57 protein-coding genes, 2 tRNA genes and 1 riboswitch (2 of these 60 running past the window's edge) are annotated in these 57,379 nt (G+C 42.9%); of the genes, 28 read left to right on the top strand and 31 right to left on the bottom strand.

The features are described 5' to 3' along the window. From ASULF_RS11585 to ASULF_RS08255, 3 genes are all read left to right on the top strand, one after another. Positions 1 to 340: the final stretch of a flippase-like domain-containing protein gene (locus ASULF_RS11585; RefSeq protein ID WP_015591267.1), read on the top strand. Its footprint begins 1,262 nt before the window's first position; only the last 340 of its 1,602 coding nucleotides appear in the window; the start codon falls outside the window, past its left edge; it ends in the stop codon at positions 338 to 340. Continuing rightward, entirely contained in the window at positions 340 to 2,277 is a 1,938-nt protein-coding gene (locus ASULF_RS08260) for a DUF2298 domain-containing protein (RefSeq protein WP_015591266.1), read from the top strand. The genes ASULF_RS11585 and ASULF_RS08260 overlap by 1 nt, the downstream gene beginning before the upstream one ends. Before the next feature lie 69 nt (positions 2,278 to 2,346). Further along, a complete protein-coding gene (locus tag ASULF_RS08255) occupies positions 2,347 to 2,541 on the top strand; it encodes a DUF2116 family Zn-ribbon domain-containing protein (protein WP_015591265.1) in 195 nt (64 codons plus the stop codon). Between the two features lie 8 nt (positions 2,542 to 2,549). Here the strand turns inward: ASULF_RS08255 and ASULF_RS08250 are convergent, their stop codons facing one another. From ASULF_RS08250 to lonB, 3 genes are read right to left on the bottom strand one after another with little or no spacing between them, the layout of a single operon-like run. Further along, positions 2,550 to 3,824 (bottom strand): TldD/PmbA family protein, encoded by a 1,275-nt coding sequence (locus ASULF_RS08250; protein WP_015591264.1) that lies wholly within the window; start codon positions 3,822 to 3,824, stop codon positions 2,550 to 2,552. A gap of 38 nt (positions 3,825 to 3,862) precedes the next feature. Then, positions 3,863 to 5,140, bottom strand: coding sequence for a TldD/PmbA family protein (locus tag ASULF_RS08245; RefSeq protein WP_015591263.1), 1,278 nt, complete (start codon positions 5,138 to 5,140; stop codon positions 3,863 to 3,865). A 50-nt stretch (positions 5,141 to 5,190) separates the two neighbouring features. Beyond that, positions 5,191 to 7,065 carry an ATP-dependent protease LonB gene (lonB, locus tag ASULF_RS08240; RefSeq protein WP_015591262.1) on the bottom strand — a complete coding sequence of 625 codons (1,875 nt, stop codon included), beginning with the start codon at positions 7,063 to 7,065 and terminating at the stop codon, positions 5,191 to 5,193. A 112-nt stretch (positions 7,066 to 7,177) separates the two neighbouring features. On the opposite strand from lonB, the gene ASULF_RS08235 reads away from it, so the two are divergent. Continuing rightward, on the top strand, positions 7,178 to 7,414 hold the full coding sequence (locus ASULF_RS08235) for an amphi-Trp domain-containing protein (protein WP_015591261.1): 237 nt from the start codon (positions 7,178 to 7,180) through the stop codon (positions 7,412 to 7,414). Here ASULF_RS08235 and ilvN read toward each other — a convergent pair. The 3 genes from ilvN to ASULF_RS08220 all read right to left on the bottom strand — a co-directional run bounded on the left by ilvN (position 7,403) and on the right by ASULF_RS08220 (position 11,888). Continuing rightward, positions 7,403 to 7,918, bottom strand: a complete 516-nt coding sequence (gene ilvN / locus ASULF_RS08230; RefSeq protein WP_015591260.1) for an acetolactate synthase small subunit — start codon at positions 7,916 to 7,918, stop codon at positions 7,403 to 7,405. The genes ASULF_RS08235 and ilvN overlap by 12 nt on opposite strands. 11 nt (positions 7,919 to 7,929) lie before the next feature. Continuing rightward, positions 7,930 to 9,597 (bottom strand): acetolactate synthase large subunit, encoded by a 1,668-nt coding sequence (locus tag ASULF_RS08225; RefSeq protein ID WP_015591259.1) that lies wholly within the window; start codon positions 9,595 to 9,597, stop codon positions 7,930 to 7,932. 314 nt (positions 9,598 to 9,911) lie between these two features. Next, complete coding sequence (locus ASULF_RS08220) at positions 9,912 to 11,888, bottom strand: heterodisulfide reductase-related iron-sulfur binding cluster (RefSeq protein ID WP_236609727.1); 1,977 nt, start codon at positions 11,886 to 11,888, stop codon at positions 9,912 to 9,914. Positions 11,889 to 12,126: 238 nt separating this feature from the next. On the opposite strand from ASULF_RS08220, the gene ASULF_RS08215 reads away from it, so the two are divergent. Further along, positions 12,127 to 12,816 carry an aspartate/glutamate racemase family protein gene (locus ASULF_RS08215; protein WP_015591257.1) on the top strand — a complete coding sequence of 230 codons (690 nt, stop codon included), beginning with the start codon at positions 12,127 to 12,129 and terminating at the stop codon, positions 12,814 to 12,816. Here the strand turns inward: ASULF_RS08215 and ASULF_RS08210 are convergent, their stop codons facing one another. The 10 genes from ASULF_RS08210 to ASULF_RS08170 all read right to left on the bottom strand — a co-directional run bounded on the left by ASULF_RS08210 (position 12,817) and on the right by ASULF_RS08170 (position 20,596). Continuing rightward, positions 12,817 to 13,242, bottom strand: coding sequence for an Lrp/AsnC ligand binding domain-containing protein (locus ASULF_RS08210; RefSeq protein WP_048098369.1), 426 nt, complete (start codon positions 13,240 to 13,242; stop codon positions 12,817 to 12,819). 160 nt (positions 13,243 to 13,402) lie between these two features. Continuing rightward, a complete protein-coding gene (locus tag ASULF_RS08205; protein WP_015591255.1) occupies positions 13,403 to 14,503 on the bottom strand; it encodes a site-2 protease family protein in 1,101 nt (366 codons plus the stop codon). Continuing rightward, on the bottom strand, positions 14,469 to 14,978 hold the full coding sequence (locus tag ASULF_RS08200; RefSeq protein WP_015591254.1) for a tRNA (cytidine(56)-2'-O)-methyltransferase: 510 nt from the start codon (positions 14,976 to 14,978) through the stop codon (positions 14,469 to 14,471). Before ASULF_RS08200 ends, ASULF_RS08205 begins: the two co-directional genes overlap by 35 nt. Next, the gene (nikR, locus tag ASULF_RS08195) at positions 14,978 to 15,400 is read right to left on the bottom strand and encodes a nickel-responsive transcriptional regulator NikR (RefSeq protein WP_015591253.1); all 423 of its coding nucleotides are present in this window, start codon (positions 15,398 to 15,400) and stop codon (positions 14,978 to 14,980) included. Before nikR ends, ASULF_RS08200 begins: the two co-directional genes overlap by 1 nt. Positions 15,401 to 15,495: 95 nt before the next feature. Next, on the bottom strand, positions 15,496 to 16,500 hold the full coding sequence (locus ASULF_RS08190) for a class I SAM-dependent methyltransferase (RefSeq protein ID WP_015591252.1): 1,005 nt from the start codon (positions 16,498 to 16,500) through the stop codon (positions 15,496 to 15,498). Between the two features lie 6 nt (positions 16,501 to 16,506). Beyond that, complete coding sequence (locus ASULF_RS08185; protein ID WP_015591251.1) at positions 16,507 to 17,493, bottom strand: 60S ribosomal export protein NMD3; 987 nt, start codon at positions 17,491 to 17,493, stop codon at positions 16,507 to 16,509. Between the two features lie 71 nt (positions 17,494 to 17,564). After that, entirely contained in the window at positions 17,565 to 18,776 is a 1,212-nt protein-coding gene (locus ASULF_RS08180) for a PAS domain S-box protein (protein ID WP_015591250.1), read from the bottom strand. A gap of 221 nt (positions 18,777 to 18,997) precedes the next feature. Next, the gene (locus tag ASULF_RS08175) at positions 18,998 to 19,468 is read right to left on the bottom strand and encodes an NOB1 family endonuclease (RefSeq protein ID WP_015591249.1); all 471 of its coding nucleotides are present in this window, start codon (positions 19,466 to 19,468) and stop codon (positions 18,998 to 19,000) included. Between the two features lie 494 nt (positions 19,469 to 19,962). Next, on the bottom strand, positions 19,963 to 20,118 hold the full coding sequence (locus tag ASULF_RS12030) for a hypothetical protein (RefSeq protein WP_015591248.1): 156 nt from the start codon (positions 20,116 to 20,118) through the stop codon (positions 19,963 to 19,965). A gap of 404 nt (positions 20,119 to 20,522) precedes the next feature. Beyond that, positions 20,523 to 20,596 (bottom strand) — tRNA-Lys (locus ASULF_RS08170). A 172-nt stretch (positions 20,597 to 20,768) separates the two neighbouring features. Here ASULF_RS08170 and ASULF_RS12340 point away from each other — a divergent pair. From ASULF_RS12340 to ASULF_RS08155, 3 genes are all read left to right on the top strand, one after another. Next, positions 20,769 to 20,894, top strand: coding sequence for a hypothetical protein (locus tag ASULF_RS12340; protein WP_269077380.1), 126 nt, complete (start codon positions 20,769 to 20,771; stop codon positions 20,892 to 20,894). Further along, complete coding sequence (locus tag ASULF_RS08160; RefSeq protein WP_015591247.1) at positions 20,887 to 21,174, top strand: hypothetical protein; 288 nt, start codon at positions 20,887 to 20,889, stop codon at positions 21,172 to 21,174. The genes ASULF_RS12340 and ASULF_RS08160 overlap by 8 nt, the downstream gene beginning before the upstream one ends. A 244-nt stretch (positions 21,175 to 21,418) precedes the next feature. Continuing rightward, complete coding sequence (locus tag ASULF_RS08155) at positions 21,419 to 23,020, top strand: fatty acid--CoA ligase (protein WP_015591246.1); 1,602 nt, start codon at positions 21,419 to 21,421, stop codon at positions 23,018 to 23,020. A gap of 14 nt (positions 23,021 to 23,034) precedes the next feature. On the opposite strand, the gene ASULF_RS08150 is transcribed toward ASULF_RS08155, so the two are convergent. The 4 genes from ASULF_RS08150 to ASULF_RS11405 all read right to left on the bottom strand — a co-directional run bounded on the left by ASULF_RS08150 (position 23,035) and on the right by ASULF_RS11405 (position 28,736). Next, positions 23,035 to 23,643, bottom strand: a complete 609-nt coding sequence (locus tag ASULF_RS08150) for a FumA C-terminus/TtdB family hydratase beta subunit (RefSeq protein WP_015591245.1) — start codon at positions 23,641 to 23,643, stop codon at positions 23,035 to 23,037. 5 nt (positions 23,644 to 23,648) lie between these two features. After that, positions 23,649 to 24,467: a fumarate hydratase gene (locus ASULF_RS08145; RefSeq protein WP_015591244.1), complete on the bottom strand. Its 819-nt coding sequence runs from the start codon at positions 24,465 to 24,467 to the stop codon at positions 23,649 to 23,651. Positions 24,468 to 24,546: 79 nt separating this feature from the next. After that, positions 24,547 to 26,631 (bottom strand): PAS domain S-box protein, encoded by a 2,085-nt coding sequence (locus tag ASULF_RS08140; protein WP_015591243.1) that lies wholly within the window; start codon positions 26,629 to 26,631, stop codon positions 24,547 to 24,549. Next, complete coding sequence (locus ASULF_RS11405) at positions 26,625 to 28,736, bottom strand: PAS domain S-box protein (RefSeq protein WP_015591242.1); 2,112 nt, start codon at positions 28,734 to 28,736, stop codon at positions 26,625 to 26,627. The genes ASULF_RS08140 and ASULF_RS11405 overlap by 7 nt, the downstream gene beginning before the upstream one ends. Positions 28,737 to 28,909: 173 nt before the next feature. On the opposite strand from ASULF_RS11405, the gene tatA reads away from it, so the two are divergent. After that, the gene (tatA, locus tag ASULF_RS12365; RefSeq protein WP_015591241.1) at positions 28,910 to 29,230 is read left to right on the top strand and encodes a twin-arginine translocase TatA/TatE family subunit; all 321 of its coding nucleotides are present in this window, start codon (positions 28,910 to 28,912) and stop codon (positions 29,228 to 29,230) included. A gap of 623 nt (positions 29,231 to 29,853) precedes the next feature. On the opposite strand, the gene ASULF_RS08125 is transcribed toward tatA, so the two are convergent. From ASULF_RS08125 to ASULF_RS08115, 3 genes are all read right to left on the bottom strand, one after another. After that, entirely contained in the window at positions 29,854 to 30,573 is a 720-nt protein-coding gene (locus ASULF_RS08125; RefSeq protein WP_015591240.1) for a queuosine precursor transporter, read from the bottom strand. A 9-nt stretch (positions 30,574 to 30,582) separates the two neighbouring features. Further along, the gene (locus ASULF_RS08120) at positions 30,583 to 30,768 is read right to left on the bottom strand and encodes a ribbon-helix-helix domain-containing protein (protein WP_015591239.1); all 186 of its coding nucleotides are present in this window, start codon (positions 30,766 to 30,768) and stop codon (positions 30,583 to 30,585) included. Between the two features lie 82 nt (positions 30,769 to 30,850). Next, positions 30,851 to 31,912, bottom strand: coding sequence for a TIGR04084 family radical SAM/SPASM domain-containing protein (locus ASULF_RS08115; protein WP_015591238.1), 1,062 nt, complete (start codon positions 31,910 to 31,912; stop codon positions 30,851 to 30,853). Positions 31,913 to 32,260: 348 nt separating this feature from the next. Between ASULF_RS08115 and ilvE the strand changes: the two genes are divergently transcribed. Genes ilvE through ASULF_RS08095 form a run of 4 tightly spaced genes read left to right on the top strand, consistent with a single transcriptional unit; the run spans position 32,261 to position 35,431 of the window. After that, the gene (ilvE, locus tag ASULF_RS08110) at positions 32,261 to 33,130 is read left to right on the top strand and encodes a branched-chain-amino-acid transaminase (RefSeq protein ID WP_015591237.1); all 870 of its coding nucleotides are present in this window, start codon (positions 32,261 to 32,263) and stop codon (positions 33,128 to 33,130) included. An 18-nt stretch (positions 33,131 to 33,148) separates the two neighbouring features. Further along, entirely contained in the window at positions 33,149 to 33,661 is a 513-nt protein-coding gene (locus ASULF_RS08105; RefSeq protein WP_015591236.1) for an ACT domain-containing protein, read from the top strand. A 22-nt stretch (positions 33,662 to 33,683) separates the two neighbouring features. After that, positions 33,684 to 34,664 carry a homoserine dehydrogenase gene (locus ASULF_RS08100; RefSeq protein WP_015591235.1) on the top strand — a complete coding sequence of 327 codons (981 nt, stop codon included), beginning with the start codon at positions 33,684 to 33,686 and terminating at the stop codon, positions 34,662 to 34,664. 14 nt (positions 34,665 to 34,678) lie between these two features. Continuing rightward, positions 34,679 to 35,431 (top strand): A24 family peptidase C-terminal domain-containing protein, encoded by a 753-nt coding sequence (locus ASULF_RS08095; RefSeq protein WP_236609676.1) that lies wholly within the window; start codon positions 34,679 to 34,681, stop codon positions 35,429 to 35,431. An 85-nt stretch (positions 35,432 to 35,516) separates the two neighbouring features. Here ASULF_RS08095 and mobB read toward each other — a convergent pair whose 3' ends face one another. The 3 genes from mobB to psmB are packed head-to-tail and all read right to left on the bottom strand — an operon-like array spanning position 35,517 to position 38,583. Continuing rightward, positions 35,517 to 35,996, bottom strand: coding sequence for a molybdopterin-guanine dinucleotide biosynthesis protein B (gene mobB, locus ASULF_RS08090; RefSeq protein ID WP_015591233.1), 480 nt, complete (start codon positions 35,994 to 35,996; stop codon positions 35,517 to 35,519). A gap of 24 nt (positions 35,997 to 36,020) precedes the next feature. Then, entirely contained in the window at positions 36,021 to 37,925 is a 1,905-nt protein-coding gene (locus ASULF_RS08085; RefSeq protein ID WP_015591232.1) for a beta-CASP ribonuclease aCPSF1, read from the bottom strand. A gap of 19 nt (positions 37,926 to 37,944) precedes the next feature. Further along, positions 37,945 to 38,583, bottom strand: a complete 639-nt coding sequence (gene psmB / locus ASULF_RS08080; protein ID WP_048098191.1) for an archaeal proteasome endopeptidase complex subunit beta — start codon at positions 38,581 to 38,583, stop codon at positions 37,945 to 37,947. A gap of 189 nt (positions 38,584 to 38,772) precedes the next feature. Here psmB and ala point away from each other — a divergent pair, with 189 nt between their 5' ends. Together ala and ASULF_RS08070 are read left to right on the top strand one after the other, a co-directional pair. Continuing rightward, positions 38,773 to 39,732, top strand: coding sequence for an alanine dehydrogenase (ala, locus tag ASULF_RS08075; protein ID WP_015591230.1), 960 nt, complete (start codon positions 38,773 to 38,775; stop codon positions 39,730 to 39,732). A gap of 5 nt (positions 39,733 to 39,737) precedes the next feature. Further along, positions 39,738 to 40,415: a diphthine--ammonia ligase gene (locus ASULF_RS08070; RefSeq protein ID WP_236609675.1), complete on the top strand. Its 678-nt coding sequence runs from the start codon at positions 39,738 to 39,740 to the stop codon at positions 40,413 to 40,415. A gap of 19 nt (positions 40,416 to 40,434) precedes the next feature. Here the strand turns inward: ASULF_RS08070 and ASULF_RS08065 are convergent, their stop codons facing one another. Further along, positions 40,435 to 42,000: a GTPBP1 family GTP-binding protein gene (locus tag ASULF_RS08065; protein ID WP_015591228.1), complete on the bottom strand. Its 1,566-nt coding sequence runs from the start codon at positions 41,998 to 42,000 to the stop codon at positions 40,435 to 40,437. Positions 42,001 to 42,233: 233 nt separating this feature from the next. Further along, positions 42,234 to 42,295: riboswitch (Fluoride riboswitch) on the top strand. A 12-nt stretch (positions 42,296 to 42,307) separates the two neighbouring features. Here ASULF_RS08065 and ASULF_RS08060 point away from each other — a divergent pair. From ASULF_RS08060 to ASULF_RS08050, 3 genes are read left to right on the top strand one after another with little or no spacing between them, the layout of a single operon-like run. Then, the gene (locus ASULF_RS08060) at positions 42,308 to 43,147 is read left to right on the top strand and encodes a prenyltransferase/squalene oxidase repeat-containing protein (protein ID WP_015591227.1); all 840 of its coding nucleotides are present in this window, start codon (positions 42,308 to 42,310) and stop codon (positions 43,145 to 43,147) included. A gap of 2 nt (positions 43,148 to 43,149) precedes the next feature. Next, positions 43,150 to 43,527, top strand: a complete 378-nt coding sequence (gene crcB / locus ASULF_RS08055) for a fluoride efflux transporter CrcB (protein WP_015591226.1) — start codon at positions 43,150 to 43,152, stop codon at positions 43,525 to 43,527. Between the two features lie 2 nt (positions 43,528 to 43,529). Next, complete coding sequence (locus ASULF_RS08050; protein WP_015591225.1) at positions 43,530 to 43,889, top strand: DUF190 domain-containing protein; 360 nt, start codon at positions 43,530 to 43,532, stop codon at positions 43,887 to 43,889. Here the strand turns inward: ASULF_RS08050 and ASULF_RS11400 are convergent. Then, on the bottom strand, positions 43,886 to 44,614 hold the full coding sequence (locus ASULF_RS11400) for an eIF2B alpha/beta/delta subunit family protein (RefSeq protein ID WP_015591224.1): 729 nt from the start codon (positions 44,612 to 44,614) through the stop codon (positions 43,886 to 43,888). The two genes, ASULF_RS08050 and ASULF_RS11400, sit on opposite strands and share 4 nt — an antisense overlap. A gap of 45 nt (positions 44,615 to 44,659) precedes the next feature. Between ASULF_RS11400 and ASULF_RS08040 the strand changes: the two genes are divergently transcribed. From ASULF_RS08040 to ASULF_RS08015, 6 genes are all read left to right on the top strand, one after another. Next, on the top strand, positions 44,660 to 45,754 hold the full coding sequence (locus ASULF_RS08040; protein ID WP_015591223.1) for a DUF763 domain-containing protein: 1,095 nt from the start codon (positions 44,660 to 44,662) through the stop codon (positions 45,752 to 45,754). Positions 45,755 to 45,836: 82 nt separating this feature from the next. After that, positions 45,837 to 48,080 carry a vitamin B12-dependent ribonucleotide reductase gene (locus ASULF_RS08035; protein ID WP_015591222.1) on the top strand — a complete coding sequence of 748 codons (2,244 nt, stop codon included), beginning with the start codon at positions 45,837 to 45,839 and terminating at the stop codon, positions 48,078 to 48,080. 57 nt (positions 48,081 to 48,137) lie between these two features. Further along, positions 48,138 to 48,668 (top strand): signal peptidase I, encoded by a 531-nt coding sequence (locus ASULF_RS08030; RefSeq protein WP_015591221.1) that lies wholly within the window; start codon positions 48,138 to 48,140, stop codon positions 48,666 to 48,668. Between the two features lie 9 nt (positions 48,669 to 48,677). Beyond that, positions 48,678 to 48,941 carry a LysO family transporter gene (locus ASULF_RS08025; protein ID WP_015591220.1) on the top strand — a complete coding sequence of 88 codons (264 nt, stop codon included), beginning with the start codon at positions 48,678 to 48,680 and terminating at the stop codon, positions 48,939 to 48,941. Positions 48,942 to 48,956: 15 nt separating this feature from the next. Further along, positions 48,957 to 49,571 carry a lysine exporter LysO family protein gene (locus ASULF_RS08020; RefSeq protein ID WP_015591219.1) on the top strand — a complete coding sequence of 205 codons (615 nt, stop codon included), beginning with the start codon at positions 48,957 to 48,959 and terminating at the stop codon, positions 49,569 to 49,571. A 69-nt stretch (positions 49,572 to 49,640) separates the two neighbouring features. Next, positions 49,641 to 50,762 (top strand): MFS transporter, encoded by a 1,122-nt coding sequence (locus tag ASULF_RS08015; RefSeq protein WP_236609673.1) that lies wholly within the window; start codon positions 49,641 to 49,643, stop codon positions 50,760 to 50,762. A gap of 195 nt (positions 50,763 to 50,957) precedes the next feature. Here ASULF_RS08015 and ASULF_RS08010 read toward each other — a convergent pair whose 3' ends face one another. The 3 genes from ASULF_RS08010 to ASULF_RS08000 all read right to left on the bottom strand — a co-directional run bounded on the left by ASULF_RS08010 (position 50,958) and on the right by ASULF_RS08000 (position 52,811). Then, a complete protein-coding gene (locus ASULF_RS08010) occupies positions 50,958 to 51,323 on the bottom strand; it encodes a transcriptional regulator (RefSeq protein WP_015591217.1) in 366 nt (121 codons plus the stop codon). A 266-nt stretch (positions 51,324 to 51,589) separates the two neighbouring features. Then, on the bottom strand, positions 51,590 to 52,513 hold the full coding sequence (locus ASULF_RS08005) for a LysR family transcriptional regulator (RefSeq protein ID WP_015591216.1): 924 nt from the start codon (positions 52,511 to 52,513) through the stop codon (positions 51,590 to 51,592). 227 nt (positions 52,514 to 52,740) lie between these two features. After that, a tRNA-Gly gene (locus ASULF_RS08000) sits at positions 52,741 to 52,811 on the bottom strand. A gap of 128 nt (positions 52,812 to 52,939) precedes the next feature. On the opposite strand from ASULF_RS08000, the gene ASULF_RS07995 reads away from it, so the two are divergent. The 4 genes from ASULF_RS07995 to ASULF_RS07980 all read left to right on the top strand — a co-directional run. Next, a complete protein-coding gene (locus ASULF_RS07995; protein ID WP_015591215.1) occupies positions 52,940 to 53,989 on the top strand; it encodes an S-methyl-5-thioribose-1-phosphate isomerase in 1,050 nt (349 codons plus the stop codon). A gap of 15 nt (positions 53,990 to 54,004) precedes the next feature. Further along, positions 54,005 to 55,282: a phosphomethylpyrimidine synthase gene (gene thiC / locus ASULF_RS07990; protein WP_015591214.1), complete on the top strand. Its 1,278-nt coding sequence runs from the start codon at positions 54,005 to 54,007 to the stop codon at positions 55,280 to 55,282. 75 nt (positions 55,283 to 55,357) lie between these two features. After that, positions 55,358 to 56,650: an FAD-binding oxidoreductase gene (locus ASULF_RS07985; RefSeq protein WP_015591213.1), complete on the top strand. Its 1,293-nt coding sequence runs from the start codon at positions 55,358 to 55,360 to the stop codon at positions 56,648 to 56,650. A 9-nt stretch (positions 56,651 to 56,659) separates the two neighbouring features. Continuing rightward, positions 56,660 to 57,379 carry the 5' portion of a (Fe-S)-binding protein gene (locus tag ASULF_RS07980; protein ID WP_015591212.1) on the top strand. It continues 417 nt past the right edge of the window, so 720 of the gene's 1,137 nt are visible here — the first part of the coding sequence; it begins with the start codon at positions 56,660 to 56,662; the stop codon falls past the right edge of the window.

Genomic DNA, 57,379 nt, shown 5'->3' with positions numbered 1-57,379 from the left:
AACAAAAAAGGCTCCGGTAATTTTGCTGGTATCCTTATTTTTGTGGATGATCGACATCATTGTTTGCTATATTATACTCAGATCATTCTCGAGCGGAGACCTCTTCCTGCTCACAGTTCTTGCAGTATCCATCGGCAACATCACCAAGGTTCTGCCGATAACACCAGGAGGGATAGGAACATATGAGGCCGTTATGACCGGAATCTTGAGTCACTCCGTAAGCTCCAGCATAGCATTTGCTGTCTCGCTCATAGATCATGCAATAAAGAACATAATAACCGTGGTGCTCGGAATTATAGCTCTAAGCTCCCTGAACATAAAGCTCAGAGAGCTGAGATAATGGAAGCGGGAATAGTATTTTTCCTGACGGCTTCGATTCTGATCTCACAGAACCTCAAAATGGACTATCCGGTGGCGAAGTTAATGTCCTTTCTCCTTCTATGCCTGATTATTTTCTTTTTCTCGTTTTTCTTTCCTTTCAGGTATGTTTTTTACTTCTTATTTGCGATTTTTTTGATTTCGGGAATATACAGAGCATACAGAGACGGTTTCAATTTCGAGTTCAGGTATGAAGCAGTCTTTCTCGCAGTTTTTCTGTACTTCCTGTTTCTGCGATTTTTGATTCCACAGGCGTACGGTGCTGAGAAAATCATGGATTACGCCTTTTTGAACTCCGTACTGAGGGCAGATATGTTCCATCCGCCAGATCCGTTTTTCGCTGGAGGAGTTATCAACTTCTACTACTACTTCGGATATGTCTTTGGAGCAGCAGTAACGCTCTCATCGCTTCTCAGCCTTAGCAAGGGGTTCAATGTCGCGATAGCCGTGGTTCCAGCATATTTTGCCATGCTCTCCTACTACCTGATAAGGAGGATCTGTGACTGTAATGGTGGCAGATCGAGGATATATTCTGTGATTGCCCTCATATTCGCCGTGTTTTCCGGGAATTTTTATGCATTTTATGAATTCTTAAAGGATATTATCCGTGGAACCAAGCCCGGTTACCTGTTTTACTGGAATGCGACCAGAATAATTGACGATAGTACCTATGGTAAAACCATAAACGAGTTTCCCTACTTCAGTTTCATCCACGCAGACTTTCACGCTCATTTCGTTGCACTGCCGGTAAAGGTGCTTGCAATAATCATCCTTTACGATTACTTCAAAAAAGGGAAGAACTGGGTATATCTTATCCCATTAAATTTCATCCTTTTTGCTGTAAATTCATGGGATGCTCCTATATTCCTTTTTATAACTTTCCTCACAGCACTGTACAGATTTTACAGCACCAGAGATGTTGCGGAAATCAAAAAAGGAGCTATTGTTCTGGCGTTATCCGCCATTTCGATCCTTACACTGTACAGCACGATGGAGACGCCATCTGCAAAGCCGTTTCTGACTGGTGAACGAACATCTCTAACTCAATTTTTCTTGTATTTTGGCATAATATTCATTTTGAGCTACATCTATCTGTACGATGAGATTGTTAAATCCAAGAGGCTAGCAATGCTTTCAGTGCTTGCAGGTATTCTGGCATATCCATTCATACCGATCTTTCCAGTGATCTTTCCACTAACGATCCTATCTGCAAGAAAGTTTCTGAGAGGTGATTATCTATCCATGCTGATATTCTCAGCAACCCTGATCGTACTGGCGTGTGAGTTCGTGGCAGTAGAGTCGAGGATGAACACCTTCTTCAAGTTTTACCTGGCTGCATGGGTGTTGCTTCTGTTTCCTTCAGCCATTGCAATTGCTAAATCCCTGAAAGGCTCAGGGATGGCAAGGTATCTTGTGCTGACAGTATTTCTGATATCGCTCGTTTATCCAGTAATAGCAACTCCGATCAAATACTACAGAGCGGATTTCTCGTTGGATTCGGAGCAGTTCATAAAGTACTTCAGCGAAGGAGATTATGAAGCAATCCAGTTTCTCAAAGATAAGCGAGGGGTTGTTTTAGAGGCGTATTCTGACTGCTATGGCTATAGTGGGAGGGTTGCTGCATTCAGCGGCAATCCAACAGTAATTGCTTGGGGATGTCATGAGGTTCAGTGGAGAGATAATCCAGATGAGCTTGTTGAACGGATCAGGGATGTCAGAACAATCTACACGACAAACAACTGCACGCTGGCAAAATTGTTGGCTAAAAAATACAATGTCAGCTACATCTTTGTCGGTTATGAGGAACACAGGGTCTATGGAGTGAGTGAGCTGAAGTGTTTCAGAGAGGTTTTCAAGAGTGGGGATGCTGTGGTTTACTCTGTGAACAACGAGAACTGATGAGCGGATGAGGAAAGATTTATTAATTATGTTTGAGGAGCTTATGGCAATAAATGGAAGGTGGTTCTGATGCCCGGAATAATACCCCACAGACACTGTGTTATTTGCGGAAAAGCGATAGAGCCTGAAGAAATTACATGCAGTGATGAGTGCGAGGAAACCCTTCAGAAAGAAAAGAAAAGACAGAGGAACTCAATGATCCTCATGCTCGTAGCCTTCCTGGCATTGATAATAATGCTGTTCGTATTTGCACCCAAGTCATAGATGGCTATTTATGATCTGATCCTCACATCGGAGAACTCAATCCATCCGGTGTATGTATTCTCGACCTGAATCTTTTCTTTACCACCATATTCAGCCTTCTTCAGCAAATCATAGACATTTCCTGAGATCATTACTGGCTTCACAGGCTTACCGTTGAACAGCAGGTTCGAGCATTGCAGACTGAAATCACCACTCACTGGATTCGAGGTATGCGCTCCAGTTAGGGAGTGCACATATATGGCGGAATCGTATTCGCTCTCTTCTTCAATCTCGAGTATCATGTTGGTTGCTGAAGTTGCTGGGAAGCTGTTTCTTTCGATTCTTATGCCATTGCCTGTAGGTTCCCCATTTAGCTCGATGGACGATTTCCAGTCGTTTATGAATCCCTCAAGCACACCATCTTTGATGATGTAACTTCTCCTGCTCTCAACTCCCTCATCATCGAAGGGGGATGACATCAGAAGGCTGTCTGCTGTGCCATCATCGATTATGCTGATATCCGAGAAAATCTTCTCCCCCAGCTTGTCTTTGAGCATGCTTCTTCCCTTCAGAACATTGTCCGCAAAGAATGCAGGGTATAGAGCATAATTCAATAGCTGGTGAACTGCCAATGGGGAGAAAACTACATTATACTCTCCGGAATCTATTTTCTCATCGGTCTGTTTTGAGAAAAGAGAGCTATTTCTCACAACATTCTCAACATCCAGATCCAGATCTCTTGAATAGGCCACATCGTATGCAGAACCACTTTCAGACACGCATTCAACAAACACAGATACGGCAGTTTCCTCTTTTTCAACTTCGGTTCCAGTAGAGTTCAGGATCCTTGTTTTAGAGGCTGATAGCTCTATAACTCCTTCTGTGAGGTTAACCTTTTCTTCATCAGCAATGGCTGTCATTCTCTTGCCCGTCTCATACAGCCATTCCGGTTGTTTAATGGTTTCAACAACTTTCTCGCTGAATATTCCATCCACCATAGCTGCACCACCTTCCGGAAAATCTGACAGCCTGTCCTCTGAGACTCTGGAGATTTTGACAGCCATCTCGCATGCGGATATGATTGAATCCGGATCGGTTGTGTAGGCAAAACCAACCTTTGAATCGTTTATAACCCTGACAGCTATCCCTTCCTCAACATCATCGATCAGAGAGGATAGCCTGTTTTTCTCGATCTTCAAGACCTTCTGATACTCTATTTCGTGAAATATCTCCCATGAATCTGAATTGAAGTCGAGGTATCTTGCTGCATGCTCTATATTCATTCTGAAGTCTACTTCATCCATCAACAACACCTCCCCCACTCTTAACCACCACTACCATCTTAGCTACCCCCAACAAGTGCTGTAACCACGGTAGGTGGTGCTCCATCCGATACTGGCACGAGCTGTCCAGATTTTCCGCAGAAGCCGGAATCGAACTTGACACCCTTCCCGATCTTTATGCCTTTCAGTATTTCTAGCGTGTTGCCGCTGAGCGAAACATCCCTCACCATGTTCCTGATCTCTCCGTTCACTATAAGATACCCATACTGGGCGTTGAACTGGAAGTATCCTGTAGCTGGATTTGTTTCACCACCCCTCGAGCCTATCAAATACACACCATTTTTCACCTCTTCCAGCAGTTCATCCAGGCTGTAGCTCCCCTCAGCAATGTATGTGTTGCTCATTCTGACTATTGGCTCCATAACTCCCTGACTCCTTGCATTTCCAGCCCTTCCGTTCATCCTGTATGCGGTCTCCCTCGAATGCAAAAACTCTTTAAACACTCCAGATTCGATAATCGTCTTCTTTTCAGCCTTGTACCCCTCATCATCATATGGAAAGAAGCCGAATTCTGGCATAAGTGGATCGTCATAGACATAGAGCTCTTCCGGTCCCACCCTTATTCCAGTTTTTTTGAGAATGCTCGCGCCCTTAAGCAGGTGATCTGCCTCGACTGCATGCCCGAAAGCCTCATGTATGAATACCCCACCAAGAGATGGATCCATCAGAACCGGCATCCTGCCAGATGGTGGAGGCAGAGCGTTTACGAGATCCTTCAGCTTTTCTCTCAGTTCAATCGCCATCTCAAAAACTTCATCCGTTAGAACCTCAAATCCACCAACCCTAAAGAGTCTTTTGGACAAAAACTGCAGGCTCCCATCCTTTGCAACAGCCTGTATCGATACTCCAACTCTCGGAACAAAGTACTCTACCTCTTCCCCGCTTGAGTTTCTGTAATGAAATCTCCGCTTGTTCTCAATGTATCCGACCCTCGTATTGACAATGAAGCTATCCTTCAACTCTTTCTCTATCTCCCTCAAGAGCTGGATTTTCTCCTCAACCGATACATCATCGACATTCTCTTTCTGCATGAACTCGTACTTCCCGCTGAAAGAGGTAGCATCTATTCCTTCTGTGTCAGCTCGAATGATATTTCTCTCAGCGAGCTTTATGCCCTCAGAATCATCCACCAAACCACTGTAGTATCCCCATCCATTTTTAAACACTCTGAAGCCTTTTCCATGGAACCTCTCGAATTTTGGCTTCTCTACAGATCCGTTTTCGAGCAGGATCGTGAGTGATTCAGTTCTTACATCTCTAATATCAAAAAATTCCATGAAATTAATTTGCTGCTGGATTAAAAAAGATTTATTGGTTGCTCAACCTTTCAGTCCATCAGCTCCCTCAGCCTATCCAGAAGTCTATCTTTGTCTTCCCCATCTCTGAGGCTGTACTCCAAAACCTCATCTATCCTCGACACAGGTATGATCTCAATCCTTCCAGAGCTTTCGGCATCGAGCAGCACATCATCCAAGTTGTCCTTTGGAATTATAACCCGCTTCATCCCTGCTTGAATTGCAGCTTCTATCTTCTGGGTTACACCCCCAACAGGCAGTACTTCTCCCTTTACTGACAGCGATCCGGTCATTGCAACGCTTTGATAAACGGGTATGTTCTCTATGGCCGATATAACTGCGGTTGCTATACTTATGCTTGCAGAGTCTCCCTCAACTCCTTCATATGTACCGACAAACTGTATATGGACATCCTTCTCGGATATATTCTTTCCTATGTACTTCTTAATTATCGCAGAAACATTCATCACAGCCTCTCTCGCTATCTCCTGCAGCCTTCCGGTGGCTATAACCCTCCCTTCTTCCTTACTCAGGGATGGGGTTACTTCAGCCATTATAGGCAGCACAACTCCTGCTGTCTCTCCAATAACTGCCAGTCCATTTACTCTGCCAACCTCCTCGCCCTCAGTTATGAAGAGCCTGTAGTCCCTCCTTCTCTCTATGTACTTGTCTGCAAGCTGTTCCTCTATCGTCTTGGCAATCTTCTTGGCCCTCAGAACATGTTCCACTCTAACCAGATCAGAGTTCTCACTCTTTGCAATATCTCCCGCAGTTCTTACAAGCCCTCCAAGCTCTCTGAGCCTCAGTGTTAGATGATTTCTCCTGCCTGCCCTTCTCTTAGCCTCCTTAATTATTTCGGCTACAGCATTTCTGTCAAAGTGTGGGATCTTACCGTCTTTTATAACTTCTTGGGCAACAAACCTGACGAGCTTTCTTCTATTCTCGACCGTATCCTTCATCGTATCGTTCATGTAGATCTCATAACCATAACCCTCAATTCTACTTCTCAATGCTGGGTGCATTCCTGTCAGAGCATCGAGGTTCCCGGCTGCTACGAGAATGAAGTCGCAGGGAACCGGTTCTGTCCTGACCATCGCACCACTGCTTCTCTCAGACTGTCCGGTTATTGGGAACTTCTTTTCCTGCATTGCTGTTAGAATCTTCTGCTGGGATTCTATTGTAAGCGTGTTGGTCTCATCTATGAAAAGCACACCCTTGTGTGCTCTGTGTATTGCTCCGGCCTCAACCCTCTCGTGCGGTGGAGTTTCAAGTCCACCACTCTGGAAGGGGTCGTGCCTGACATCACCAAAGAGCGCACCGGCATGCGCTCCGGTTGCATCTTCATAGGGGGCAGTCTCCTTATCCTTGTTGTTGACGAGGAGCTTAGGTATGTTTTTTTCTTCTTTCGGAAAGATGTATCTTGATACGAGGAAGAGCATTGCAGCGGCGATTATGCCCCATATGATCTCTCCTCTTATGGCCGAATAACCGATGATAAATATGAACAGCGTGAAAAGGAAGAAGTTTCGAGCCTGAGATTTCTTCATTGCTTCCTGCTTGTAGGAGTCTACTATCTCTTTACCCTTTCCAGCAGGTACAGTTCTTATCCTGGGCTGATTGGGATCTTCTAGATTGGGATATACAAGAATGTCTTCAAGCTCTTCTTTTGGAAGTAACTCTGCCATCGCTTTGGCAAGCATCGATTTACCAGTTCCGGGTGAACCAATCAGCATCACATGTCGCTTCTGAACAGCAGCTTTTTTTATTGCCTCAACAGCATCATCCTGACCTATTACTTGGTCAACCAGCCTTTCAGGTATCTCAATCTCTGCAGTGGTCTTGAAATCGAGATGTCCAACGAGTTCATCTACTTCTGTTTCTGAAATCTCTCTGGAGATCTCTTTCATGCATCCTGACTTATGGTGAAATAATTTAAATAAGTTGTGCATTCTCTACTCGACAAAACATTTGGCGATAAAATTAAATTTTAGTCTGGTTCTAATATTATACGGTGATACTATGTCTGAAATGTCTGAAGAGTTCGAATATGAAGCAAGCTTTAGTAAGACCGAGATCGTAGGATTCCTCAGGAGCTTAGCTGATAAAATTGAAAGAGGGGAGATAACGCTAAGCGGTGAGAACTGGGATATCAGATTTCCCTTCTCCGAACCAGTAGAAGTGGATATCGATTACGAAAGAGACAGAAAGCTCTCTATAAAATTTAAATTCAGAAAAAGAGGGGAATTAAGGGTTTAAAGCCACTATTTTTTCTCCCCTCTGCATCGCAACTTTACCCGTTCTGGCGAGCTCTCTGATTCCGAACTGTCTCATTAGATTCACAAAAGCCCTTATCTTATCCTCATCTCCCGTTAGCTCGATTATGAGGCTATCCTTTGACACATCCACAACTCTCCCTCTGAAAATGTTGGCGAGTTCAACTATCTCTCCCCTCGTCTCGGATGTTGCTTTAACCTTTATAAGTACAAGCTCTCTTTCAACGCTGTTTTCTGTAACATCACTGACCTTTATGATCTCTATCAGCTTGTTGAGCTGTTTCATAACCTGTTCAACCATCTTGGTATCTCCGTTGACGACTATGGTCATCCTCGAGATATCTTCTCTATCTGTAGTGCCAACGGTGAGACTCTCTATGTTGAAATTTCTTCTTCTGAATAGTGATGAGACTCTCGCAAGCACACCGGGCTTGTTCTCAACCAGAACGGATATAGTATATTTTGATCTTTTATTATTGTTGCTCATACATACCCCTCCTAATACTCTCCATCGATTATCTGGTTCAGTCCGGCACCAGCAGGAACCATCGGATAGACATTCTCCAGCCTCTCCACTCTGAAATCTATGACCACTGGCCTATCCCTTATCTCAAAAGCCTCTTTCAGCGCCTCATCCACCTCACTTGGCCTCTCAACAACTATGCCAACACCACCAAATCCCTCAGCAATCTTGTCAAACCTCATTTCTTTGCATCTCAAGCAGGTTGCAGAGTACCTCTCTTTGTAGAACAGTTCCTGCCACTGTCTGACCATTCCAAGGAACTGGTTGTTCATTATTGCGATTTTAACAGGGATGTTAAAGTCAACACAGGTTGCCAGCTCCTGAATGTTCATCAGGAAGCTGCCATCTCCGGCAACATCCACAACATTCTTCTCCGGGAATGCCATCTGTGCACCTATTGCTGCCGGGAATCCAAAGCCCATCGTGCCAAGTCCACCGCTTGAAATGAACTGCCTCGGATATTTGGTTTTGAAGTACTGTGCAGCCCACATCTGGTTCTGTCCAACTTCCGTTGTGACAATTGTATCTGGCTCTATTTCGAATATTCTCTCTATAATATACTGTGGTCTGAGCTTGTCATCTTTTCTGTATCTGAGAGGATACTTTGTTCTCCAGCTTGCTATTCTGTCCTCCCACTCTTTTCGCTTTTTGTAGCTGATTATTTTCAGGAGGGATGAGAGAACATTTTTGGCATCACCAACTATCGGAACATCAACTCTCACATTCTTCCCTATCTCTGCCGGATCGACATCGATGTGGATTATTTTCGCATAAGGAGCGAAGCTTTCAACATTTCCTGTTGTACGATCGCTGAACCTCGTTCCAACGGCAATAACCAGGTCACACTCGGTTAAAGCATAGTTTGCATATTTGGAGCCATGCATCCCAACAAATCCTAAGCAGAGAGGATGTGTTTCCGGAATCGATCCCTTGCCCATGAGGGTTGTGACAACATGAGCCGGAATCGTTTCGGCAAGCTTAACGAGCTCATCACTGGCGTTGGATAATATAACTCCACCTCCAGCGAGAATTATCGGCCTCTCGCTCTCCATTATAAGCTGTGCAGCTCTCTTTATCTGTTTGGGATGACCCTTTAGATTGGGTTTATAGCCCGGCAGGTTAACTTTTTTCGGATAGTTGTACTCAACATCTATTGCGGTGATATCCTTTGGAACATCTATCAGAACCGGGCCTGGCCTCCCGGTGGATGCTATGTAGAAGGCTTCCTTTATCGATGGCAGAAGCTCCTCGGGCTTGTGTATTATATAGTTGTGCTTGGTGATGGGCATGGTTATGCCAGTTATGTCAGCTTCTTGGAAAGCATCGTAGCCTATCAGGCTTCTCGGAACCTGGCCTGTGAGAACAACTATTGGAGACGAGTCCATGTAAGCTGTTGCTAGGCCCGTAACGGCATTCGTCGCTCCAGGGCCCGAGGTTGTGAATGCAACTCCAGTTTTTCCAGAAGCTCTGGCGTAGCCGTCTGCCGCATGGACCGCAGCCTGTTCGTGTCTGGTCAGAATGTGTGTTATCTGAGAATCGTAAAGGGCATCATAGACCTCGATTATAGCTCCACCTGGTATCCCGAAAATGGTTTTAACACCCTCCTCCTCCAAAGCCTTGACAATCGCGTCAGCACCTCGCATTTAACCACCTCAAAAGACGGAAAAACCATTTAAAGAAGCAATACTACTACAACAATAAGTACTACCCCAAGAACAACTCCAAAATTGTTTAGTTCGAGGGTAGCACTCATTATATCCCGATAAATAATTGGCTTTAAATATTTTTTGGTGAAAGGGTCTGGATTGTGATATCTTAAATAGTGTTGGAAATCAGTGATCGAATAATTTTCATAAAGAAGAGCGACGAGGTCATAAACCGGAAAATATGACTCTACTTATAACAATCTATCAAACTTCTCCAACCTATTTCTGAATAAAAATATATTAATAAAGATTTATTCTTCACCAAAAGCAGATTCGTAAACTAGCTCTATTACATCCATCACGCTGAGCTGCTCATCGAGCTTCTGCGTTTTAACACCGTCCTCAAGCATTATCATGCAGAACGGACAGGCCACTGCAAGAATCTCCGCTCCTGTTCCAGCTGCCTCTTTCGCCCTGATGTTGTTTGGCCTGTCTTCACCGGGATACTCTCTCACAAGATTGCCTCCACCTGCACCGCAGCAGAAGCTTCTCTCCCTGTTCCTTGGCATCTCAACGAGTTCAATTCCCGGAATTGTCTTGAGTATCTCCCTTGGCAACTCATACATTCCGTTGTATCTTCCGAGGTAGCATGGATCGTGGAATGTGACCTTCTTGTTTATTGGCTTCTTCAGCTTAAGCCTGCCATCCTTTATTGCCTCATAGATAATCTCAAGGATGAATTTCACATCATAACCCTCGTACTCATTCTTGAAGGCGTTGTAGCAGTGAGGTGATGTTGCAACAATTCTCTCAACGCCGTATTTCTCGAAAGTTGCAGTGTTCTCCTCCATGAGGAGCTGGAAAAGTCCTTCTTCTCCAACTCTTCTCACATCATTTCCGCAGCATCCTTCTTCTCTTCCGAGGATTGCGTAGCTAAAGCCAATTGCATTGAGAATCTCAACGAGCTTCTTGGAAACGATCTTGTTCCTGTTGTCAAAGCTGTGGCCACATCCAACCCACCAGAGCCACTCAAATTCTGCGTTCTTGGCTCTCGGTACATCCAGTTCCTTCGCCCAAGCATCTCTCTTGAACTTTGCCTCACCCCATGGATTCTTCTGTTTCTGAATGTTCGTAAGGAAGTCTCTGATGTCCGGCGGTGCTTCGCCGCTTTCAACCACTCCCCGGCGCATCTCGACGATGATTTCCATATGCTCAATGTAAACAGGACACATCTCCATGCATGCTCTACATGTTGTGCATGCCCAGACTGCGTCCATGTCCAGCACACTGTCGAGCAGAACAGTTTCTTCTTTTGGTCTTCCAAGGAAATCATGGCTATCGCTCAAAGTTTTTCTAAGATTCTGCATGAGGTACATTGGTGAGAGTGTTGTGCCAGAATTGAATGCAGGACAGGCATCCTGACATCTACCACATCGCATGCATGCGAGGCTTGAAAGCATATCTCTCCACTGCAAATCCTTCGGCTCTATTGCACCCATGTACTCCTCATCCTCTATGCCTCTCGTCGCGACTCTCTCAGTTCTCGTGAGAATGTTGAGTGGTGCAGCAATAACATGTGCAAGCTTTGTGAAAGGAATTAAAGCTACGAAAAGCATTGCAAAGAGAGAATGAATGCTCCACAATGCTCTGTATGCCTCCAGGTTGAATGGCAGGGTGCTTGAGATTGCTCCTCCGATTATGGCTGTGTATGGCGGCATTCCGCTTGCAAGCCTTATAGACTCAACAAGGAAACCGAGAACTGTGATCGCTATGAGCCCGAAAAGGACAAGCCCGTCATCTTTTGCATGTTCCCACTTTTTTGCGAATCTTGAGGGTTTGATAATATATCTGTTTAAAGCAGCAATAACCAGACCAGCAATCAATGCGAGGCCAGCAAGATCCATCGCCGCTTCATGGATTAGATAAAATGTGCCCCTGAAGAATGAAGATTCAAAGTGATCCGCTATTGTTAGAATTACCGTTCCAATCGTCAGTACTATGAGTCCCCAGAGCATCAGGAGATGCATTACGCCCATTTTCGCCTCTCTGATGAAGAGTCTGGCAAAAAGGAATGCATCTCTTATGACCCACCAGAGCCTCCTGCCAGGGTTGCTGAACCTGTCCTCGTCACTCCTTCCAAGCCTCAGTATGTTATACCACTGGTAGACTCCCAGCAGAAGTACTGCTGCAGCAGCTATGAACAGCAGATAATGGATGTAAAGTATAGCAGACTCACCTATTCCCCATAGAAGCTCTCTTGTCGGCTCAACCAATCTGTTCACCCCCACAGCCAAGAATCCGCATTAATATTGTTGTATTAAAACCTTGTGGGCTTTTTACCAGTAACTCAAATCTGAGATAGGATATTCAAAACTATTATTGATCTCAAATTATACTATTCTATATAAACATTTCGATAAACTCTTCGACTAATAGCTCAAATGCCAATTTCGTTCCAAAGTTGTTTTTCAAATTTCAGAAAAACAGTCCAAAAGTTTTTCAAGTTTCAGAAAAAAACTGGAGATCATGAAGACTATTGGGCTTCTTGGAGGTATGAGCTGGGAGTCAACCGCAGAATACTACAGAATAATCAATGAGATGATATCAAGTAAGCTTGGAAATTTACATTCTGCTAAAATACTCCTTTACAGCTTTGATTTCGAGGAAATAGTTGAGAAACAGAAGACAGAAGACTGGAAAGCTCTTGGCGACATCCTTGCCGAAAGGGCTGCTGCACTCGAGAATGCTGGAGCGGACATGGTTTTGATCTGCACGAACACGATGCATAAGGTGGCAGACGATGTTCAATCCAGAATAAACATCCCCCTTGTGAGCATAATAGACGCTACTGCTGAGGAAATAGTTAAAAATGGCATTAAAAAGGTTGGACTTCTTGGAACACTTTTCACAATGGAGGATGACTTTTACAGAGATGGGCTGAAGAAGTATGGAATCGATGTAGTGGTTCCGGATAAAAAAGAGAGAAAATTTGTACACGATGTAATATTCGGTGAACTGTGCAAGGGAATCATAAAGAAAGAATCGAAATCAAGATTTCTGGAAATAATCTCCAAGCTTGTTGAAAATGGAGTGGAAGGAATAGTACTCGGATGCACGGAGATTCCTCTGTTAGTAAAACAGGAGGATGTTGATATTCCAATCTTCGATACAACAGAGATTCACGCGAGAAAAGCGGTGGAAATGGCTATAAGCTAATCATTTGAGCTTCTCGAGAATTATTGCTGGACAGATTTTCTTAACTCCCGGTATTTTCCCAATTTTTTCTGAAATTATCTTTGTTAGCTCATCTCCATCCTTTGCCCAGATTTCAGCCATGATCATATGGTCTCCAGTGGTTATGTAAACGCTTCTCGTGAACTCCTCGTCCTTGAGCTTTTTGGCAACATCAAGAAACTTCTCAGGCTCTGTATCAACTCCTGTCAGGGAGACTACATTGTATCCAAGCTTTGTGCTGTCCACTTCTATCGTGTACTTCCTTATTATCCCCCTTGCCTCCAGATTCTTGACCCTCTTTCTTATCGCTGCCTCAGTTATACCGAGTTCTTTAGCCATCTTGGTGTAGGATACTCTTGAATCCTCGGCAAGCATTCCGATTATTTTCTTGTCCTTTTCATCGATCAATTTCATTAAACATATTTACCCTTCTCAGTATATAAAATTAACTTGGAACTATAATTTAATGTAAAATTATATACATATTTCGGACTGAATAGTTTTTATATAGAACCTAAAAATACTAGTTTTGAGTTATTAAATTATATTGATAAATTAAATTGCTAAATTAAATCCTGATTGGAGCAGGATTAAAACACAGAATGCCAATTATGAAGGTAAAAATTCCGATCAGATAGCGCCTCATGTCGATTTCCTCTTCATCGTCAAGCGGTTCTGGATGTCTCTGCATCGAGAAGATGAACACGACTAAACCCCAGAAGATGAGAATGCTGTCCTGTTTGAAGAGTGTGGTATATATCAACCCTGTCGCGATAACGAGCATGGGCATGATCCTTGATATTCTATCCGCTTTTTTACCGAGCATCGCCCTCAAAATATGGCCTCCATCCAGCTGACCTGCAGGAATGAGGTTAAAGAATGTGACAAGCATCCCCACCCACCCAGCAAAGGCTATTGGATGTATTACCTCGCTTTCAGGTTTTACGATATAGGTAATCAAATCGAACAGTAATGGTGTTCCGAGTTCGATGTATGTTCCCTCTACAGCCTTATATGGTAGGCTGAGTCCTATTGCGGTTATGATAATCGATGCAAAAATACCAACAAGAGGTCCGGATACGCCCACATCGAACAGGGCTTTTCTGTTTGGGATGGCTCCTTTATGCCTTATAATCGCGCCAAGCGTCCCGACAATTGTTGGGAATGGTATGAAGTATGGTAAGCTGGTTTTCATACCCCATCTCTTTGCGATGATGTAGTGTCCCATTTCATGGCTGCCAAGAACGAACATAATCGCAAATGAGAATTTCATGCCTTCTAAAAGGCTGAAATCCGGGGAGAATGAAGCTCCAACAAATGTTGTTGTAGCAACTGTTGCAATAAAGAGAATTATGTTAATCCAGTAATTATCTTTCTCATCTCTCCGCAAAAAGGCTTCGATAACGAACTCTCCATATACATATTTCATTTCAATATTTAGTGTAGGCAGATACTTTGCAATTCGCTTCTTGAAATCATCGATCGAGAAGACATCTCTGGGATTCACATAGTACCTGATTCCATTATCCAGTATTTCCTTCTCGTAGATATTGAAGAATTCCTCTATGTCAGATGTAAACGTTTCAATAATTTTGTTACTGGTGTTTGAACCTGAATCCCTAATGTTATCCCCTCTAAGGCTTCTCAACAACTTTTTTTCCCTTCTCACACGGAATTACTTCTATTTTAGCGTCATCAAATTTCATCCTGAATGTTTTATCAAGCAATCTGTCAAGAAAAACTGCCAAGGCTGCGACCTCGCTATGGGGTTGATTTCCGATTGATATGTTCATATCGCACATCTCATATACCTCTGGTGGAACTTTCTCGGAACCAACAACAACCAGAACCCTTTCACTTTTCCGTATCACATCCAGCTTTTCAGTGAGGGGTATGCCGTACATCGTTAGGTGAACCTTCAGTCCATCAAATTCTCTTAAAAACTTTCTCCACTCCACGCTTTCAATGAGGAAGTCTCCACCCCATCTATCTACAACGCCCCTGACCGAACTGAACACATTTTCATCGTAAACGCTGAAGTATATCCCCTTCGCTCCAAAAGCTCTTGCAGTGAGGGCTACATGGGTTGAGATCCTTTTATCCCTACTTACTCTGTGTCCGAGTCTGAGAACATAAACTTCCATCAGAATTTCTCTTCCTTGAATGCGGTTATAAACTTGACTGATGTTACACCTCTCAAAGCGCTCAACCTACCAACCATCTTCTTGATTTTGCTCATGTCGCCTTTAACAGTTATCATCTCCAGACAGTTCTCCTCATCTATGTGAATGTGCATCGTTGTTGTTACAACATCCCCGAAATCATGCTGGAGGGAGATTATCGTGTCGGTCACACCCCGGTACTTGTGGTCATAGATAACGCTGACAACCCCGATGACCTCTCCACTCTCCTTCTCGAGCCACTTGTACTCGTTGATGTACATCCTGATGGCATCTCTGATAGCTTCAGACCTTGAAGAGTAGCCCCTCGACCTTATGATAGAATCGAACTCGGCGAGAAGATTTTTTGGCAGACTAACACCGATTCTTACAATAGCCTCATCCATAGACTGAAATCGAAGAAGAAGTAAATAGATTTTTTGCTATTTTTAAGATAATTAACTTGATTGTTACTTGGTGTTACCAATCCGTAGCATATTGTTTAATAAACATAAACATCAACGACAGCATGGATAACTCCCGGTGAGTAGTTTTTTACCTTTCTGTAACCCTCAATCTTCACTTTTTTGCCGAGCTTTTCTGCAACTTCATTTATCCTATTCACAGGCCTGTCCTTCACAGCCAGTGGCACTGCCTCATGGTAGTGAATATAACCCTCATCCACTGCCAAAAATGCGGTTTTCAGAAATTCGTGGCAGTAAATATGTCCCATAATTATCCTATCGGCTTTTGGAGGTGTCACAAACATTGAATCTCCAAGAATCGGGATAACGTTATCCACTTCATTCAGCCTGATGTTCTCCAGAAGGTAGTGATAGGATTCGGGGTTGATCTCTATTGAGTATATCCTCTTAGCATTCGAATGCTTTGCAATTGGTATCGAAAAGTAACCTATCCCGGCGAACATATCTACAACGATCTCGCCATCCTCAACAAGCCTTGCAATTCTCATCTTTTCGTGCTGATTTCCGACACTGTACATGACTTTCTTAACATCCAGCTTGAAATAGCAACCATTCTCCAGCTTTACAGTCTCTGTGTAGCTTTCATCTCCCGCTAAAAACTCAAGCCTGGGTTTTCTCAGCATATCCTCTTTGCCTAGATCTCTCCACACGGATTTGCAGTTCGGGTGGAGCCTGAGCAAACACTCACCAATCGCTTTCCTGTATGCTTCTAGCTCATCAGCTATTTTAACCAGAATTATTTCTCCAATCATCTTGTACGACTTTGGTATGAAATCCAGTAGATCTTTGGGTATGATCTCGATAAGGTAATCCTCAAGCCTTCTGTGTCTTGCAGATAGTGGACTATCCGCATAAACAACCTCGTAATCAAAATATCTTTCAAAGCCAGTCAATATGGGAATATACACGAATTCTCCATCGGATCTGATCAGCCTGTTTTTATCCTTTGCACCGATGGATTCTGCTTTCTTTCTGACTTTCTCAGCATCTCTTTTCGGAACCTTTAAGGCCAGACCTTTCATATTTGCTCATTTACCTATAATGGGAAATATATAGACTCTGTCTCCCTCCTCGACATAGAATACCTCTTCCCCTATGTTTGGATTCCAGTGATTTTCAGCGAGAACGGTTTTCTGGTCATATGGCCTCAGCACCTCAACCACGCTGGCATCAACATTCACAACCACAGCCTTCTCTATCTCATCTCTCTTCCTCACAAGCACAGGATTCTTTAAAACATGCAGCTTTCCCGAGCTATCCATTGCCTTGTTTTTGACAGCATTCACAACAATATACACTTCATCTCCATCCCTGACAGCATCTCCGTTCCTGTACTCTTTCAGCCTGATTGAGTATGTTGTTCTGAATATGTCTCTGCCATCCTTCCTTCCAGCTATCTTCTGGCTCTCAGTTATAACCCCTCCGATCTCGTTTTCCATCCGTCTAACAGCTTTTCTCGCAATGTTTCTGCTTCCTATGTAGAAATCTATGCCCTCCTCGAGTTCCTCAATTTTTGAAACAAATGCTCCGGGATTATCCACTTCCTTCTCAATTTCTTTCAAAATTAATTTTTTAGCAAGCTCTACCTCATCTTTTTCAAGTTCTCTGTTCTCAGCCCTTAGCTGAATGATTGCCTCGAAATAACCGCCATAGTACCTGCTACACCGATCACAGACCTCCCTTTTCTGTCTGAATTCCAAGTAGTGATCCCGCTCAATCCTCAACCCCCTAAAGCTACCTTCGATGTGCAGAACACAGCGATTCTCTCCGATCTCCGAAATCTCAAATGAATCTATCTTAAATTCGGGATCGTACCTGAAACTTCTGAGGGCACTATGGTGAAGTGCACGGGATAAATCAACATCAGTCCATTTCTCGACAAAAAATCTACCACATTTCGGACAGGTCTTTATCTGGAGATAGGGTTCAATATCATAAATTTCATTTCTCTCGATATAGCACTCCGGACAGATCTCATACTCCGTTTCTTTTCCGCATAATGCACATTTTCTCATCGTAAATGATCTGTTTTAGAGGATTGTATTTAATCTTTGCCGTACTGCTATATGACATCCCAAATTTACGGTTAATCCTCGAAATCTTTCTGCCTGTATTTTATTCCCAGTTTCTTCCATCCCTTTCTTTTTCCACCTAATTTCCCCCTGAGAAAATCTCTTATTCTCTCCGACTCAAGCCAGCCCCTGTCCAGCTTGCTCACAACATCTTCAATTCTTTTAACTGCATCCATTATGATCTCCTTTAATTCCCTAAGTTCACCATCCTTTCCATCAAGCATTACCTCGGTTATCCCTGAAATCACCGTTAGAGGGTTTCTTATCTGATCCACAAGGATTGCATAGTTCTCGATGTTTTTCTCTATCTGTTCAAATGCTTTTAACTTTGCTTTTTCAAGTTCAAGTCTTTCTGTGATGTCTATAAGGGTTCCGATTATGGCAGGCTTACCTTTGTATACTATCCTCGAGCCAAAAACTTCATTGTATCTCTTTTCCCCGTCTTTTCTTATCATCCTCAGACAGTAGTTTATCGACTCAATTTCACCCGCTATTCTTCTTTCAAGGTTTTTTCTGACAGTTTCCTTATCATCAGGGTGAATAAATTCGAGGGGGGATCTCCCTATCAATTCGTCAGTCTCATATCCCCAGATCTCAGCCATTTTTGGATTTACATACTTAAAAACTCCGTCCTGGATAAGATATATCCCAACAAGGGATTTTTCTGCTAGAGTTCTGAACATTTCCTCCGAATCTTTCAAAGCCTTTTCAATTTTCTTTCTTTCAGTGATATCTCTAACAATGCCTTCGATCTCTTTAACCTCTTTGACCTCGCCTTCCCCATCAAAAACCGGCCATTCAATTACTTCAAACCAGATAATCCTGCCATCCTTTGATACACCCCTGAATTCATATCTTCCAGTGTTTCCTTTCAGAACCCTTTTGAACAGCTCTTTGAGCCCTTCTAAATCCTCAGGATGGGTAATTCTCTTGGAGGTATGTCCAATCAGTTCTTCAGGAGCATAGCCGAGCATTTCCGCAAACTTTGGATTTACATCGATGAACCTGCCATTTTTGTCAAGGATGAAAAAGATATCACGGGCATTTTCGTAGAATCTTTCGTATCTCTTCAATCTTTCAAGCATCCTTTTTCTTTCTTCTTTCCTCTTTCTGCCTCTCCTTTCTGAGCGGCGGTTTCTGTAAAGGTGGTTTCTACAAATAATGAGGACAAAAATCGGAAAACCAACGATAGTCCACCCCACCCAGGAAGAAAAAGTAAGGATCAAAGCAAACCACCCCTGGTCTACCTCCTTAGATGCATTTTATTTGCTGAATCATTATGATTATCATAATGTTATATTATTTAGAATGCAGGTATATAAATTTTTCCATACACCATTATGATAAGATTTCATGGTGAATGGCTTCTTCATTAGCTTTCTCGTATGTTTTATTCGGGTGATTCCAAAGATACCATATCCTGCTAGACTTAACTCACCTAACAGACTTACTTAACCCTGACAAGATACAATTCGCTTCCACAGACAGGGCACCTATCTACATCATCTTTGATAACTCTTTTACATCCTCTGCATTTCCTCACCCATTTGTATTCGCTTGATATTCCCTTCTGGATTATGGAATCAGTCTTAAAACCAATTTTTCTTGCAACATTCTGGATCGAGTAGTCATCTGTAACCAGTACAACTTCCTCCTTTTCACTCAGCTCGCTTGCAAGAGCTAACAGCTTGATGTCTGTCTCAGAAAGCCTGTAGATATCCCCCGTTTTTCTTGCAACTCTTTCAATGTTTTTTATGTATTTTCTGTCAGGCTCTATGACTTCCAGATCAATTATGGAGAGGTAGCTTGACGAGTTGCTATCCTTAACTTCCTCGACCACTTCAGGAACTGTAACCATTTTTTTATAAAATCCTTTTTTGAAAATTATCGCACTCGTGTCGATTACATAGACTACCACAGCATTTCATTTGCATATATCTTGAAATATTTTTTGTGAGGTTGAGCTATCGAGTTATCTCTGCCACTTCTCAACATTGTATATTATTCGACAGTTCTCGATCCACAATCAGTCCGGCGAGGTAGTGAAATGACCGAGAACACTTTCAGAAATGGCTGTTTTTGATTAGGGAGCACATGCAAGTATTTGATGTACTCGAGCAGAACCCTGAGGTTGTCTTGGTCTCCTACACCCTTGACACTGTACTTCTCTTCGAGCTTATCGAAGTAAGGCGATCTGCTTAAAAGGCTCTGGTGCTGGGAAAGTCCCTTTTTGATGTCACTCTCGACCTATATTCACCAACTGTCGAGAGCTTCAATGAAGTCTTCGATGAGGTTGTTGAAGTCGTACCTGTCCGCAACGCTTGTGTAAGTTTTGTTGTCCGTAAAGTGGCTGGAGGACTTACGATGTAGCCGCTTAGAGTTCCATCTATAAGACTATGTCGGATTCTTCAATCATGGCACCAGCTCTAAGCTCCTTAGAGCCATGTGGAGATTTAATCTGTCATCGATATGCTTGTAAGTTTTCATTGCAGCAATGTCGTGCATAACCTTTTGGCTTGTCACTTTTGCAAATTCTATTCCAACAATAAAGAATTCTTCCTCTGTCATCTCTCGTTTTATTGGTTTGAGTTCTCACTTTTGTTATTTCTGAGTTATACTTTGCTGAAGATGAGAGATAAAAATATGGATTTGTACGAGTTCTCATTTAATTTTATTAGGGATTCGGAAAAAATGACCTTGAGATGTTTTGTAAGGATCCAGCTTTGCTTATCTATTTGCTGTGCGTTAAAAAACTCAACAGTAACTAGACTGTGATTTTTCAGGCAATTTTTCTGGAGCTATTGATTCTTTTGTAGCCGTTAGATGCTGGATTTATTAAAATAGAGAGATTGGGTAAGGGAGAAACCCCTCAGAGTCATTTGCTGGCTGGCTGGTTGGGAGTTGTATGGTGAAGGTGAAATTCCACTTATGAATAAACAGGACCAATTTTTGGTTTTGAACCCAATCAGGTACGGGCCGGAGGGGATTTGAACCCCCGACCGACGGATTAAGAGTCCGCTGCTCTGCCTAGCTGAGCTACCGGCCCACTACATTATGCCTGTTGGCTTGTGCTTATAAGGATTGTGGTGCTCAACGAGTATATCTCTCTGTATGTTCTGTATATTGGGACAGTGACGGAATTTAAAATTTCTGCAAAACTTCCCGGAATTACTCAGAAAAACGGTTTTGTAGATCGATCCAGCTGTGTCGATCATTATATGAAAGTCAGGAACATCGCAAAAATTAATGATCTCAAAAACCTAACAAAAGGCTCATACAAACCAACGAAGAATACTAATGGCCAAAAGGTTCCGGCAAAGAAGGTTTTGCTGAAAGTTGGGTAACTGCACAGATGTCGAGGCAGCAAAGGTCTGTGTTAAAAAGGTGTGGTTCAAAACATTCAAACTGCTGGACAGGTATTCGGGAGTTGCAGAGGATAATTTGACATATATCGTTTTGGAAGTTTATCTCCAGAACAATGGCAACAAAACGATCTATCAGCGAATGACTTCCTTGCCACAGACTGTAATGAAAATATTATGCTATGATCACATGATCCACCTGTTTGAGGATGCATATCAGATCGATGATCTCGAGAGAGGAAAGAGCATAAGCGGAAAATAGGCCTTCCTTGTAGCAACCACATTTATTGCGGATTTTAGAACTTCAATTTCCTCGGCACGAAGCGGGTTGTTTGGGAGGTTAAAAAAAGATGTTGAAAAATAATTATAAATCGAACTTATATTTTAAAGTTTTCTTAACTAAATTATAAAGCAAATACATGTTTTTCTCTGTAATCTCTTCGATAAACAAAAATTTAGAAACTTTTAAATGGTTAATCAGTTATGAACAGTGTAGGTGATCTAGGATGTATGCATACAACTATCAGCTTTTGATAAAACATATACTCGAAAGTGGTGTGAAGTACGCACCAAATCAGGAGATCGTGTACAGAGACCTGCACCGCTACAAATACAAGGACATGTACGAGAGGGTTAAGAAACTGGCGAATGTTCTTGAAAGCCTCGGTGTTAAAGAGGGAACAAAGGTTGCTGTGCTCGACTGGGACTCACACAGATATCTTGAATGTTATTACGCAATACCGATGGTTGGTGCGGTTCTGCATACCGTTAATGTCAGGTTAAGTCCAGAGGATATTCTTTACACAATGCAGCATGCTGAGGATGAGGTTGTCTTCGTGTTCAAGGACTTTCTGCCCTTAATCGAGACGATCAAGGATAAGCTTGATACTGTTAAGCACTATGTGGTCATGACCGATGATGGGATGCCCGAAACCTCTCTGACGGATATGGAATATGAGAGCCTGCTTAAAGATGCTGATAGCAATTACGATTTCCCCGACTTTGATGAAAATACGATGGCAACAATGGCCTACACAACAGGAACCACCGGAAGGCCAAAGGGTGTCTGGTTTACCCATAGACAGCTTGTTCTCCACACTCTGGCTGTTGCCGTATCTGTTCTCGGACGCTCAAGTGCGATACGGCTGAGTGACAGGGAGGTTTACATGCCTCTAACTCCGATGTTCCATGTCCATGCATGGGGAATACCGTATGTCTCAACCATGCTTGGCTACAAACAGGTTTATCCGGGTAGATATGAACCCCAGATGATTGCCAAGCTCATATTCAGCGAAAGGGTAACCTTCAGCCACTGTGTGCCAACGATACTCCAGATGATCGTTGATAATCTGCCCGAAGGTGTGAAGTTCAACAACTGGAAGGTTGTCCTTGGTGGTTCGAAATTAACAAAAGGACTGGCTTTGAGGGCAAGAGAGAAGGGTATAATCACAATGGCTGGGTATGGAATGTCCGAAACATGCCCTGTGCTCACTCTGGGATTTCTGAGACCAGAAGTCAGAGACCTCAGCGAGGAAGAACAGATAGAGTACATGATAAAGACCGGATTCCCGATACCGTTGGTGTACATCAGGGTTGTTAACGAGAACATGGAGGATGTGAAGAACGACGGAAAAGAGATGGGAGAGATCGTTGCAAGAGCGCCATGGCTCACCCAGAGCTATCTGAAGAACGAGGAGAAGACCAAGGAACTATGGGAGGGAGGATGGCTCCATACTGGAGATATAGCCGTTGTTGATGAGCTTGGATACATAACCATAGTTGACAGGCTCAAGGATGTCGTGAAGAGCGGTGGAGAGTGGATTTCAACGCTAACGCTTGAGAACCTCCTCAGCATGCATCCGAAGGTGAGGGAGGTTGCCGTCATAGGTATCCCTGATGAGAAGTGGGGCGAGAGGCCTCTTGCAATCATAACCCCGATGGGAGAGAAACCAACTCCTGAAGAGCTTAAAGAATTCCTGATGAAATTCGTTGAGGAAGGAAAGATCACCAAATGGGCAGTTCCCGACAGATACGAGTTTGTTGATGAGATTCCAAAGACGAGTGTGGGCAAGATAGACAAGAAAGTGCTGAAACAGAGATACAGCTAAGAAAGAGCTAAAAATTATAATTTAAGTTTTATATTTTCTATTTCTTTCAGGATCTCTTTATAGTTTGCTTCAATGCTGTCGTTTATTCTCGCATACAAACTGTTTCCATGACTGTCTATTCCAACGATTAGCGGGCCAAAATTCTCAACCTCAAACACCCAGACAGCCTCAGGCATCCCGAGATCATCCCAGTAAACTCCCTTGACTTTCTTAATCGCATGACTTGCCAGAGCCCCAGCCCCTCCGGTGTATGCGAAGTAAACTCCTTTGCCTTTAAGCGCATTCACGACCTCCGAGCTCATACCACCCTTGCCTATTATTCCCATGACCTCAACTTTCTCGAGAATCTTAGGAGCTAAACTGTTCATTCTGGCTGAAGTTGTTGGTCCGGCTGAGACAGCCTTCCACTCACCACCAACTTTTTTCATCAGGGGCCCGCAGTGATACACAACCGCTCCATCAAAGTTCACGGGCAATTCTTTCCCTTCATCCATATACTCTATCGCCCTCATATGGGCCTCATCCCTTGCCGTGAAGATCTCGCCGCTAACATAGACTATATCTCCAGCCCTGAGCTTCAGAATTTCATCCTTTTTGATGGGAGTTTCGATATAATACTCCATAACTATCACCTCAGATATGTTACAGCCCTTCTGTTCGCCCAGCACTGCACATTGACAGCCACTGGAAGCGATGCAGTATGGCAGTAACCAATTTCTATGAATGTTCCGAGGACGGTGGTATCTCCACCAAGCCCCATGGGTCCTATTCCAAGCCTGTTGGCCATTTCGGTGATTTTTTGCTCAACATCCGTCATCTTCCTGGCATCTCTCAAAAGGGCTTTCTTGGCGAGCTTTGCACATCCATCGAATGTTGAGCCTATCCCCACCCCAAGAAATACCGGAGGACAGGGCTTGCCCATTGCGTTTTTCACAACATCTATTATGAACTTCGGAATCTCCTTTATCTGGGATGGAAGCAACATCCTCAGAGCGGAGACATTTTCACTACCAGCACCCTTCGGCATTACCGCGAGCTTCAATGTATCACCATCCACCAAATCTATGTTTATTTGCGGGACATGAAAGCCCACATTGTTTCCGGGGTTCTCTCTCGATAGTGGATGTACCGCATTCGGCCTCATCGGTATCTCGGATGTGGCTTTTTTAACACCGTCGATGATGGCTTGTTTCAGATCGAAGTCAATGCAGAGTTCTCTGCCAACTTCTGCAAACACGATCGGAATTCCAGTGTCCTGACACATTGGAACTTTAAGCTTTCTTGCAGAATCGATGTTTCTGAGTATTGCAGAAAGGTTGTTTCTTGCAGTTTCGTTGGTCTCTTTCTCGTAAGCTTTCCTGATTACCTCAACAACATCCTCGCCAAGATCGGTTTCAGCCTTTAAAAACAGCTCATATACTGCTTCAACAACATCATCATACTCCATCTGATCACCGGTTTCAGTTACGATTAATCTTTAGAAAAACTTTACTTTTTACCTTGAATGGTTGATACTATCGGCAATGCTATTTCCACAGAAACTTTCGTATCTCTTCAGACTCCAGCCATCCCCTGTCGAGTTTTTCGACAATTTTCAAGATTCTGTCAATCTGTTCGGTAACGATTTTGGCGAGTTTATCATCCATCTCCATTTCAGCAAGGCCGTATATTACGGACAGGGGATTCCGTATCTGGTCAACTAAAATCGCAAATTGCTCGATATTCCTGTCGATTTGAATGAGAGCTTTTCTTTTTAGTCTCTCAAGTTCTGTTGCCTTCAGTGCGGAAGCTAGATTGCTTGCCAAGGTGTTGATCAGCTTGAACTCATCACGACTCAGATACCTGTTCGTGTGAAGCACGATCAGACCCTTAACTTCTCTCTCAACAATCATCGGGAATGAGAGTATCTTGATTTTTTTGCCTTCATGGTCTGTAAACATTTTTCGTATAGCTCTTCTGTATCTCAGGCTTTCACCAACTATCTCGTCAATCCACTCCTGTTTCAGAAATTCGTTTTTGTATGCAACGCTAACTTTCTTCCCATCGATTGTTAATATTGTGGCTGAAAAACCCTCGAGCGAGTTAAGCTCTTCACAGGCTTTTCTGAGTATGTTCTGCTCAGTCTCTCCTGACATGATCATCTCGTTTACTGTATTCATAGCCTTCAACAGCAGACCCATGCTGACGATATCGGTCACATCTTTCGAGATAACCAAGCAGTATTTTCCATCAGGTAAATCAATCGGTACCAGTGTATTTATGAAGTATCTACCGTTACTCTCATCCCTGAATTTTAGCGGCTTATTTCGTTTGAACATCCTTTTAATGTATTTCATCATCCTGTTCGCAACATTCTCCGGCAAAACTTCGGATAAACGCTTGCCGATTGGGTTTGTACCAAGGTTTTTCACCATGGCCGGATTGGCCTCGATAAAAGCGAAATCTCTGTTTATTATTGCAATCAGATTAGGTGATTTCTCGAAGATTTTCCTGAATTTCTCCTCACTCTCTCTGATTTTCTTTTCCATGGCTATCTTTTCAGAGATATCCCTCAGAATTCCCTCGGCGCCAACAACCCTGCCATTCTCGAACACTGGCCATAGTATAACTTCCATCACATACTCTCTCCCATCTTTGGCAATTGCTTTTGCTTCATACCTGACTGTTTTTCCCTGCATGACCTTTCTGAAATTCTCTCTAACCATTGAGACCTCATCCGGATGAACGAGCTTTCTCGCAGTATGCCCTATCAGCTCTTCTCTGGAATAGCCGAGCATTTCTGCATACTTTGGGTTGACATCCAAAAACCTTCCATTGTTATCGAGTATGAAGAACAGATCCTGAGCATTCTCATAGAATCTCCGGTATTCTTCCAGTTTTTTCCTGTATCTTTCGGACTCCGTGATGTCTATAAGCGTCCCAATGATGGCCGGTCGTCCCCCGTAAGTGACTCTGGATCCAAACACCTCATTTGTTCTGACCTCACCATCTTTCCGTATTATCTGGAGCTTGTAGTTGATCGCCTTCACTTTTCCATCGATCCTGAGTTTGAGATTTTTATCAACTAGTTCTCTGTATTCCGGATGGATAAACTGCAGGGGGCTTTTTCCAATAAGCTCATCAACATCATACCCCCACAATTCCGCAAGTTTTGGATTGACATACTTGAAAACACCATCCTGAATGAGGTATATCCCGACCAGTGACTTTTCTGCAAGTGCCTCGAACATTTTTCCTGATTCTCTCAGCCAGAGCTCCTGCTTTTTCTCTTTTGTTATATCCCGAAGTATGCCTTCCGCCCCGGAAACTCTGTTCTCCTCGAAAATGGGCCATTCAACAATCTCCACATACATCACCCTGCCGTCTTTTGCTATGACTCTGCACTCGAATCTCGTAGCTTTACCGTTGATGATCTCTAAAAAATTCTTTTTTAACACTTCCAGATCGTCTGGATGAACGAGCTTTCTCGCAGTATGCCCTATCAACTCTTCTCTGGAATAGCCGAGCATCTCAACATACTTTCGATTCACTTCAGCAAATCTCCCATCGCTATCGATTATGAAGAAAGCCTCCTCCGATTTTTCGAAGAAGTCTTTATACCTTTTCAGCATTTGTGATCAGCAGTTTTCAATTTTATCACAAACACAGCTCCTTTCGGTTCGTTATCCTCCACCCAGACCTCTCCATCGTATCTTTCAACAACCTTCTTCACAATATACAGACCCAGGCCAGTATGCCCAGTATCTCCTGAGAAGAATCCTTCCTCGAAAATCTTCTCTTTTATCTCATCCGGAACACCTTTGCCATAGTCTGCGATTCTTATCTCACAGAAACCATTATGCTTTATCGTTATATCTATCCTGTCAGTTTTGCCATGCACAATCGCATTGTTCACTATGTTGTCAATCACAGAGCCAAAAGCCTCATCCGCAAAAACGACGCAATCTCCACTCACTTTAAATTCAATTTCTTGATATTTTTCAGTGACATCCTCAACAACCTTCCTGACACTAATTTTTCTCAACTCACTAAGGTTTGTCAGCCCTTCAAGCTCTCTCATCTTCCTGATCAGTTTAATACCCCTCTCAATTGCCTTGAAAGCCCTATCAATGATCTCTTCATCTCCCGTCTCTTTATACATCTCGAGAGCGTAGCTTATAACTGTCAGATCGTTCAGCAAATCGTGCCTGAGTATTTTATTTATAAGTTTCAGCGTCTCGTTCAGCTCAACCAGCTTCTTCTCCATCTTTTTTCTTTCGGTGATATCTCTGGCAACCCCAAGCCTTCCTATGACCTTTCCATCTCTACCCTTCATGTTCGTTACATTCAGCTCCACGAAGATTCTTCTTCCATTCTTTCCGATCAGTTCAACTTCATACAGCGGTATTTTCTCACCAGACAAGCCTCTTTTAAACTTCTCTATCGTTGAATCAACATATTCCGGAGCGAGAACAAGTCTGAAATGCTTTCCAATAAGGTCTTTTGAAGAATATCCTGTGATTTCGTCGAATTTCTTGTTGAGGTATGTGAATCTTCCCTCTGTATCTAGTGCAAATACGATGTCGTTTATAGTCTCCACAAGCGTTCTATACTTCTCCTCAGACTCTCTTAGCTTATCCTCCATCAGCTTTTTTTCAGTTATGTCTCTCACACTTCCAAGAATCACCGTCTGGCCCATGTAGGTTATCGCCTTGACCGAGAATTCACAATACCTCGTTTCCCCATCTTTGGTGATAATCTTTGATATATGGGACTCCGGAGCTTTCTCTCCACTAAATCTCCTTCTTATGTATTCCCTTATGCGTTCCCTGTCATCGGGATGAATGAGGTCTAAGGGATCTATTCTGTACAGCTCTTCCTTCGTGTACCTTGTAAGGTCACACACTCTATCGTTGACGAACAGAAAACCGTCTGGTGTGAGAAGATAAACAGCATCATGTGTTTTTTCAACCAGCGTCCTGTACTTCTCTTCAGATTCTTTAAGCTTCTCTTCCATTTGCTTTCTCTCAGTGATGTCCCTGTGAATGGATATTATTGAACTCACATCTCCATTATCCCGTATTATGGAGGCCACACACTCCATAGAGATTATCCTGCCATCTTTTGAAACCACCTCAACTTCATGTCGCAGGAATCCTTCTTTCATCAGATTATCCAGCTTATCGAAAAATTTTTTTCTTGAATTGGGAGTGAAAATATCGTACACATATTTCCCGATAATTTCCTCTTTCGAGTATCCGATCGACTTTATTGCTGGATTTACATCCAGTATCTTTCCTTCTGGTGACAGGAGGTATATTATATCAACAGCAGATTCAAACAGCGACTTGAACTTCCTTTCCCTCTCGATCAGATCCATTTCCATCTTTTTTCTTTCAGTTACATCTTCTGCGAGGTGCAGGAAAACTGTGGAATCACCGATGTTTAGCCTGCTCGCTCTAACCTTCAGCCATCTGCCGATGCTCTGTTCGTAGAACTCTTCCTCACCACTTCCACCTTTCAGAAGGTTCAGGATCGCACAGTAATCTGGTGGGGCATTTGCCGAATGAAAAACCTCAAAGCACTTTTTACCGGTAACATTTCCAAACAGCCTCTCAATCTCCCTGTTTATCGTTAAAATGTTGAAATCCTCGTCAATGAGAGCTGCAAGCAAGTCCAGTTGATCAAGAACATCTTCTAAATTAACGGAAATTTCTCTATCAGGTTTATTAACCATAATATCTTTATGTACTATTTAAATATTTAACACTTTTAGTGTAGGCATGATTATGATACATAGCACGCATACTACAGCAAAATCTTAACAGAATTATTCTATTCAGTTGGTCCATTTTGCTCGGAAGATTTTAAATATTGGAACACCAACATAGTAGCGTTGGAGGTGTTCGAATGTTCAGCATAGGTCCAAATGAATTGCTCGCAATCTTGTTGATAGCATTCCTGCTATTTGGAGCAAGCAAACTCCCTGAGCTTGCGAGGAGTCTCGGAAAAAGCATGGGTGAATTCAAAAAAGCACAGAAAGAGGCTGAAATCGAGCTGAGGAGATTCGAAAAAGATCTTGAGGAAGGTAAGTATACACCCCAAGACAAGAGAGCTAAGCTCGAGAAAATCGCTAAGGATCTTGGAATAGACACTGAAGGAAAAAGTGATGATGAAATTCTCGAAGAGATAAACAAGGCATTGCCAAAAACTGAAAAAGCTGAACCTTAATTAAACCCTCTTTCGATATATCTTTTCTCTCAAAAATTTATACATCCAAACCTGAATTTCACTGGTATCATTTCACTTTTTCCTGCTATCAGATAGCATCGGATGAGGGCATCATAGAAAACCTTAAACACTTTGGTCTTTTGTTCTTCGCATTTCTGCAAAATATGGAGAATATCTTCGTATTCTCGAAGAAACTTCTATACACTTCCAGCTCATATGCTTTTCTGACTGGTAATCAACGAAAATTCCAGTCGCTATATTCTGTCCTATTTCGAAAAAAGTTCCCCGTATTTACTATCTCCTGTTTCAATTCTCAGCTTTTCCCCAAACGAAAAACCATTTTCTGCTTCCAAGATGACTTTATTTAATTTACCTCTATCTTCAGCATATACGAGATCATAAATTCCATCCCATTAACCTCTTCAAAACCATATCTCAGAAAATCGGCGAGCTTTTTACTGAGGTGTCTCAGAATGTTACTCATTCACTACAAAAATCAACCTCTTGGAGGATTTCTGAGTTGCACAGACCCCGAAGATTATGTTGTCATACATTATTAGAGGCATATAAGTTTTTAAAAAATCGGTATCAAGGATTTTCATTTAAAAAAAGAATTTCGAATATTATAAATTATAGGATTTTACCAAACCTCTCGTGTAAACGGCAATGTACATGAAAGGTGTATCGACAAGCGCTATTGTCAGTTTGAGCAGATACTGTCCGGTGATCATCGCTAACAGAACGTTTAAGTCGAATACACCATAGAAAGCCAGTGTTATAAACACGATCGTATCTATAAGCTGAGAGACCATTGTAGATGCGTTGTTCCTCAACCACAGAAACCTCTCCTTGGTCTTTGCTTTCCAGAAATGGTAAGCGTAAACATCATGGGTCTGTGAGATCAGATATGCAATTATAGATGCTATGACTACCCTCGGAGTCATGCTGAATATTGTATCAAAGCTCTTAAGCAGGTTTTCTGGCATGAAGGGTGCGGGACTCCATATCACTGCTATCATGATTGATGCAACTGCCACTATGTTGGCGAAGAATCCGGTAATTACTGTTTTCTTAGCAATCTCTTTCCCGTAGATCTCACTTATTATATCAGTTATCAGGAAAGTTGATGCATAAACGATAACTCCTGCAGGTCCCACGAGCAAGCCGAAGTACGGCACAGTTCCAACAGAAATCAGCTTTACTGCAATTATGTTTGCTATAACTGTCAGAGATGCATAGATTCCTATTGCAATCTCCACTCCAAACCGCTCTGATATGATCGCTATGGTTGTAACGATACCGAGTGTTACAGCAACCCACATAACAAATTCTGACAGCAACATAGTACTCCCTCACTCCTTCGATTTCTTTTCCTTTAATCTTCCATGTCTTCTATCTATTTCATCCAGCTGATCGAGCATTTTTCTTATTGCCGTGCGTATAGCTTCGCTTAGGTTTACGAACTTCTTATCCTCACCGACATGTTCCATAAGGTCATCATACAGTTCTTTCGGTATATCGAGACTAACCTTTGGCATCCTCTCTTGGAGAGGTCACCTTGAGAATTTAAGGTTTTCGATCATATTACTGGAATATTACTAAAATATTACACTTCTATTGTTAGGGTATTATTTCAGTGGTATTATTATACTTTGGATAAATCAAATCTCTCTCGTATACAATTTTCTCCTCAATCAGGGATTTTATCCGTGGTATGTGCCACTCGATTCTGGAAATGAGGTTTTTGGTGGCATCACAGACAGCGTTCATCTTATTTTCACTCCACAGCCTTTCTCTGTTGAAGAACAGGCACCTCCCGCCACAAACAGAGAATGCTGAACACCCCGAACATCTATCAACATCCAAGAAACTGTTCCTGTTAATGCCATTCCATATGTCCCCTGCCAGATTCCACTCGAGGTCTGCACATATGGGGCAAGCGAGTATTTTTCCATCTGTGCTTATCACAAAAGAGTTTTCTCCAGAACCACAAGGTGGTTTTGGTAGACTGTATCCCAGCAAAGCTGAAGCAATCCCGAGAAACGGGACTATCTTTCTAACAACACCTCTCTCGAGCTCTTTAATCCAGAAATCCACAAGTTTGCCTATTCCCCGATTATATTCCCTAATCCACTGAATGAAATCGCTGTAGAAATCCTCATCCACCCAGACAGCATTTATCTGCCAGTGAACATATTCAAAACGCTCAAGCAAGTGCAGAACATCCCTGTATATATCCGTTCTCTCTGTGGCAACCATTCTCGCTATAAGCTCTCCTTTGTAGTGCTTTTTTATTATCTCAACATTCCTCATGACTCTTTCATATGTTTTCCCTCTGTAGTAATCGTTCACCTCCTTTACACCATCAATGGATACCAGTATTGTGGAAAACTCATTTATGTCATCTAGCTCGTCAATTAACCTGTCGAGGAGTAATCCATTGGTTTGAAGTATGAAATGTTTTGCCTCCACATTCTCCATTATATCTTTTATCAGATCTATCCGCAGCAGCGGTTCTCCTCCATAGAATGCTATGGATAGGTCACTATCCCGATTCAGGAATTCGTATAGCTCCTCCAGTGGATAGCTTATCTCAGCAGGCATTATTCTTTCATCAATGCTTCCACCGCAATAGCTGCAGTTCAGGTTGCATTTCCCTGTCAGGATTATTATGTACAGCACGGGATTTTTTGATGTACGAATGGCATATAAAATTGAAGTTGACAACACTTCCAGCTAATAGTATGTCTCCATCGCAGATTTGATGATACTCGGATGCATGATCTTTGGCAGCTCCAATCGGTTAGCAGACTTCAACGGCAATGGTAGAGTGGATATAGGTTAATGGTGATCTTGCCAAGCTTGCGTACCATCTGCTCGGGAGTGTATACTTTAATTTTTCTTTTTTTATTTAAATATTCTAAGTTTTTACAGCATCTGGAATCCCGCCAGAATGTTAGGCTACATCGCTCAGCCATTATCCGATATATTTTTATATGAATCCTTAATTCTTTAAATCGGTGTATTTCTATGGGCTTGGTTTACATCGATGGTAAATTTGTTCCAGAAGAGGAGGCGAAAATAAGTATTTTCGACCACGGATTTCTGTACGGTGATGGCGTCTTCGAAGGAATAAGAGCATATAATGGCCGAGTCTTCAGGTTGAAGGAGCACATAGACAGGCTCTACGATTCTGCCAAGGTAATATGCTTGGAGATACCAATCTCGAAGGAAGAGTTCATGGAGCTAATTCTGGAAACTCTGAGGAAAAACAATCTCAAAAACGCATACATCAGGCCAATTGTAACGAGAGGGATTGGAGATCTCGGTCTGGATCCGAGGAAATGCTCAAAACCGAACATAATAATAATCACAAAAGAGTGGGACAGGCTTTATGGAGACCTTTATGAGAAGGGATTGAAGGCCGTTACGGTTGCGATAAGAAGAAACGCCATCGATGCTCTCCCACCGAACATAAAGTCCCTGAATTATCTGAACAACATACTCGGCAAGATTGAGGCCAATGAGAAAGGTGGGGATGAGGCGATATTTCTGGACTCAAATGGATACATCTCGGAAGGAAGTGGGGACAACATTTTCATCGTAAAGAACGGGAGAGTTTATACACCACCTATCCTCAACAACCTGAGGGGTATTACGAGGGAGGTCGTGATCGAGATAATTGAGAAGCTCGGAATTCCGTTCAAGGAAATGAATCTTGGTATATACGACCTGTACTCTGCGGACGAGATATTCGTCACGGGAACTGCAGCAGAGATTGCACCGATAACCGTGATCGATGGAAGGAAGGTTGGTGACGGAAAACCGGGTGAGATAACCCGAAGGCTGATAGAGGAGTTTAAGAAAATAACCGAGTCCGAAGGCACTCCGATTTATTAATCACCGGGCAGTGATGCGATGCCAGTGATATCGATAGTTGTTGAATTAGAGGACAAACCCGGACAGCTTTTGAAGGCGTTAGAGCCTATATCTAGAGAGGGAGGCAACATACTCAGCATAATCCACCAGAGAGACAAGAAAACTCCGCTGCAGAGAGTGCCGGTTGAGATATCGTTTGACGCTAAAAACCTCGAGATTGCAAACAGGATAATCGAGGCGTTAAAGGAAAGCGGGGTTTTGGTAAAGAGATACAATGAGATCAGACTTATAGCCACAACATCCCTTATGATCATTGGTCATATAGTGAAAACAGATCTCAGCGACACAATCAACAGAATAGATTCCACAGGCTTTGCAGAGGTTGTTGACCTACAGATTAACATGCCAGAGGTTAATAAGCCATCCACGGCGATGATAACGATATCCGCAACAGGGAAGGATGAACTTGAAGAGGCTGTGGAAATTATGAGGAATGTGTGCAGAAGCAAGAATTTACTTTTAATTGAGCCGATCAACGAAAACTTTTCATAGGGAGGTTAATAGGAGAGTTAAAATGATAAAAATCGCTATTATAGGCTTCGGAGCGGTAGGACAGGGTGTTGCTGAAATCCTGCTGAGGAGAAAAGAGGAGCTTGAAAAGAAGATTGGAAAGTTCTCTCTCGTTGCTGTAACCGATTCTAGAGGGTCTATTGTTGATGAAAATGGAATCGACATCATCAAAGCAATAGAACGAAAGAAGAAGGGCAGGTTCGATGGAAAAAGCACTATGGAGGTAATAGAAGGCGTGGACTTCGATGTTATGATAGAATGCAGCGTGACGAACATCGATGATGGAGAGCCGGGATTAACGCACATCATGAAATGTCTTGAGAAGGGTGCCCATATTATAACCTCAAACAAGGGTCCTCTGGTTGCTGATTTTCATGGAATAAACAGGCTGGCTGAGAAAAAAGGGTTGAAGTTCATGTTTGAAGCAACTGTTGGTGGGGCGATGCCATTAATCAAACTAGTAAAGTACAACCTCGCAGGAAACAGTATCGAGTTCATAAAAGGAGTTCTTAACGGAACTTGCAATTACATCCTGACGAGGATGGAGCAGGAAAAGATGACCTATCAGCAGGTTCTGGCTGAGGCTCAGGAGCTGAATATTGCTGAAGCGAATCCCGACTACGATGTGAAAGGCTTCGATTCTGCAGCAAAGCTCCTGATTCTCGCAAACGCGTTGATGGGCATGGATGTGAAGCTGAGCGATGTTGAGATCGTTGGCATCACGGATATAACGCCAGAAGCTTTTGATGTCGCAAAGAGCAAAAACTACACAATAAGGCTCATTGCAGAGGTAAACAAAAAGGGCTACATCGGGGTTACACCAAGGCTGGTTCCCATAGAACATCCCCTTGCGATACACGGAACAATGAATGCCGCTCTGATAAAAACCGATCTTGCCGGGGATGTTGTTGTCATGGGCAGAGGGGCTGGAAAGTATGAGACTGCAAGTGCGATAATATCAGACCTTATTTTTGCATTTAGCTAGACATGCAGCTAAACATGGCGGCTATGCTCGAGATAATAACACTTGTTAAGATAATTTTAGCAATGATTTTTCTTTTATATGCGTGCGTACTGGACTTAAGGTACAGAATAGTACCTAACAGGCTGTGGAAGTACATGGTTGCTGTGCTCACACCAATTCTTGTTCTGGAGTTTGTTACTGCTAAATACAGCCTGTCAACCATAATCTTTTCGGTTATGCAGTTTGTTATGATGTTCGTTTTCTCCTATCTGCTTTACTCTCTCGGAACCTATGGGGGGGCTGATGCAAAGGCTTTCATAGTTATGGCGTACATATTCCCGGTATATCCAGCTGTCATGGGACTCCCCCTGCTGAACAAGGGATTCGGGATTTTCGCCTTCTCAGTGCTATCCAACTCCGTGATAGTCTCTCCGGCTTTGCTCATAATCACATTCATCCGGAATTTGAGAAGAGAAGGTCTGAGGGATCTGAAAGGCAACTTTTTGTATTACTTTGTCGGTAAAAGGGTTAAAGCAAATAGCATACCTGAGTTCCATAGCGTTTTGGAATTCGTTGATGACAGCGGGAAGATTGTCAGGGTGAGAAGAGGAATTGAGGTTGATGAGAAAGTCAGGAAAAAGCTGATGAAAGCGTACGATGAAGGAATCATCGATAGAGTCTGGGTCACTCCCAATTTACCATTCCTGCTATTCATAACAGCTGGTTTTATCATATCTGTAGTGATTGGGGATATTCTGTATCTGATTCTATCTCTGATTTTGCACTGATATTTTTTGCCTAGTAAAGAGTTGAACCTTAAATCTAACCTTAAACCGAGACTGTTGGTGAAATCTGGTGAAAGTAATGAAACAACTATAGCTCATGAATTATGAACTCAAAAAGATCGTTTACATCATTAAATACTCTAAATCCATCCACCTCAACCCCCATCTCGTCTCTGAAATAAATCCCTGCAAGCCTGCTCTGGTCGATTTGTTTTAGTAGCTCATCAAGCTCCTCATGAGACCTTACCACAGCAATGCCATTCCTGATATCGCTTTTAAATCCTTCAACAAAGACATAGTCGTAATCCTCAAAGTATCTGAGTATCTCGATGAGGCTCAGTTCCCTTCTGGCCCGGTATGCAAACTTTACTGGCGAGAGTACAGCCACATCGTATCCTGCTTTAAAGATCCTCCATGAATCCTTGCCCTCTTTATCGAGATCGACCTTTTTGTCAGAATGCTTTACGACCCCAACCCTGTATCCTTGATTTGTAAGTAACTCTACAAGCTGGGTTATCAAACTCGTTTTTCCAGAGTTAGAGAAGCCGATTATGCTTATAACCTTCATTCAATCTGACTCATTAATTTAAATTCAAACGAACCTTATCGTCTCGAGGTTCATGGGTGCTCGGGTTTCGATCTTGTAGGTCTTGTAAATGCTTGAAGCGAGATCCAAGCACTTTGACTCATCTCCGTGGACTGTTATCACCTTCTCTGGCCTTGAACTCAATGCCCTGACATAGTTCATAAGCTGTCTTCTGTCAGAGTGACCAGAGAATCCATCCACAGTCTCAACATTCATCTTAACTTCCACAACCTCTCTCCTGCCGTTGGATGTTAGTGGTACCTCCTTCCAGCCCTTCTGAATTCTCCTGCCCAGAGTTCCCTCAGCCTGATATCCAACGAAGACTATTGTGTTCTTTTCATCTCCAGCTAGATGTCTGAAGTACTCCATTACCGGCCCACCGTTAAGCATTCCCGATGTTGCGAGAATAACCGATGGCTCTGCTTCGTCTATCACATCTGCCCTCTTCGATGAGGAATCGACCTGTGTGAAGCTCTCGGATATGAACGGGTTTAATCCATGGTGGAATATCATGTCCCTGAGATGGGTGTTCAGATACTCAGGATACGCTGTATGGATTGCTGTAGCTTCATATATCATCCCATCAAGATATACGGTCAGCCCCTCAAGCTTCTTTGTTCTGATCGCTTCCTCGAGGGCAATCATTACCTCCTGACTTCTACCAACGGCGAATGTTGGGATCAGAACCTTCCCTTTTTTATCAACGGTCTCCTTTATAATGCTGATCAGCCGCTCCTCAGCCTCCCTCCTCGCTGGCTGGAAGTCATTGCCACTTCCATATGTGGCTTCCATTATTAACGCTTCAAGCCTGGGGAAGTTGGTTTCCGCCTTGTCGAAAAGCCTCGTTCTTTCAAACTTGAAATCTCCGGAGAATGCGATGTTGTACAAGCCCTCTCCGATATGGAAGTGAGCTATTGATGAGCCAAGGATATGTCCGGCGTTGTAGAATGTGAGCCTTATATCCGGGCTTATATCCGTAACAACACCATAATCTATCGTTATTGTGTGTTTCAAAGCTTCCCTTACGAGGTTGGACTCGTAAACTACAGGATTGCCCTCTCTCGCTCCAACCTCTATGAAATCAAGCTGAAGCAGCACCATCAGATCTCTCGTTGGGGGAGTCAGATATATCGGCCCTCTGTAGCCATACTTGTAGAGAATTGGCACCAAACCACAGTGATCGAGATGGGCGTGGGTAATAACAACCGCATCGATTGAGTCCAATGGCTGCAATTCGGGAACATACAGGTATGGGGACTGTTGGATGTTGCTGACATTAACTCCACAATCTATTAGAATCTTGCTTTCTGGAGTTTGCAGCAGGTAGCAGCTTCTCCCAACCTCCCTCGATCCTCCAAGGAATGTAACTCTTACCCACTTCTCCTCGTGGAAAGACCCTCGATGGATCTTAACGCCTATCTTTTTAAGAATCTCCTTCCTTTCCTCTCTCGAACTCAGCAGGAACTGCCTGACATTATCGACGGTCTTGGATTTTATAGGCGGAGTTCTCATGACCTTTGGACTCCACCCAACAGCCTTCATTATCTCTCTGAGCATAACCCCCTGCTTCCCGATGACTATCCCAGGCTTCTCAGCCTCGATTATAACCTCTCCATTTTCATGATCGAAAAAGAAGGATGTCACCTGTGCATCTTCCGGCACTATTTGCCTTATTATCTCCTTGGCCTCTTCAGGAGGCTTTAGGCTCTTTGGATCAGGACGTATGAGTATTCTCTTTCTTAAATCTTTAGCCAGCTTTTTTATTACATCTCCACTCTCTGCAAGCTCCTGTGGGTTTTCAACATAGATTACGAGAACTGGTCCTTCAAATTCGACATTTTTTACTCTAACTGAGGGTAGCGAAGCCGCAACTTTCCGCTTTAATTCTGAAAGGTATTCATCCACTCCCATAACTCCCAAAAAATTAAGATTATTTCTTGGAGAATTTTGCTATGATCTCTTCAATCTCTTCCGGCTCGAGCTGAACATATTCGTCTTCAGTTATCTTGACGACATCCATTCCATCTCCGGATGCTGAATCTCTTTTCATCGCTGTGTGGATCGCCCTAATCACAACCTCCACAGCCTCGTCGGTTGGCATTCCTTCGTAAAATCTGTCTTCTAGGACACCGTAAGCTGTCAATGAACCCGAACCGGTGGCTACGATATCCTTCTCCTCGATGGCACCACCGATGGGATCTATTGAATACACTGTAGGTCCTCTCTCATCAACTCCACCTATTAGCAGCTGGACGAAGTATGGGAAATATCTGGTCTGGTTGAGGAGGTTTGAGACCATTGTTGCTACTGACCTGATCGTCGGCCTTCTTTCTTTCCTTATCTCATATAGACTGGTTTCGACCTTGATGATCCTGTACAGAAACTGAGCATCACCCACGCTGCCAGCAGTGGTTAATGCTATTCTGTCAGCGATCTGATATATCTTCTTGGCTCTCCTGCTGGCTATGAAATTGCCCATTGTGGCTCTCTTTTCAGTACCCATCACTATTCCATCCTTACAGATCAATCCCACGGTTGTGGTTCCTTTATATATTTTATCCTGCATCATGATTAATCACTTCTTTTAGTTTTTATGAGAAAAGCCATTGCGATGGCATACATAACTATATCCGAGCAATTTTTAAAATTTTCGTTGGTTTTATTGTTTTAGCAGGCATGTTGCAGTTCGGCATTGCTAACTCAACAAACAAAAACCATTTCACGGAAAAGTTTTTTACTTTGGTGACCAACTGAGGTTATGGAAACGATCATACTCACGAAAGAAGACATAATGGATATCCTGACAATGGATGACACGCTTAAAGCTGTAGAACATGCTTTTGAAATGCATGGGAAAAACGAGGTGCAAATGCCAGCCAAGATCTACCTCGAATTCGAAAAAGGAGATCTAAGAGCGATGCCAGCTTACCTCGATGGCAAGGCTGGTGTGAAATGGGTCAATTCTCACCCCCATAACAGCGAGGTTGGTCTGCCAACTGTTATGGCTCTGCTGATCTACAACGATCCTGAAACTGGTTTTCCACTTGCAGTCATGGATGCAACCCACATAACGAACATGAGAACCGGAGCCGCTGGAGGAATCGCTTCAAAATACCTTGCAAGAAAGGATAGCAAAATTATTGGCTTTATTGGCTGTGGAGTCCAGGCATATACACAGTTGTCAGCCCATTTGAAGCTTTTTGATGTTGAGAAGGTGAGGTGCTACGATTTGAGCGAGAGTCATGCGAAAAAGTTCGTTGATTACTGCAGCAAGCAGAACATCGATGCGGAATTCGCTCGGATTGAGAAGGCATGTGACTGCGATATTCTTGTGACTATAACACCATCGAGAAAGCCCGTGGTTATGGCTGAGTGGGTTGCTGATGGAACACACATAAACGCCATAGGTGCCGATGCTCCGGGAAAGCAGGAACTCGATCCCGAGATCCTGAAGAAAAGCAGGGTGTTCGTGGACGATAAAGAGCAGGCTTTTCATAGCGGGGAGGTAAATGTTCCGCTGTCCAAGGGGATAATTAGCGAGAACGACATCGCAGGAACAATAGGGGAGGTTATAGTTGGCAAAGTCAAGGGAAGGATTGGCGATGAAATCACGGTGTTCGATTCCACAGGTCTGGCAATACAGGATATATCCACGGCCAGCATAATATACAGTAGAGCGATCGAGAAAGGTGTTGGCCTGAAAATAAGGTTCTTTTGAGGGATATGTTGAATATGAGACTGGCGAGCTTGGTATCCGGAGGAAAGGATTCACTACTCGCAACGCATCTGGCAAGTGAGGAAAACGAGATTGACTGCCTGGTATCGGTAGTATCCTCCAACCCGGATTCCTACATGTTCCACACACCGAACATACATCTTGTTGATGCCACCGCTATCGCGATGGATCTTCCACTTTTTAAGATATTCACCAGAGGAGAGGAAGAATTAGAGGTAAAAGACCTGATCAAAGGGCTGAGAAATTTGGATGTTGATGGAATAGTCATCGGTGGTATAGCCTCCAGTTACCAGAAGAAAAGGTTCGAGCTTGTTTGTGAAGAACTGGGTTTAAAGCTGATAGCTCCGCTGTGGGGTAAAAGCGACGAGGAAGTGATGAAACTGGCGATGGAGAAGATGGACTTCATAATCGTAAAGGTTTCTGCAATGGGGCTGTCAGAAAAATGGGTTGGGAGAAAGATGGATGAAAAAGCTCTCTCGGAGCTTAAAAAGATCAAGGAGAAGTATGGTATCAATCTGGCCGGAGAGGGTGGAGAGTTCGAAACTCTGGTGCTGAATGCCCCAATGTTCAAAAAGAGGATTGAGATCCTGGAGAGCCATGTTGTCTCGGATAATATGTCTGCCGTTATGGTTGTTGACAGGTATCGTCTGGTTGATAAAGGTTAAATAATAACCAATGATCTGTTCAATCCAGTACCTTTACAACTTCTCCCATCCCCTTGCTCTTACCCTCTCTGAAAATGAACTTCTGGCCCTTACAGATGTAGTATGGATGATACTTGAACTTCATTCTAACCTTCCCCCGCTCTCCAGCCATCATGTACTCCTTTTCTATATCCTCAAAGACGACAGTTTCGGATATGGTTTCCAGATGGAGTACTGGCTCATAACCTCTTTTGATCCTCGTTGGGTGATTGAAGATATATACTTCAGCTAGGAACTCATAAACCGGATGGATCTCCTTTTTTGTTAAAACCATGCCCCTCCTGAGCTCATCGAACCTCGCCCCTTTTATCGCGAGTCCCACTATGTCACCATCGCATGCCCTCTCTATTCTGTAATAGTGCATCTCTATGCTCTGCACCCTCACCTTCCTGAAGGATCCGTCATGGAATGGGCCGATATAAACCTCCTCTCCAGCCCTGATTTCGCCCGACTTTATCGTCCCGCTGACAACAGTTCCAACTCCAGATACCCGGTATATCCTGTCGATGTACATGAGAAAATCTCCTCTGTGAAAGCTCCTCTTTGGAAGTCTGTACAGCAGTTCTTCAAGGATGTCGTATCCTTTAAGTGTTATGGCGGATGTTTCGATTATGGGAACGATTATGTCTCTTGAGAGTATCCTTGCGACCCTTCTTGCATCCTCTTTCTCCTTAACTAGGTAGGGAATCCTTCCAACACTTCTGAGCGTTTTGGATATCTCGTTGATAACTTCCTCAACTCTCTCCTCACCCACCATGTCAGCCTTTGTTATGGCAATTATAACCGGAAGATCCATCGCAATCAGTATGCCGAGGTGTTCCTTTGTGGTCCTCATAACACCATCGTTTGCGGCAACCACAAGCAGGCCATAGTCTATTTTCTGCCCCAGCAATCCCCTGATGGTGGTCCTCAGCCATGGCTCATGCCCAACTGTATCAATGAACGAAACAATCTTATCAGCCTTCTCAACCATCAAAGCCCTTTCGTTTTTGTTGAGGGGGTTTTTCATCTTTATTGCTCCCTCATTCTGAAAGCTAAGCACAGCATAGCTCAGATCGGCACTCAAACCCCTTTCGATTTCATGCTTCAGCGTATCGAGATATATGCTCGTCGCCCCGCTTCCATCATCCGGATTTCCTGAGATCAAACATCCTACCAGCGTTGATTTGCCATGATCAACATGCCCTGCAGTGCCCACAATTATGTGCTCCTTTGGTCTGGTTTTCGAGATCTCGACTATTCCTACTATCCCGCCATTTATCTTATATTTCTCAACCGATCTCACTTCAGCATCGATTTCGGAAGCTATTTTCTTGAGGATTTGAAGGGTTTTGTTGAACCTCTCATGAGTTATACCTTTAAGCTCCCCAGAATCGGAAATACCAACAACATATACAGCCTTACCTCTCCCCATCAAAATCCTGTGATTCATCTGACATGCCAGAGTCTGAAACCTATCATCTCTCAGATGATAATCAGTAAGGAATTCCTTGAACTCGATATTCTCTTTCTCGCCATCTTTTACGATTTCAAGAATTCTTTCCATTTTAGGATGTTAAGCCATGCAATATATAAATAATTTTCAGTTTAGATTTGATGATTGCAAAGGATGGTTAATGGAGCAGAATTCAGAAAAATCTTATATACATCGGAGCAGAGTAGTTTTTCCACTCGCATTTGGACCCAAAAGCGATAAAAATCTCTCCATCATACACATTAATATTTTTAAGCACAACATCTCAAAACCCAAAAGTTTTAATTCAAATCTAAATCCAAAGAAAAGAGAAAGGTGATGGCGTTCACCTCTAACTGCCGTAAAGGCTGATGACGCCTGTTTTCAGGGGGGTGGATTTATGTTTCGTGATTTAGCTACAAAAAAGCTAAGCAAAAATCTATGCAAAAAAATCATCAGATATGTCCAGTCCAGGAGAGTGGAGAATGGTTTTGCATTCTGCAAGCCATTACCTCCATCCTTGGCCGAGACATATTATTCTTTGAGCATTCTAACCTCCTTAGGATTAAAGATTGATGATAAAAATAAAATTGTGAAATTTCTTTTAAATTCCGTTAAAAAAGAACCATATAGCCTTTTTTACACCCTACAAAGTCTTAGATTGTTGGGTGAAGATATCCCTGATTACAGGGAAACTCTATATACCCTTGGAGAAAACATCATTGGAAGAATTCATCGTCCTGTAAGAGAAATAGACAAAGGCGGAATTACTGCGACATATTCTTTTGATAGCCCGAATATTCTCAGGGAGTTGTACCTAATTAACTCCTGTTTGAAATTATATTCCGAGAGATTGAACCTTCATATGATCCTCAAAAATTTCAGATCGCAGGGGGGGTTTGGTTTAAAGTTCCCGAACTTGAGAGATACTTTTTATTGCATAGATTTTGTTGAAGATAAAAAGGAAACCGCCGAATTTATAAAGAAATTCGAGGTAGAAGGAGGATTTGCAAAATCACCAAAAAGCTATCCTCCATACCTCGAAGAAACATACTATGCGATCTCTTCACTCTATAAACTAAACTATACATTGGATGCCCCAGAAAAAACTCGAAATTTCATTTTAACCCTTCAAAATCCAGATGGTGGTTTTAGAAGAAGTATTTATTGCGGTATATCTACCCTTGAGAATACATTTTATGCTGTGAAAAGTCTTGAAATGATTGATTTGATGGTGTAAGCATGCTTGACATTTTCATTGTTGGTATTGGTGGGTTTATTGGTGCAATCTTACGATATATTCTGGCCGGATTAATTCAAGACAATCTTGAATTTCCTCTGGGTACTTTATCTGTTAATGTTATTGGGAGCTTTTTGATATCCCTTGTGATGCATCTCTCAGAACTTGAGGGGTTGTTCAGTGCTGAGACCAGATTGTTTTTGACCGTTGGTGTAATTGCTTCATTTACAACCATGTCAACATTTAGTTATGAATTGTTTAAGCTGTTTGAAGAAAAGGAAACTTTTTTAATGATAATGTATTTATTGGGAAACATTCTGGTATCTTTCTTTGCCGTGTATCTCGGTAGAATAACCGTGCTGGTTGTATGGAGGAGATAGAAATGGTTGAAACGAATGAAGCTTACCTTCTCAGGATATATATCGGTGATTCGGATAGATATATGGGAAAACCACTTTACAAATTTCTACTGGAATTTTTCAGAAAAGAGGGCTTTGCTGGAGCAACAGTTTTAAGAGGGATTTCCGGATTTGGTAAAACCAGTATTATTCATACCGCATCCATTCTACGCCTATCAACAGACCTTCCGATCGTAATTGAGATCGTAGATAAAATTGAGAAGATTGAGAAAGTTTTACCTGTTTTAAAGGATGTTGTCAAGGAAGGCTTAATCACAATCGAAAAAGTGGGGGTAGTTTTTTACAACGGTAACAAAAAAGATAACCAGACTTTAACTCCTTAAACTTTAAATCCTGTTCCTCTCTTCCTCAAAATCTTCAAAAACTCCTCAGCACTGCAAACGCAGATTTCGCTTACCACCTGACTGACATACTTCATGCTTACAAACTCGAATATTTTGTTTTGAACAACCAAATTTGATGAAAACTTATAAGATGGTACAGCAAGTATGAAAGGAACTTCGTAGTGTCTGGCAACGAGAGCCAGAGGTAGAGTTCCAACCTTGTTTACAAAACCGTGCTTAGATATACTGTCCGCCCCAGATATAACATAATCGCTCTCAGCAACAGCATACCCCATGAACGCATCGGGAACCACTTCTACATATTCAACTCCTACAAGCTCAAGTTCATCAGCAAGAAGTCTGCCCTCACCACCGGGATTTGATTCAAGAACGAACACCTTTTTTGCCGATTTCAGCCCTTCGCTAACAATATGACTCCTGCTTATCGTCGTGACAACCTTGCCCTCAACAATTTCCCTCAAATTCCTCGATGTCTTTTGATTTGAGTCCTTAATATATCTCTCAACAGCCTCAATACCCTCAACGCCTCGCTCAGCAACTTTATTTAAGATATTCTTCAAGCCAGACATCTCGGGAAAGGCTGAGATTATTTTCTTCACTATTTCGGGATCTCTATACTTCTTCAGCAACTCTATCGATTTTATGAGGATGTAACTCGAACCGTGCTCCCTGTCGCTGATAATCTTTTCAAGCTCTTCATCCATCAACCAAGCAAAAGCAATAAAACCTTAAAAATTTAATGTGATTTGATGGAATATTCGGCCATAAGTCTCCCTTTACATTACGGAAAAGCTCCCTACTGGCTGCTTAACAGAATGAAGAAGCTGTCAAAGCAGATCATAGAGATAATAATCAACGAATTTGGGGAGAAAGAGTTCTTCGAAAGGATATCCAACCCTATTTTCTTTCAATCCTTCTCGAATGTTCTCGGATTCGACTGGAATTCCTCAGGAGCTACGACCGTAATGACAGGCGTGCTGAAATCCGTTTTAAACTCCAGCGAAGAGATCGCAATAAGAGTTGCCGGAGGAAAGGGTCTGAACGCGAGGCAAACTCCAGAACACATAATGAAGCTCGGCAGCTTTCTCGATGAATCGGAAATTGATTTGCTGATTGCCAACAGCAGATTATCTGCAAGAATCGATAACAACGCGTTACAGGATGGATACGATCTCTACCACCACGCGATCATATTCTCTGAAAACTACTGGACGGTTATACAGCAGGGAATGAACGAAAAGCTGAGGACCGCGAGAAGGTACCATTTCAAACCCAGAAAGTTTGAGAGGATTGAGGTTGAATCCCAGAAGGAGATTATCTCAGATAGAAAGGAAAATGAGATAATCAATTTAACCTCAAAGCATAGCAGGGAAAATAGAAAAACGATCCTTGACATCATCAGAGATTCCAGATCTCTGAAGAGGGATATCGAGTTCATTTCCATAAAGCAGATCAGGGGGCAGAAAACGATTGATGGAAGAATAATAGAGTATGCTGTGCCGAGAAAGGTGAACTGGAAGGCTATTGAAGTTGCTTACAGCTTGCAGCCAGATAACTTTGAGGATCTGCTTCTGATAGAGGGAATGGGGAAGGGAACCATAAGGGCTCTTGCCCTGATAGCAGATCTCATATACAACTCAGAGTATGACAGGCAGGATCCTGCCAAGTACTCATTCGCTGTTGGTGGAAAGGATGGTGTGCCGTTTCCCGTTGATCTGAAGGTGTACGACGAGTGTATAAGCTTTCTCGATACCGTTGTGCAGCAGCTAACACTTGACAGCTTTGAAAAAAGGAGTATTGAAAAGAGAATTGCCAAGTTAAGACCAGATGAATTAATTACCTGATACCATAATATCCCATGCAGGGTTCAGTTCCTGTGAAAGATTAAAAATTTATTGAAGTACAATATTGATGGGGAGGTAAACCATGGAGCTATCAAGAACGGCTGAGGTTGTTTTGAGAAAGAGGTATTTGTTGAAAGATGAGCACGGAAATGTGATTGAAACCCCAGAGGAGATGTGCTGGAGGGTGGCAAGAGCCATTGCAAAGGCAGAGGAGAACTACAACGGAGACTCTGAAAAATGGGCTAAGAGGTTTTTTGAGATAATTTACAATCAGCAGTTCATGCCTAACTCTCCTACGCTCATGAACGCCGGAACAAGCCTCCACCAGCTTTCTGCATGCTTCGTCATTCCAGTGGATGACAGCATCGAAGGGATATTCAAGGCTCTAGCAGATATGGCCAAGGTTCAGAAGAGCGGTGGAGGGACGGGATTCAGCTTTTCGAGGCTGAGGCCCAAGGGAGATATCGTAAAATCCACAATGGGAGTTGCCAGCGGTCCGGTTAGCTTCATGAAAATCTTTGATTCGGCTACTGAGCAGATAAAGCAGGGTGGAAGGAGAAGGGGGGCGAACATGGGAATACTGAATGTTCACCATCCAGACATAGAGGAGTTCATAACGGCGAAGAGAGAAGAGGGAGTTTTGAGAAACTTCAACATAAGTGTTGCTGTAACGGACAAGTTCATGAAGGCTGTTATTGAAGACAAGGAATACGAGCAAATCAACCCCAGAACCAAAGAGGTCGTGAGGAGAGTTCCCGCAAGAAAGATATTCGACATGATCATTGATGGAGCGTGGAGGAACGGCGAACCTGGGATGGTTTTCATAGATGCTGTTAATAAATTCAATCCAACCCCGCATATTGGTGAGATCGAGTCCACAAACCCATGTGGTGAGCAGCCGCTTTTGCCATACGAGAGCTGCAATCTTGGAAGTATAAATCTTGCTAAATTTGTTAAAGATGGAGATATTGACTGGGATTCGTTGAAAGAGATTGTGCACATTGCTGTTAGATTTCTGGACGATGTAATAGATGTTAACGATTATCCAATCCCGGAAATAGAGGAAATGACGAAAGGTAACAGAAAGATTGGGCTGGGCGTGATGGGCTGGGCCGACATGCTTTTCATGCTGGGCATACCCTACGATAGTAGAGAAGCTCTCGAGCTTGCTGAGAGGGTTATGAGCTTCATACAGGAGGAAAGTCATAAAGCCTCTCAAGATCTCGCAGAAGAGAGGGGAGTTTTCCCGAACTGGAAGGAGAGCGTCTGGGAGAAGAGAGGGATAAGGATCAGAAATGCTACCACGACAACCATAGCTCCCACTGGAACGATAAGCATAATAGCTGGATGCTCAAGCGGGATAGAACCCGTGTTTGCTCTAGCATATAAGAGAATGAACATACTCGATGGCGAGGAGTTCTTCGAGATAAATCCTGTTCTTGAAAGAACTTTAAGAGAGAATGGCCTATACAGCGATGAAATCCTATCGAAGATAGTGGAAAACGGAACGCTTGAAGGAGTGGATGAAATTCCGGAGAGCATGAAGAGAGTCTTCAAATGTGCACTGGAGATTTCTCCAGAGTGGCATGTTAGGATGCAGGCTGCATTTCAGAAGTACACTGATAACGCTGTAAGCAAAACGATCAACCTTCCTAACTCTGCAACAAGGAAGGATGTTGAGAGGGCATTTCTGCTCGCATATGAGCTTGGATGCAAGGGGATAACTGTTTACAGAGATGGAAGCAGAGAGGAACAGGTTTTGAGCATTAAAAAGAAAGAAAAGAAAGATGAAGCTGAGAAAGTGCACATAAAGAAGCCAGTATCACTTATAGAACCAAGGCCGAGACCGAAAGTTACTATTGGGAGAACAATTGAAACTAAAACCGGTTGCGGGTCGCTGTATGTGACGATAAATGAAGATGAGCACGGAATAGCGGAGGTGTTCGTTCAGCTTGGCAAGAGTGGAGGGTGTGCAGCATCGCAGACTGAGGCGATAGGCAGACTGATATCCATTGCTTTGAGAAGCTGGGTGAGTCCAGAAGCGATCATAAGGCAACTCAAGGGAATAAGGTGTCCATCCATTGGCTTTGAGGAGAATGAGATAATCACCTCATGTGCCGATGGAGTTGCAAAGATCCTCGAGAGGTACCTCAAGGGGGATTACAGAAAAATAAGGGTGGATCTGGAAGGTATAAAACCACTAACAGAGTTCGAAAAGAAATCAACCAAAATCACAGGAGATGCCTGTCCTGACTGTGGAGGGGTTCTCGAATACAGTGAGGGTTGCATGACATGCAAGGGTTGTGGATATACAAAGTGTGGCTGACTGGGTGTGACTGAGAATTACGATATATTTAACTACCCACATATTTTTTGAGATGTCATGGAAAGCTCCAAGCTCATAGGCATTGCCAGGGAAATAATCTCAACTCTCGTTATTGTAGGTATTATTGTAGGTGCTGGAATACTTATAACAGGTACTTGGCCTTTCATGGTCGCTATCGAGTCTGGCAGCATGGAACCTCATATGCATGTTGGTGATGTCGTGATACTCATGAGCCCGGACAGGGTTGGTATAACAACCTATGTGGAGGGTGTTGAAAAGAACTACAAAGCCTTTGGAGACTATGGAGATGTTATAGTTTATCACCCAAATGGGGACAGGAGCAAAACTCCTGTAATACACAGGGTTATAGCCTATGTGGAGAAAGGTGAACATATTCCCGTCAAGATTGGGAATAAGTTATACTTGTCGAAGTATGTTGCCGATCATTCGGGGTATGTTACGCAGGGGGATCACAACAACGCTCCAGATCAGCCGATCATCTCATCACCAGTCAAGAAAGAGTGGATTGTTGGAGTTGCAAAACTCAGGATACCCCTCATAGGATACATAAGGCTGATTTTCAGCTAAGGTGGTACATTGATTGAGTATCTGGTTGCCGTTATAGCCGGATTTGCCCTTGGGGTTTTTATTGAGAAGCGTGAGAGCAAAATTAGCAAGGATTTTATCTCAAAGGCTTTAACGGTCTGCCTCTTCCTGCTCATATTCTTTCTCGGCTACGATATTGGAAGCTCACTTAATGTGGAGGAAATGAGCAGGGTGGGGAAGCTCTCAGTCGTTTTTGCGATCACAACTATGTTCTTCAGCTATGCGATCTCTAAAGTTTTGTTGAGGTATGTCTGACCTAGAGGTGAAGTTGTGTTCGTTGCGGTGATACTTCTCATACTCGCATCCGGCATTACTACAGGATATGTTAGAGAGTATATCATGCCCGAGAGTATCTACACAACCATCGATTTTTTCTCATCCGAGATAGTGCAGATCGTTCTGATAGCCTTTATCTTCCTGATTGGTCTGGATATGGGACTTATGGAATCGAGGATGGAAAAGATAAAGAGATCCTGGAAATTAGGTGGCTTGGTTGCGGTTGGAACAGTAACAGGATCGCTTATTGCTGGACTGGTTATTCACCTTATTTTAAAAGTACCTCTGAGTATAGCTCTGTCTGTCTGTGCCGGGATGGGGTGGTATTCCCTCACAGGACCATTTCTGAGCAAAACCCTTGGAGCTTTTGCCGGAGCTCTGGGATTTGGTGCCAATTTTTTGAGGGAGGTTCTAACCTTCATATCCTATCCAAAGTTCAGGGATAAAACCTCAGCCATATCTATTGGAGGAGCAACAACCATGGACACAACCCTGCCATTAATAGCGAAGTTCTCGGATTCCGAGAGGGCCTTAATAGCGTTCATACATGGATTTTTCATTACGATCATAGTTCCGGTTCTGCTCTCAATTCTCGTTGAGGTTCTTTAGTTGTTGCTAAAGCGAATCGATATAGCTAAATAGCTATCCGAACAATTCAGCCGAGTGAGCAGGAGAGCCTTGTTCGGAATCTCTCTGTCGGCTTTCATAGTCATGCTTGGAATGGGGATAATAACCCCGTTACTGCCAATTTTCGCTCAGGATCTTGGAGCAAGTGGGATATGGATTGGGGTGATCTTTTCAGCCTATTCTTTCTCCAGATTGGTGTTTCTGCCAATAAGCGGTATGCTGAGCGACAGGTATGGAAGAAGAAGAACCATACTGCTTGGACTTTTCCTTTATTCTTCTGTAACCTTCCTGTACATCCTGTCGAAAACTCCCGAACAGCTATCATTCGTTAGGATGCTGCACGGCATAACCTCAGCAATGATAATTCCCGTAGCGATGGCATCAGTTGGGGATATTTCAATAAAGGGAAAAGAGGGATTCTTCATCGGGAAGTTCAATCAATCTCTGTTCCTCGGAATGGCTTCGGGGCCCATAGTGGGTGGTGTTTTAAATGACATTCTTGGAATGAAGCTCACATTCATGTCCTTAAGCTTTTTTGGGTTCTTTACACTCCTTGTGGTTTTCATAAGCTTTCCTGAAACTGTTACAACAAGAAAAGAGAAAAAGCCAGTCTTCAGAAATTCAAAGCTCTGGATAGCCTTTATTTTCAGGTTTATAAACTCAATGGGGAGAGGGAGCATTTTGAGCTTTCTCCCAATCTACCTCGGTTTTCTAAACTATAGCACAACAGTAATAGGCTCGCTTGTGTCCCTCAATCTTTTCATCTCCGCATTGATCCAGCCATCTTTTGGGAGATTATCAGACAGGGTAGGGGTCAGATATCCGGTAATCATGTCCGCTTTAGCTGGAGCAGGTATTCTTTTTGCACTTCCAAGAGTTAGCTCTCTCGACAGCCTTATCTTTTTGAGCGTATTGCTTGGAATTACGAGCGCGATGAGCATTCCTGCAGTAGGAGCGATAGTGGCAGTAGAGGGCAAGAAAGGCGGGATGGGTCAGCTGATGGGTATTCTGTCCGCATCGAAAAGCCTTGGCAGGGTTGTCGGCCCGGTGGTATCCGGAGTTATCTTCGATGTTTTTGGCGGTGGGATATATGGGGTTAGAATGGCATTTACCCTTGCATCGCTGCTCTCGGTGAGTTCAGCGATAATATTCTGGATTGGTTATAAGGACTAAAGCTTATCCACAATTGCCAAATACTGTTTTCAGGATTACATAGTATAGATCTAAAAAACATCGTCTGTTAAGTTAAATCCATTTAGCGTTTATCTGGTTTATAGTAAAAATGAAGGATTAATGGGTCAACCAAAAATAGGAAAAAGAAAGGTAAATTGATTGGATTAAGTATTGATGATTAAATTCCCTGATAGACTAAAGTCCAACAAGCTTTTCAAGCTCCTCCAGATCCTTTTCAGCTTTCTTGATCTCTTCCCGTTTCTTTTTAACGAGTTCTGAAACAATATCCTTTATATCGTATGTCAGCTTGTAGCTTTTGAGCGGTCTTCCCTTGCCTTTTTTCTTAAGCTCTCTCTCTTTTATCCATCCCCACTCTTTAAGCTCCTTCATTGCGAGACTTACCTCTGGTTGCCTCAGATTCGCTGCCCTTTCAATGTCTCTGGAGATAGCTTCACCAGTTTTAGAGAGGAATACAACCACTTTAGCAATATTCCTGTTTAATCCTGCCTCTGAAAGAAGTTTAACTATTTTTTCTTCCTTTTCGGTAAGCTCTTCAACCATTAGTTACACCTCTTTATTGTTTAGCTGAAGTTATACTAATAACAATATAAATATTTTTCCATTAACGGATTTATTTAAATATCCTTAATCCTTTAGATCCTAAAACCAGCTGGAAATCGAGAGTTTTCCCGAAATTATCTTTTTTCTAAATGAATCTAATTAAAATAATATCCCTTCTTTCGAAAGCAGTTGATTGACATAGATTATGAATTAAAATAATTAACAGCATAAACAGTAACAAAATAAATATGTAAAACAGAATGATACTAATGTAGCTTCAAATACATCTTGTAGAACTCGTCGAAAAGTCTTCTCGCACCCTTGAGCAGAAACTCATGGTACTCTTTCATCCTCTTGCAGTCCTGTGATAGTTTGCTCGAGATCATGTATATATCTCTCTCATCGTAGAAGTCCTTTATCGGCTTTATTGTGACCATTCCGGTTTCATAGGCTTTGGATGCAGCAATCATAGATGTTATTGCAACTCCAAGGTTGTTGGCAACGCTGTTGATCTTCAGGAAGAAATCTCCCACAACGAGAGATGGTTTGACATCATATCCGCTCATTTTCAGAGCTTTCCTCGTGCTTGAGGTTATTCCATAGTCATCTGTCAGAAAGATCATTGGATAGTTCACAACCTCCTCGAGTGTAACCTCATCAGCCTTAGCAAGGGGATGGTTTCTAGAAACGATCAAAACTAACCAGTCTTTTCCGATTTTTTCTATCAGGAATTTGCTGTCATCTACATCATCGCTGTAATCCCCAACTATCGTGAAATCCACCTCACCCCTATTGAGGAGTTTTAAACACTCGTGAGCACCTCTTAAAACAATTTCAACCTGCAATGATGGATACTTTGCCTTGAGCAGGGTTTGAAGTTGAAAGACAATGTTCAAACCAACCATTCCAGATGCTATGGTTATTTTATCCTCTCTCAAGCTAGCAATTAGCTTTTTAGCCTCTTCAATCAACCCGAGAACCGTTTCCATATTTTTCATCGCTATGATTCCCTCTTCTGTGAGAGTCACACCACTCACTTTCCTGTTCAGCAGTTTTGCACCGTAGAATTCTTCAAGAGAATTGATCTGAAAACTGATTGAACTTATGGACATTCCAAGCTCTTTTGCGGCGGATTTGAGACTTCCTTTCTCGACTACTTTCAGGAAAGTTTTCATGAAGTCGAGTCTCATTACTCTGAAATGACAGATCGTTTATTTAAATTTTTAGATACCTGTTTCAGATTTATTATACTGTTCAGGAATCTTGATGATGATGTATGTGAGAGTCAACTTTGCCGCAGAGAGCAATATTGGAGAAATACAGATTATTATATTCAGGCCACAATGTTGTTGAAGAAATTAAAATCTCAATGAGTACAGGTGAACAATCAGAACGATAAGGATTTAAATATGAACCATGCGGCCGCCGGGATTTGAACCCGGGCTAGAGGCTCGGGAAGCCCCTGTCCTGCCACTAGACTACGACCGCTCTATAACCTACTCAATTTTTATGTTTATTAAGATTATGGTTATGGCTGTTGGTTATTGATTACAGATGCGACCACCAAACCTTCAGAAACCACAAAAGATAAAAGTTAAAATCCAGTCTCCATTTTCATGAGAACAATTTACTGGGAAAACTGCATAAAGATGATAGACCAGACAAAACTTCCTGACGAGCTTGAAATTCTCGAGATCAGAAATGTTGATGATCTCGTTTCTGCGATCAAAAGACTATCGATAAGAGGTGCTCCAGCACTTGAGGCTGCTGGAGGATATGGAGTTGCTCTGGCTTGCATAGAGAGGGAGTTCGATAGTTTTGAAGATTTTCTGAAATATGTCTCCGAAAGAGCAAGTTCTCTCGCAAATGCCAGACCAACTGCGGTAAACCTCTCTGTTGGGGTTGAAAGAGTATTGAGAAAGGTCAAGGCCGCCAGTAGCATTGAAGAAGCAAGGAAACTGGCAGTTCAGGAGGCTGAAAAAATTGCTGAAGAGGATGTTTTCAGGAATAGGCTCATGGGCAGCTTTGGTGCAAAGCTCATTGAGGATGGAGATAGTATTCTTACAATCTGTAATACTGGAAGCTTAGCAACAGTGGAGTGGGGTACAGCCTTGGGGGTTATCAGAAGTGCAAAGCTCGAGGGCAAGAACATCAGGGTTTTTGCCTGTGAAACGAGACCGCTCAATCAGGGATCAAGGCTGACCACATGGGAGCTGATAAACGATGGCATCGATGTCACGCTGATAACTGACAGTATGGCTGGAATAGTAATGCAGAAAGGAATGGTTGACAAGGTGATAGTTGGAGCTGACAGGATAGTCAGTGATGGTGTTTTCAACAAAATCGGAACCTATACTCTTGCTGTCCTGGCAAAAGAGCATGGCATACCTTTCTTCGTCGCCGCACCTCTTACAACATTCGACTGGGAGAAGAAGATGGACGATGTTGTTATCGAGGAGAGGGATGCTGATGAGCTCAGATACTGTCATGTCAAATGCAAAAACTGCAGGATCGCTCCTGAAAATGTGAAAGTCTATAACCCAGCATTCGATTCTACTCCACTGAGCTATGTTTCAGCTTTGATAACAGAGAAAGGTGTGATCTTCCCACCCTATGATGAGAGCGTTCCAAAAGTCCTGAAAAGCAAAGAATTTATCAATCGATGAAATCAATTGATTACAATGGAGACCCTGATGGAGCTTGCAAGAAACTCAAAGCATCCGGAATGGTTGAAAGAAGTCGCCAGAGATGAGAGGGTCGATCTCGACTTTCTGCTGAAGCTTATTGCCAAAGGTGAGGTAGTAGTCCCAAGAAATATTCGGAGAGAGAATTCCAGGCCAAAAGCAATAGGGAGGTTCATGAAGACCAAGGTAAACGCGAATGTTGGAACCTCCGATGACTATGTAAACGAGGGCGAAGAGGTTAAAAAGGCTGTTATTGCAGAAAAATATGGGGCAGATGCGATAATGGATCTATCCACCGGAGGCGATCTGGACAGGATAAGGAAGAAGATACTGGATGCTATAAGCGTTCCCTTCGGCACAGTGCCAATATATCAGGCGGCGAGGAGTTGCAGGAAAGTTGTTGATATGGATGAAGATGATTTCTTCGGAGTCGTTGAGAAGCAAGCAAGAGATGGCGTTGATTTTATGACTATCCATGCTGGAGTAAACTGGAACAGCGTAGAGAGGTTGAAGAGGAGTAAAAGGTTGCTCGGAGTTGTTAGCAGGGGTGGGGCAATAACGATCGGTTGGATGCTCCACAACCAGAAGGAGAATCCATATTACGAGAATTTCGATTACCTGCTTGAAATCCTGAAGGAATACGATGTCACGATAAGCCTTGGCGATGCATTTCGCCCGGGATGCATTCACGATGCCAGCGATAGAGTCAAGTTTACCGAATTCATTCTGCTTGGCGAGCTTGTGGAGAAGTGCAGAGAGGCCGGAGTTCAGTCGATGGTTGAGGGCCCGGGACATGTTCCACTGGATGAGATCGAGACTTCTGTCAGGGCCATGAAGCATGTAACAAAAAATGCTCCGCTCTATCTACTCGGGCCTCTGGTTACAGACATCTCTGCCGGATACGATCACATCTCCTCTGCCATAGGTGCTGCAATTGCCGGGATGCATGGGGCAGACTTCATATGCTATGTTACTCCCTCGGAGCATCTTGCATTACCCACAGTGGAGGATGTAAGAGAGGGAGTTATAGCTGCAAAGATAGCAGCCCATGCAGTGGATCTCGTCAAGGATGGACAGAGGGAGCATGCTAGAAAGAGGGATTACGAGATGTCCCTTGCAAGAAAGAATCTTGACTGGGAGAAACAGTTCGAGTTGTCCATAGACCCTGAAAAAGCCAGGGCTGTATGGGAAAGAAGAAAGTCGAAAAGCGATGCATGTTCGATGTGTGGGGAGCTGTGTGCGATAAAGATAGTAAAGAACGCTTTTGACAGTTAGCCATCATTAACCTTTAATAATGTTAAATCCTGGAAATATCAAAGCTTTTATATTTTACAGCCCAACAGCTAATCAATGGAGACTCTGGAGAAGTTTCAATACGATTTGAAGAAAAATCTTTCTCGTGTATCTTTTGATTATCACGAGAGGAAGGTTTACTCTCACGATATTTCCGTCCTTCCTGAGTATATTGAGAAGATTGCCTGCAGGGATGCTGAGGCGATCGTGCAACCTCAAAGCGTTGAGGAGGTTCTGGAGATATTGAAGCTCAGCAAGAAGTACTCGAAGCCCATAGTGCCGAGAGGTTCTGCAACCTCTGGCTATGGTGGGGTCATCCCGTATTTTGGCGGAATAGTGGTTGATTTTTCAAGGATGTATAAATTTGAGATAAATGAGGATGAGAAAACTTTCATCGCTGAACCCGGAGCAGTCTGGTGGGATGTTGAGAAGAGAGCCAACAAAAAAGGGTTGAGTCTGAGAGTTTATCCTACCAGCGCGTTATCCTCCACCGTTGGTGGATGGATCGCTCAGGGAGGAGTAGGAATAGGCAGCATGATGTTTGGAGGTATCAAAGACTGTGTGGAGCGTTTGCAGGTTGCCGATTTCAATGGGCTGAGGTTTGTTGAAGAGAATGAGCTCAAGTACTATGTGGGCATGGAGGGAACCACAGGGCTTATAACCTCTGCAAAACTTAGGCTGATGGAATATAAAGAGAAGATCCCGGTTGGTCTTGAGATTAAAGACTTCAATGATATAAAACGGCTAAACGCATATTCTGCCGTATTCTTCAGTTCAGGTTATATTAGAATGATAAACGAGGCTGAAGGTTCAGACTACGAAGAAAAGGATGTTTTAATCGCTGTATTCTTAGACAGGGCTGAAGTAAATGGTTTTGATGCGAAAGATTTCTGGGAAGAGAGGTTTTATCCGATGAGGGTTAAGAGAAAGTGGCCGTCAATTGTTATGACCGAGATCCTGATGCCCTTAGAAAACCTTGAAAATTATTGCAAGATTATCGGCAAGGAGCTGAAGGGCAGAGATTTCGGAATCCAGATACACTTCTGCAAAGAGGGTGGCAGAATACTCGGAAATGTGATCATCATTCTCGCAAGCGATGAAAACGATAGAAGGTTTACCAAGGACTGGAGAAAGTCTATGAAGTTGCTTAAAATGGGGTTGAAGCTCTCAGGAAAGCCTTATTCGACTGGAATGTTTCTTTCTCATCTGAGCAAGAAGTATCTGAAGGATTACGAAGAGTTGCTAAGGTTTAAGAAGAGTGTGGATCCAGACAACCTTTTAAATCCCGGAAAGATATTCCCTGCCGGTAAACTGCCCAGAATCATGAAGCTGGCAGAAATTTTTGCATAGGTGTCCTAAATGATGGACAGCAGGATTGACAGCAAGATTATCAACGAAGTTTTGGCATGTGCGCAATGCAATTACTGCAGGGTGTGCCCGGCATATCAGATCGATGGATGGGAGAGCGTTTCTCCAAGGGGAAAACTCTATTTGATGAAGGCATTTCTGAAAAATAAACTGGAGATGAACACGAACGTTTTGAAGGATTTTTTCAAGTGCACAACCTGTGGGTTATGCGAGAATGTCTGCCAGACAGATATACCGCTGCTAAAGCTCTGGGAAGAAATGAGAACAAACATTGTTGAGCTAAGAGAGCCGCTACCAGCTCACAGAAAATTTGGAGAGAAGATACTGGCATACGGAAATCCCTATGGCGAGGATAACTCTCTTAGGGAGTGGTTGAATGAAAAACTTGAAGGAAACAGCAGTACAATTTTCTTCGCTGGATGCACAGCTAGCTTCAAGGAGAGAAGCATTGCTGAAGGTAGTGTCAGGCTTCTGAACCATTTTGACATTGAGTTTTCACATCTTGGCAGAGATGAGCTCTGCTGCGGATCCACCCTTTTCAGAACGGGGCAGAGAAAAGCTGGAGAAAAGATGTTCGAGAAGAATCTGAAGATCTTTGAAAAGATGGGCGTGGAAAGAATAATCACCTCATGCGCAGGATGTTTCAGAACCTTTTCGATAGACTACAGAAAAATCGCTGAGGAAAAAAGGGTTGATTATGACATAGAGGTC

It is taken from the genome of Archaeoglobus sulfaticallidus PM70-1, from assembly GCF_000385565.1.
Classification (GTDB): domain Archaea; phylum Halobacteriota; class Archaeoglobi; order Archaeoglobales; family Archaeoglobaceae; genus Archaeoglobus_A; species Archaeoglobus_A sulfaticallidus.
Note: the sequence above shows the minus strand (reverse complement) of the source record. Positions and strands in the feature narration are given on the sequence as shown.

Bases quoted from the DNA above. Each gene is read 5' to 3' on its own strand.
- ASULF_RS08260 (WP_015591266.1), top strand. From the start codon at position 340: ATGGAAGCGGGAATAGTATTTTTCCTGACGGCTTCGATTCTGATCTCA.
- ASULF_RS08255 (WP_015591265.1), top strand. From the start codon at position 2,347: ATGCCCGGAATAATACCCCACAGACACTGTGTTATTTGCGGAAAAGCG.
- ASULF_RS08250 (WP_015591264.1), bottom strand. From the start codon at position 3,824: ATGGATGAAGTAGACTTCAGAATGAATATAGAGCATGCAGCAAGATAC.
- ASULF_RS08245 (WP_015591263.1), bottom strand. From the start codon at position 5,140: ATGGAATTTTTTGATATTAGAGATGTAAGAACTGAATCACTCACGATC.
- lonB (WP_015591262.1), bottom strand. From the start codon at position 7,065: ATGAAAGAGATCTCCAGAGAGATTTCAGAAACAGAAGTAGATGAACTC.
- ASULF_RS08235 (WP_015591261.1), top strand. From the start codon at position 7,178: ATGTCTGAAATGTCTGAAGAGTTCGAATATGAAGCAAGCTTTAGTAAG.
- ilvN (WP_015591260.1), bottom strand. From the start codon at position 7,918: ATGAGCAACAATAATAAAAGATCAAAATATACTATATCCGTTCTGGTT.
- ASULF_RS08225 (WP_015591259.1), bottom strand. From the start codon at position 9,597: ATGCGAGGTGCTGACGCGATTGTCAAGGCTTTGGAGGAGGAGGGTGTT.
- ASULF_RS08215 (WP_015591257.1), top strand. From the start codon at position 12,127: ATGAAGACTATTGGGCTTCTTGGAGGTATGAGCTGGGAGTCAACCGCA.
- ASULF_RS08200 (WP_015591254.1), bottom strand. From the start codon at position 14,978: ATGGAAGTTTATGTTCTCAGACTCGGACACAGAGTAAGTAGGGATAAA.
- nikR (WP_015591253.1), bottom strand. From the start codon at position 15,400: ATGGATGAGGCTATTGTAAGAATCGGTGTTAGTCTGCCAAAAAATCTT.
- ASULF_RS08190 (WP_015591252.1), bottom strand. From the start codon at position 16,500: ATGAAAGGTCTGGCCTTAAAGGTTCCGAAAAGAGATGCTGAGAAAGTC.
- ASULF_RS08185 (WP_015591251.1), bottom strand. From the start codon at position 17,493: ATGAGAAAATGTGCATTATGCGGAAAAGAAACGGAGTATGAGATCTGT.
- ASULF_RS12030 (WP_015591248.1), bottom strand. From the start codon at position 20,118: ATGACAGAGGAAGAATTCTTTATTGTTGGAATAGAATTTGCAAAAGTG.
- ASULF_RS12340 (WP_269077380.1), top strand. From the start codon at position 20,769: ATGAAAGTCAGGAACATCGCAAAAATTAATGATCTCAAAAACCTAACA.
- ASULF_RS08155 (WP_015591246.1), top strand. From the start codon at position 21,419: ATGTATGCATACAACTATCAGCTTTTGATAAAACATATACTCGAAAGT.
- ASULF_RS08150 (WP_015591245.1), bottom strand. From the start codon at position 23,643: ATGGAGTATTATATCGAAACTCCCATCAAAAAGGATGAAATTCTGAAG.
- ASULF_RS08145 (WP_015591244.1), bottom strand. From the start codon at position 24,467: ATGGAGTATGATGATGTTGTTGAAGCAGTATATGAGCTGTTTTTAAAG.
- ASULF_RS08140 (WP_015591243.1), bottom strand. From the start codon at position 26,631: ATGCTGAAAAGGTATAAAGACTTCTTCGAAAAATCGGAGGAGGCTTTC.
- ASULF_RS11405 (WP_015591242.1), bottom strand. From the start codon at position 28,736: ATGGTTAATAAACCTGATAGAGAAATTTCCGTTAATTTAGAAGATGTT.
- tatA (WP_015591241.1), top strand. From the start codon at position 28,910: ATGTTCAGCATAGGTCCAAATGAATTGCTCGCAATCTTGTTGATAGCA.
- ASULF_RS08125 (WP_015591240.1), bottom strand. From the start codon at position 30,573: ATGTTGCTGTCAGAATTTGTTATGTGGGTTGCTGTAACACTCGGTATC.
- ASULF_RS08120 (WP_015591239.1), bottom strand. From the start codon at position 30,768: ATGCCAAAGGTTAGTCTCGATATACCGAAAGAACTGTATGATGACCTT.
- ilvE (WP_015591237.1), top strand. From the start codon at position 32,261: ATGGGCTTGGTTTACATCGATGGTAAATTTGTTCCAGAAGAGGAGGCG.
- ASULF_RS08105 (WP_015591236.1), top strand. From the start codon at position 33,149: ATGCCAGTGATATCGATAGTTGTTGAATTAGAGGACAAACCCGGACAG.
- ASULF_RS08100 (WP_015591235.1), top strand. From the start codon at position 33,684: ATGATAAAAATCGCTATTATAGGCTTCGGAGCGGTAGGACAGGGTGTT.
- ASULF_RS08095 (WP_236609676.1), top strand. From the start codon at position 34,679: ATGGCGGCTATGCTCGAGATAATAACACTTGTTAAGATAATTTTAGCA.
- mobB (WP_015591233.1), bottom strand. From the start codon at position 35,996: ATGAAGGTTATAAGCATAATCGGCTTCTCTAACTCTGGAAAAACGAGT.
- ASULF_RS08085 (WP_015591232.1), bottom strand. From the start codon at position 37,925: ATGGGAGTGGATGAATACCTTTCAGAATTAAAGCGGAAAGTTGCGGCT.
- psmB (WP_048098191.1), bottom strand. From the start codon at position 38,583: ATGATGCAGGATAAAATATATAAAGGAACCACAACCGTGGGATTGATC.
- ala (WP_015591230.1), top strand. From the start codon at position 38,773: ATGGAAACGATCATACTCACGAAAGAAGACATAATGGATATCCTGACA.
- ASULF_RS08070 (WP_236609675.1), top strand. From the start codon at position 39,738: ATGTTGAATATGAGACTGGCGAGCTTGGTATCCGGAGGAAAGGATTCA.
- ASULF_RS08065 (WP_015591228.1), bottom strand. From the start codon at position 42,000: ATGGAAAGAATTCTTGAAATCGTAAAAGATGGCGAGAAAGAGAATATC.
- ASULF_RS08060 (WP_015591227.1), top strand. From the start codon at position 42,308: ATGTTTCGTGATTTAGCTACAAAAAAGCTAAGCAAAAATCTATGCAAA.
- crcB (WP_015591226.1), top strand. From the start codon at position 43,150: ATGCTTGACATTTTCATTGTTGGTATTGGTGGGTTTATTGGTGCAATC.
- ASULF_RS08050 (WP_015591225.1), top strand. From the start codon at position 43,530: ATGGTTGAAACGAATGAAGCTTACCTTCTCAGGATATATATCGGTGAT.
- ASULF_RS11400 (WP_015591224.1), bottom strand. From the start codon at position 44,614: ATGGATGAAGAGCTTGAAAAGATTATCAGCGACAGGGAGCACGGTTCG.
- ASULF_RS08040 (WP_015591223.1), top strand. From the start codon at position 44,660: ATGGAATATTCGGCCATAAGTCTCCCTTTACATTACGGAAAAGCTCCC.
- ASULF_RS08035 (WP_015591222.1), top strand. From the start codon at position 45,837: ATGGAGCTATCAAGAACGGCTGAGGTTGTTTTGAGAAAGAGGTATTTG.
- ASULF_RS08030 (WP_015591221.1), top strand. From the start codon at position 48,138: ATGGAAAGCTCCAAGCTCATAGGCATTGCCAGGGAAATAATCTCAACT.
- ASULF_RS08010 (WP_015591217.1), bottom strand. From the start codon at position 51,323: ATGGTTGAAGAGCTTACCGAAAAGGAAGAAAAAATAGTTAAACTTCTT.
- ASULF_RS08005 (WP_015591216.1), bottom strand. From the start codon at position 52,513: ATGAGACTCGACTTCATGAAAACTTTCCTGAAAGTAGTCGAGAAAGGA.
- ASULF_RS07995 (WP_015591215.1), top strand. From the start codon at position 52,940: ATGAGAACAATTTACTGGGAAAACTGCATAAAGATGATAGACCAGACA.
- thiC (WP_015591214.1), top strand. From the start codon at position 54,005: ATGGAGACCCTGATGGAGCTTGCAAGAAACTCAAAGCATCCGGAATGG.
- ASULF_RS07985 (WP_015591213.1), top strand. From the start codon at position 55,358: ATGGAGACTCTGGAGAAGTTTCAATACGATTTGAAGAAAAATCTTTCT.